Here is a 56,710-nt window from a genome sequence, read left to right as displayed (position 1 = left end):
GAGGTCAACGGTTCGATCCCGTTTGGCTCCACCACTACTGCTTCTGTTTGTATAAAGCTTAGAAATGAGCATTCCATCGTTGTGATGGTGAATGTTGATTTCTAGTCTTTGACTAGTTCGTTCTTTAAAAATTTGGGTATGTGATAGAAAGATAGACTGAACGTTACTTTCACTGGTAACGGATCAGGCTAAGGTAAAATTTGTGAGTTCTCTTAATTGAGAAATTCGAATTTTCGGCGAATGTCGTCTTCACAGTATAACCAGATTGCTTGGGGTTATATGGTCAAGTGAAGAAGCGCATACGGTGGATGCCTTGGCAGTCAGAGGCGATGAAAGACGTGGTAGCCTGCGAAAAGCTTCGGGGAGTCGGCAAACAGACTTTGATCCGGAGATGTCTGAATGGGGGAACCCAGCCATCATAAGATGGTTATCTTGTACTGAATACATAGGTGCAAGAGGCGAACCAGGGGAACTGAAACATCTAAGTACCCTGAGGAAAAGAAATCAACCGAGATTCCCTTAGTAGTGGCGAGCGAACGGGGACTAGCCCTTAAGTGGCTTTGAGATTAGCGGAACGCTCTGGAAAGTGCGGCCATAGTGGGTGATAGCCCTGTACGCGAAAATCTCTTAGTCATGAAATCGAGTAGGACGGAGCACGAGAAACTTTGTCTGAATATGGGGGGACCATCCTCCAAGGCTAAATACTACTGACTGACCGATAGTGAACTAGTACCGTGAGGGAAAGGCGAAAAGAACCCCGGAGAGGGGAGTGAAATAGATCCTGAAACCGTATGCGTACAAGCAGTGGGAGCCCACTTTGTTGGGTGACTGCGTACCTTTTGTATAATGGGTCAGCGACTTATTTTCAGTGGCGAGCTTAACCGAATAGGGGAGGCGTAGCGAAAGCGAGTCTTAATAGGGCGTCTAGTCGCTGGGAATAGACCCGAAACCGGGCGATCTATCCATGGGCAGGTTGAAGGTTGGGTAACACTAACTGGAGGACCGAACCGACTACCGTTGAAAAGTTAGCGGATGACCTGTGGATCGGAGTGAAAGGCTAATCAAGCTCGGAGATAGCTGGTTCTCCTCGAAAGCTATTTAGGTAGCGCCTCATGTATCACTGTAGGGGGTAGAGCACTGTTTCGGCTAGGGGGTCATCCCGACTTACCAAACCGATGCAAACTCCGAATACCTACAAGTGCCGAGCATGGGAGACACACGGCGGGTGCTAACGTCCGTCGTGAAAAGGGAAACAACCCAGACCGTCAGCTAAGGTCCCAAAGTTATGGTTAAGTGGGAAACGATGTGGGAAGGCTTAGACAGCTAGGAGGTTGGCTTAGAAGCAGCCACCCTTTAAAGAAAGCGTAATAGCTCACTAGTCGAGTCGGCCTGCGCGGAAGATGTAACGGGGCTCAAACCATACACCGAAGCTACGGGTATCACGTAAGTGATGCGGTAGAGGAGCGTTCTGTAAGCCTGTGAAGGTGAGTTGAGAAGCTTGCTGGAGGTATCAGAAGTGCGAATGCTGACATGAGTAACGATAATGGGTGTGAAAAACACCCACGCCGAAAGACCAAGGTTTCCTGCGCAACGTTAATCGACGCAGGGTTAGTCGGTCCCTAAGGCGAGGCTGAAAAGCGTAGTCGATGGAAAACAGGTTAATATTCCTGTACTTCTGGTTATTGCGATGGAGGGACGGAGAAGGCTAGGCCAGCTTGGCGTTGGTTGTCCAAGTTTAAGGTGGTAGGCTGGAATCTTAGGTAAATCCGGGATTCTAAGGCCGAGAGCTGATGACGAGTTACCTTTTAGGTAACGAAGTGGTTGATGCCATGCTTCCAAGAAAAGCTTCTAAGCTTCAGGTAACCAGGAACCGTACCCCAAACCGACACAGGTGGTTGGGTAGAGAATACCAAGGCGCTTGAGAGAACTCGGGTGAAGGAACTAGGCAAAATGGCACCGTAACTTCGGGAGAAGGTGCGCCGGTGAGGGTGAAGGACTTGCTCCGTAAGCTCATGCCGGTCGAAGATACCAGGCCGCTGCGACTGTTTATTAAAAACACAGCACTCTGCAAACACGAAAGTGGACGTATAGGGTGTGACGCCTGCCCGGTGCCGGAAGGTTAATTGATGGGGTTAGCTAACGCGAAGCTCTTGATCGAAGCCCCGGTAAACGGCGGCCGTAACTATAACGGTCCTAAGGTAGCGAAATTCCTTGTCGGGTAAGTTCCGACCTGCACGAATGGCGTAACGATGGCGGCGCTGTCTCCACCCGAGACTCAGTGAAATTGAAATCGCTGTGAAGATGCAGTGTATCCGCGGCTAGACGGAAAGACCCCGTGAACCTTTACTATAGCTTTGCACTGGACTTTGAATTTGCTTGTGTAGGATAGGTGGGAGGCTTTGAAGCGTGGACGCCAGTCTGCGTGGAGCCATCCTTGAAATACCACCCTGGCAACTTTGAGGTTCTAACTCAGGTCCGTTATCCGGATCGAGGACAGTGTATGGTGGGTAGTTTGACTGGGGCGGTCTCCTCCTAAAGAGTAACGGAGGAGTACGAAGGTGCGCTCAGACCGGTCGGAAATCGGTCGTAGAGTATAAAGGCAAAAGCGCGCTTGACTGCGAGACAGACACGTCGAGCAGGTACGAAAGTAGGTCTTAGTGATCCGGTGGTTCTGTATGGAAGGGCCATCGCTCAACGGATAAAAGGTACTCCGGGGATAACAGGCTGATACCGCCCAAGAGTTCATATCGACGGCGGTGTTTGGCACCTCGATGTCGGCTCATCACATCCTGGGGCTGAAGCCGGTCCCAAGGGTATGGCTGTTCGCCATTTAAAGTGGTACGCGAGCTGGGTTTAGAACGTCGTGAGACAGTTCGGTCCCTATCTGCCGTGGACGTTTGAGATTTGAGAGGGGCTGCTCCTAGTACGAGAGGACCGGAGTGGACGAACCTCTGGTGTTCCGGTTGTCACGCCAGTGGCATTGCCGGGTAGCTATGTTCGGAATAGATAACCGCTGAAAGCATCTAAGCGGGAAACTAGCCTCAAGATGAGATCTCACTGGAACCTTGAGTTCCCTGAAGGGCCGTCGAAGACTACGACGTTGATAGGTTGGGTGTGTAAGCGCTGTGAGGCGTTGAGCTAACCAATACTAATTGCCCGTGAGGCTTGACCATATAACACCCAAGCAATTTGAGTCGAAAGGCCAGATTGCGGTGTGTGAAGACGCAATGAACCGAAAGTTCGACGCTCACAAAACACCACGATCTATCACATACCCAATTTGCTGAAGCGAGGCCAGCTGGCCACGACTCAGTACCCGAATTTCTTGACGACCATAGAGCATTGGAACCACCTGATCCCATCCCGAACTCAGCAGTGAAACGATGCATCGCCGATGGTAGTGTGGGGTTTCCCCATGTGAGAGTAGGTCATCGTCAAGATTAAATTCCAAAACCCCAATTGCGAAAGCAGTTGGGGTTTTGTTTTGGGCGCTCGAAAAGTGTCCGCCTTGTCGCTGTACACCTGTGCGCCCCAACCTCCGACTTGACTGCCCCGACAAATTTGCACAGTTATTTCTGAGCGACACCACTAGAATAGCCACCTAATCATTTTTAGAGTCAGAGCCCTATCTATGCCCGATCCGGTTGATGCCCACGAGGTATCGGATTTACCGCTAGACGATCTGGTGGCATGCCATGAGTGCGACTTGCTGATGCGCAAACCAACGCTCGCCCTCGGCGAAAAAGCCCAATGCCCACGCTGCGGCTACGAGCTATACGCTCACCGTCACAATGTGGTCGAGCGCAGTCTCGCCTTGGTACTGGCAGCCCTGCTGCTGTACGTCCCCGCGAACTTTTTGCCCATCATGCAGCTCAATCTACTCGGGCAGTCTTCGGAGGACACCGTGTGGAGCGGCGTCGTTGGCCTGTTCGATACGGGCATGCAAGGCGTTGCCGCCGTGGTGTTCCTGTGCAGCATGGGCATCCCCTTGCTCAAGCTTCTGTGCCAGTTGGCAGTGCTGCTCAGTATTCGCTGGAACATAGGGCGCAATTACGGGCTGCTGCTATATCGCATCTACCACCACATGAAGGACTGGGGGATGTTGGAGGTCTACTTGATGGGTGTGCTGGTGGCGATCGTAAAGCTCGCCGACATGGCCTCCATCACAATTGGCCTGGGCCTGGTCTGCTTCGTGAGTCTATTAATGGTTCAAGTTCTGCTTGAGGTGGTGATGTCGCCCCATCAGATCTGGCAAGCGCTGTCAGGAGAGGATGACCATGCGGGCGATTGATGCAGGTATTCTGATTTGTACCGAATGCCATGAGTTGAACAAGCAGGAAGCGGATAGCGAGGAGCAGCTCTGCACCCGTTGTGGCGCGTTGATCCATGCCCGTCGCCCCAATAGCCTTACACGTACCTGGGCGCTGTTGATCACCGCGGCGATCCTGTATATCCCCGCTAACCTGTTACCCATCATGACGGTCAGCTCCCTCGGCCAAGGCGACCCCAGCACCATCATGTCGGGTGTCATCCAGCTGGTGCAGCACGGGATGTTTCCTATCGCTGCCGTGGTGTTCATCGCCAGTATCCTGGTACCGACCTTCAAGTTGGTCGGCATTGGCCTGCTGCTGTTCTCGGTGCAGCGTCACCAACCGCTGTCCGCGCAACAACGCATTGTGATGTATCGCTTTATCGAGTTCATTGGGCGTTGGTCCATGCTGGATATCTTCGTGATCGCCATCCTGGTGGCGCTCGTTAACTTTGGGCGGCTAGCCAGTATCGAGGCCAACCTCGGCGCTGCGGCGTTCGCCAGTGTGGTGATCTTGACGATGTTTGCCGCAGTAACTTTCGATCCCCGACTGATTTGGGATAACACGGAGTCGGACGACGACGATGAGTGATTTGCCTAAAGCTAAAACCCGCCCAGCCTCTAACTGGTCGGCCATTTGGGTGCTGCCCCTGATTGCCCTGATCATCGGTGGCTGGCTGGGGTGGCGTGCCTATTCCCAGCAAGGTATCGAGATTCAAGTTCGCTTTGAAAGCGGCGAAGGTATTCAGGTCAACAAGACCGAAGTGGTCTACAAAGGCATGACCGTGGGCAAGGTCAAAACCCTGGCCCTGGATGACGAAGGCAGCAATCGCGGGGTGATCGCCACCATCGAGATGAACAAGGACGTGGAGCAGTACCTCAAGACCAACACCCGCTTCTGGTTGGTCAAGCCCAGCGTCAGCCTTGCCGGTATCACCGGCCTGGAAACCCTGGTTTCAGGTAACTACATCGCCGCCAGCCCCGGTGATGGCGAGCCCACGCGCAAGTTCAAGGCGCTCTCCGAAGAGCCGCCGTTATCCGACGCCAAGCCCGGCTTGCACCTGACCCTCAAGGCCGATCGCCTGGGCTCGTTGAACCGTGGCAGTCCGGTGTTCTACAAGCAGATTCAGGTCGGTCAGGTCAAAAGCTACCTGCTGTCTGAAGACCAGAGCACCGTCGAGGTCAAGGTCTATATCGAGCCGACCTATGCCAACCTGGTGCGCAAACACACGCGTTTCTGGAATGCCAGCGGCATCAGTATCGACGCCAACCTTTCCGGCTTGAAAGTGCGCAGCGAATCCCTCTCCAGCATTGTCGCCGGAGGTATCGCCTTCGCCACTCCTGAAAACCGCAAAGACAGCCCGCCCACCGACCCGAGCCTGCCTTTCCGCCTATACGAAGATTTCGATGCCGCCGCAGCGGGGATCAAGGTCAAGGTCAAACTCACCGACTTTGAAGGCCTGCAGGCCGGGCGTACGCCGGTCATGTACAAAGGCATCCAGGTCGGCAGCCTGAAAACCCTGAAGATCGACCCGGACCTGTCCAGCGCCAGTGCCGAGCTGACCCTCGATCCATTGGCTGAAGACTACCTGGTCGAAGACACGCAATTCTGGGTGGTCAAACCGTCCATCTCCCTGGCGGGCATCACCGGCCTGGAGGCCTTGGTCAAGGGCAACTACATCGCGATTCGCCCAGGCGACAAAGGCACCCCGCCACAACGCGAATACGTAGCCCGCGCCAAGGCGCCACCTTTGGACCTGCGTTCCCCGGGCTTGCACATGGTGTTGCTCACCGACAGCCTGGGCTCGTTGGATGTCGGCAGCCCGATTCTGTACAAACAGGTCAAAGTCGGTTCGGTGCAGAGCTACCAGTTTTCACGCAAGAAAAAACAACTGGTGATCGGCGTTCATATCGAGAAGGAATACGAAAGCCTGGTCAACGGCTCGACGCGCTTCTGGAATGCCAGCGGCGTCACCCTTACGGGCGGGCTCACCGGCGGTATCCAGGTCAAAAGCGAATCCCTGGCCAGCCTGATGGCGGGCGGTATCGCCTTCGAAACGCCGGAACCGAACGTGCCATTAAAACATCGCATCCCGCGCTTTCGCCTGTATGCCGACCGTGATGCCGCCAACCAGCGCGGCACTCTGGTGACCATCAAAGTCGACCGAGCCGACGGCCTGAGCGCCGGCACACCGGTGCGCTTCAAGGGGCTGGATGTGGGCAAGATCGAGAGTGTCGACCTCAGTGCCGACATGCAATCGGTGCTGCTCAAGGCGCGTATCACTCAGGTCGCGGACCGTATTGCGCGTACGGGCAGCCAGTTCTGGGTGGTCAAGCCGGAACTGGGGCTGATGAAGACGGCTAACCTGGAGACCCTGGTCACCGGCCAATACATCGAAGTGCAACCGGCCGCGAAAAACGCCGGCCCGCAGAAGAGCTTTGTCGCCCTGGCCCAGCCGCCTGAAACCGTGCATCAGGAAGCTGGCCTGAGCCTCACACTCAGCGCCGCCCGCCGTGGTTCGTTGAAGGAAGGGGTACCGGTGACCTACCGTGAAGTGACGGTCGGCAAAGTCACCGGCTATGAGCTGGGCCAGACCGCCGACCGTGTGTTGGTGCACATCCTGATCGAGCCCAAGTACGCACCTCTGGTACGCAGTGGCAGCCGCTTCTGGAACACCAGCGGCTTTGGCCTCGACTTCGGCTTGTTCAAGGGCGCGACCGTGCGTACCGAGTCCCTGGAGACGTTAGTGGCTGGCGGGATCGCCTTTGCCACCCCGGATGGCGAGCGCATGGGCAACCCGGCACGGCCGCAGCAGACGTTCCCGTTGTTCGACAAGTTTGAGGATGAATGGCTGACCTGGGCGCCCAAGATTCCACTCGGTAAATAAACCGAGGCGCGGCTATCGCGGGCAAGCCCGGCTCCCACAGGGATATGCATTTTCAGCAAGTATGCATTCCAACTGTGGGAGCCGGGCTTGCCCGCGATGAGGCCCACAAACACACCGCAAATCCCAAGCCGAAAAAAAGGCCGCGATCCAAAAGATCGCGGCCTTTTTGCCTTTCAGTACAACCCGTCAGACTTCATCCAGCTCCGGCTCGTCCGCCTGCACATTCATCGTCGCCTTCACCACATCATGGCGACGGATGTACTTCCAGTCCGCCTCATCAATGTAGATTCCGTTCGGCCCGCTGCCGCCTTCCAGGTCGATCGCCACCTGGGCGGACACCTGCGGCTTCACACTGGCCAGAATCGGTACAAAGCCCAATTGCAGGCTGGTTTCCAGCAGTGCTGCCTGGTTCTTCTCATCGATGTCTGCCGCTTCATCGAGGTAGTACGGCAAGCGCACGCGACCGGCCTGGTCGCGGTCCATCAGGTGCAGCAACAAGTACATGTTGGTCAGCGCCTTGATGGTCATGGTAGTGCCGTTGGACGCAGCGCCGTCGATGTCGGTATGGATCACCGGCTGGCCGTTGACCTTGGTGATTTCGAACGCCAATTCGAACAAGTCCTTGAGGCCCAACTGGTTATGGTTGGCGGCTACCAGGCGAGCCAGGTATTCCTTGGCTTCTTCGTTCTTGTTGTCCTGTTCGGCGCTCTGGCTGAGGTCGAACACCGAGAGGGTCTCGCCTTCTTCATACTGACCGGCACTGTGGATGATCTGGTCGATATGCTTGAGCGCTTCCTTGTTCGGCGCCAGTACGATGCGGAAGCTTTGCAGGTTGGAGACCTGGCGCTTGTTGATCTCACGGTTGAACAGCGCCAACTGATGTTCCAGGCTGTCGTAGTCACTACGGATGTTGCGCAGGGTACGGGCGATGTCGGTGACCGCTGCACGGCGCGCCTTGCCGAGGGTCAGCGCCTCGTCGGTACGGTGCGCATAGGCGTTGATCAGCAGTTGCAGACGACGCTCGACATCATCCTCACTGTCGAACTTGGCCACGCCCTTGAGACGCACCTGGGCGTACAGCGCTTCGATCTGGCCATCGGCGCGCAGCAAACCCTGCCAGCTGTCCTGATAGTCATTGAGCAGCGGCAGCAGGTTGTCCATGGAGTCGTCGACCGGGTCCATGAACGGCGTACCGAACGGCAGATCCGCCGGCAACAGCTGACGACGGCGCAACGCGTCATCCAGCGTGCGTTGCTTGGCTTCCATATCGCCGATCTGACGGCCGACCAGTTGCAGCTTGGCCGACAGTTGCTGGACGCGCTCGGTAAAGGCATCGCTGGAACGCTTCAACTCGTCCTGGGCCGCTTCCATCTGCGCCAGGTTTTCCAGCTTCTCGCCTTCTTCGGCGCTCAGGGTCTGGGTGCGGCGGAAGTCTTCCAGGGCCTTTTGGGCATCCAGTACCTGCTGGTACAGCGCTTCGGTCTGGGTCTTGCTTGCGGCGCGGTCGGACGCCACGGCCTGCTGGGTTTTCAGTTGCTTGAGCTCTTTTTCCAGGCGCTCTTTCTGGTCACGCAACGCGGCGCGATCCGCCAGGGCTTGCAGTGCCGGCGGCTCGATGTGCGAGATGTCGATGGACAGCCCCGGCACCTCAAAGCGCTCGCCCTTGAAGCCATCGAGAATCTGCTCCAGGGATTTGACCCACTGGCCGTCCTCGTCCAGCGTGATGCCATGTTCGCCCAGCGGCAGGCTGAACAGCGAGCTGTTGAACAGGCGCATCAGGCGCTCGACATCCTGCTGCGAAAATTCTTCGCGCAGCTTGGCGTAGCTGTTGTTGTCCGCGTGATCGAGTTGCTGCTTGACCGACTTCAAGCGCTTTTCCAGGTCGCGCAGACGCTCGTCCAGGTCCTCGGCGCTGAACTGTCGCGACTGCGCCAAGGCGCCCGCCAGTTCATCGTGGGCATCCTTGGCGGCGAGCAGTTGCTGCTCCAGCATCTTGACGTCATCCACCAGGGCAAAGCGGTGCTTGAGCACCGACAACTCGCCCAACCAACGCTGGATGCCACTGATTTCCCGCTCCAGGCGCATCAGCTCCTGGGTGCCGCCGCGCTGGTCGTTTTGCAGCGCGTCCTGCTCGTTGCGGTAGTGTTCGGCCTGGATGGTCAGCTCTTCCTTGCGCGCACTGGCGTAGTCCGACCAGGTGCCCAGCAACGAATCCAGCAGCGGTGACAGGCGATGCAGTTTGCCGCGCAGGGCGTCGCGCTGTTTCACGCCATTGGCCAGGGCTTCAACCAAGGGGCCGGCAGCCACCAGCGAGTTGTAGTCCTGCTCCATGCGTCGCACATCACGGAAGGCTTCTTCACAGGCCGCGATGTAGTCGACACTGCCCGAACGCAGGCTGTGTTCGAAGGCATCAAGGAACAGTTGCTTGAGCTTGGCCGCGGTGATTTCGCGCATGTGCAGCAGGTTGATAAACAGCGCGCGGAACGTCTTCAGGCTCTGCTCGCTCGTGGAGCGCAGCGGAATCAGCGTCAGGTCCAGCGGGACCGACGTATGCCCGCCCACCAGCAAGCGCCGCAGTTCATCGGGCTTGAGCTCGTAGGCTTTCAGGCCCTCGCGCTCAAGGTTGGTGAACAGCTCTTTCTGGCGCAGGCAGGTGTCGTTTTTCTGGTAGTGGGCCAGGTCCAGCTTGCCGGCGTAGGCAAAGAACTGGTGACCAAAGCCGCCGCCCGGGCCGCGGCCGACTACGCCGATAACGTGCGGGCCGTGGGGCAGAGAGACTTCTACCAGGATGTAGCTGGTGTCGGTGGCAAAGTAGAAACGCCGCGATTGTTCCAGGGTGTACTTGCCGAAGCTCATGTCCGACATGCGTGCCAGGATCGGGAATTGCAAGGCGTTGATCGAGGCGGATTTACCCAGGTTGTTGGCGCCGTACACCGACAGCGGTTCTTCCAGCGGGAACAAGCCCAGGCTGTAACCGGCGGTGTTCAATAGGGCGAAGCGGCGGATGCCGTAGCGTTCCTTACTCATGCGTCGGTCTCCTGTTCTTCGGCAATGGCACGGGCCAGGGCATCTTCTTCGCTTTCTTCGGTGAAGGCGCTCAGATCCAGCGGGTCATCGGTCTTCAGCAGTTTCTCGTCGCTGTCTTCGTCGATAATCACCGGTGCCGGCAGCGGCAGTACGCTGTGTACGCTGGCGGCAAGGTCGCGGTCCTGCTGCACCGACAGGCACACATCCAGGAAGCGGTGCATCGGCGGCAGGAAGCGGTAGATACCGTTGTCTTCGCTGGCAAAACCCAGTTGGGTCATGCGGCGCATGATTTTTTCTTCGAGCTCTTCCTGGGTCTGCACCTCGGCCTGGATAAACAGGTCACGGTATTTCTCCAGCAACGAAGGCAATTCATCGCGGCCCAGGCTGCCGCCGTCGAGCACCGAAATCGGGTCGCGACCCTGGTCGGCCAGGTGTTCGACGATGATGAAGGTGAACAGGGCCAGGCGCTGGGCGGTTTTGTTCACCTGCGCGGCAGCCACGGCAGTGTCCGGCACGAAGTAATAGAAGCCGCGGGTATCGCACACCAGCTCAAAGCCCAGGGCCTTGAACAGCGTGCGGTACTGGTCCTGGAAGTTCGACAATTGCGCGTACAGCTCCGGGTCGCGACGGCTGACGTGGTAACCCTTGAACAGCTCGCGAAAGATCGGCGCCAGCTGGGACAGTTCGGATAGATCAAGATGCATAAGGCGTGCTCGCAGAATTCTCGGTGGCATCGACGCCGGCCGGGAGCAGGGCGAAGGAGCGCAGGCTGACCTGGTGCTCGTGGGTGTGGTAATCGCGACGTTCCAGGCGCTCGCGCTTGAAGCGTTTTTCCCGGGACAGGCGCGAGAACCAGTACAGCAATTCATCGGTGGCGCCGTCCGGTTCCTGCTCCAGCAGCCAGGTCATCAGGTCGGGCATCGGCAGCGCGTCTTCGCAGCGTTCGAGCATTTCCTTGACCGTACGCGGTGCGCGCGGGGCTTCGCCTTTGTGGGACTTGTGCGCCTTGGGGAAACGCGCCGGCTTGGGCTCGAAATTGGCCAGGGCATACACATAGGCCTCGACCTGGCTGGCACTGCCCAAAAAGGTACTTTGCGGCCGGGTGAACATCGGCATCGCCGCTTGCGGCACCGCGTCCAGGCCTTTGCGGCGAATCGCCGACAGGGCCAGCGCCGCACCGCGAGTCACGGCGTTATGCCGGCGTGCTTCTTCACGCAGCGGCAGCAGCAACTCCCGCGCATGGCGCAAGGTCAGCTGGGCGCTGGTTTGCATCTCGAGGATGCGCGCATGGGTGCGCAGCAGCATGTCGTCATCTACCAGGTGGCCAAGACGCTGTTGCTCGGTGAGCATGCGCAGCAGCACGTTTTCCACCTTGCGTACGCCTTGCTCGAAGGCGCCGTCGGCGTTCACCAGTTGGATCATCGGCTCGACGTATTCGTCCCAGGTCGCCAATACCTCGGCGTAACGCTGGCGCAACGGGATCTGGCGGTCGCTGGTCTTGGCGCGGTCGGCCACGGCGGCGAGGGCCTGTTCGTCGTTGGCGAGTTTTTTGAGCACATCGCGCACGCGCATATCCAGCAGGCGCAGTTGCCGGGCCAGGTCGTGGCCGTCACGGATGTCGAAGGCGTCCTGGATGTAACCGGCCAGACGCTCCAGGTGGCGCAGGTAGGCTTCGATTTCCAGGCACAGGCCAAGCCGGTGCTCCTTGCGAAGATACGCGAGGAAGTCGTGGATCTGCGCGTTGAGCTCGAAACGGTTCGGGCTCTTGGCGACAGGTACCAGGATATCCAGGCGAATCCACACGTCCAGTAGGCTGGTGATGTCCTGGGGCGTGCTGTCCAGTTGTTGGGCGGCCAACTGTGCGCGCAGCTCGGCCAGGCTCAGGGTGCCTTGGTCGAAGTGTTCGCACAGAGGCTCAAGTAAGGCCCAGTGTTCGGCGAGGGCGCGCAGGACGCGCTTGGGTTCGATCATGGGAATGGCCGGCTGGTTGGCGATAAAAGTCGCGATTGTACTGCATCAGGCGCGGGATTTATCCACAGCCGGTCAGTGCGCAGTGGGCGATTGTTGCCGAACAGCGGTAGAATCCCCGCTCTTTACTTATCCACAAGTGGCCGAGCTGTGCTTATCGAGTCCCGACGTCGCGCTTACTTGACCGCCATGCAGGTGGTCAACTGGCTGCCCCGCACCGAACTGCCGTTTGCCGCGCCTTCGCGGCCCGAGTTGTTGCAGGCGCTTGAGCCTTATGAGGCGTTCGAGTCGTCGGGGGAAGAAGCGGCCGCGCCCGTGGCGGTGGTCAAGCCCACCCCTGAGACGCGCCCGGTGGTCGAACGGGCCAAGATCGAAGTGCCGCGCCCTGCGCCGGTGACCAAAGCTGCCAAGGTGCTGGAGGAGGCTGCGCCGGTGGCCAAGGCGCCGGTCGTGCCGCCGCCACGGTTTGCCCTGCAATTGCTGCGGGCCGGGCGTTGCCTGTTGCTGGTGGAACTGCCGACCGGCGAACGTTTCCAGTCCCGCGACCCGGCCTACCTGTTGCTCAAGGACATGCTGCGCGCCGCCGGCCTGCCCGACAGCCCGCAAATCGTCGGTGAGCCGGTGCGCTGGCCGCTGCTGGTGCGCGGCACCATGGACCAGGGCCCCGAGGCCGCACGAGATTTCGTCCAGGGGTTTGTCTCGGCACGCCTGGAAGACGAGCCTTGCGTGTGCCTGTGGCTGATCGGCCTGCCCGCTGTGCGGTTTGCCGGTGAAGCCAACGCCGAGGCCTGGTACCGCGAGCTGCAGGTTGAAGGCCTGGGTTCGGTATGGGCCCTGCCGGGCCTGGAATTATTAATGGAAGAGCCACAGCGTAAGGCTGATGTCTGGCAAGCCATGCGCCGGCTGATGGCGCGCTGGAAAACAACTGATGAGTGAGGCTTTATCCTTTCGCCCGATGACCGAGGCCGACCTCGACGCCGTGCTGAAAATCGAATACGCGGCGTTCAGCCACCCCTGGACCCGCGGGATTTTTCTCGACGGGCTGGGCAAGTACCAGATCTGGCTGATGTTCGAAGGCGAGCAGCAAGTGGGGCACGGGGTGGTGCAGATCATTCTCGATGAAGCGCACTTGCTGAACATTACTGTGAAGCCGGAAAACCAGGGCCGTGGTTTGGGCCTGGCGCTGCTGGAGCATTTGATGTCGCGTGCCTATGCCGCCAATGCGCGAGAATGCTTCCTCGAAGTGCGGGACAGCAATACCGGCGCGTTTCGCCTGTATGAGCGTTATGGCTTCAACGAGATCGGCCGTCGCCGGGATTACTACCCGGCGGTGGGTGGCCGCGAAGATGCAGTCGTGATGGCCTGCACCCTCGTCGACTGAACAACCGTGAGCTGTAGGAGCGAGCTTGCTCGCGAAAAACGTCAACGATAACGCGTGCTTCCTGGATGACCGCGGCGCCGGTGGGTTTTTCGCGAGCAAGCTCGCTCCTACACCTACATAGGGTGATGATCGATCAGCGCTTGCGGTTCAGCGGGTCCAGATCAGCCAGTTCCGCCTCATCCAACCCATTCCCGCCACCAATGTCATTCTCTCCCACGACGCTCAAGTCATAGTCGGCGGCATTGTCTTCGCCTTCCTCCTGCGCATCCCGCGCGCCGTCCTCACGGATCAGCGTCTCCGGGCTCATATCGTCGTCGGTGGAATCATGATCATCCGTCGATGCGCCGGTCAGCCCGGCTTCGCGCACCCGTTCGTCGGGCATCAGATGGTCGCGCTCACGGCGGGGCAGCTCGTCGCCGATTTCCGCAGTCTGGTCCTGCTCGTCAAAATCCAGCTCGCGCATCTCACCCATGCGGTCTTCGTTGTCATCGATCGGTTCCGGCTGCGTTGCGCCGTAGGGACGTCGTGATTCAGTCATGGCCAATCCTCATACTGTGGGGCTTATAGTGTGTGGACAGGCATGGCAGCCAAAAAATTCAAGCTAATTAGCGCCTGGCGTGACCCGGACGAGGGCTTGTCAGTCACAAACCTGCGCATCATTCCTGAGGCTTCCCTGATGAACGAACTACAAGACCTGCTTGATAACAACGAACGCTGGGCGGACGCGATCAAACAGGAAGATCCCGAATTCTTCGCCAAGCTCGCCCGCCAGCAGACCCCGGAATACCTGTGGATCGGCTGCTCCGATGCCCGTGTACCGGCCAACGAGATCGTCGGCATGTTGCCCGGTGATCTGTTTGTGCATCGCAACGTGGCCAACGTGGTGCTGCACACTGACCTCAACTGCCTGTCGGTGATCCAGTACGCGGTGGACGTGCTCAAGGTAAAACACATCCTCGTCACCGGTCACTACGGCTGTGGCGGCGTGCGTGCGTCGATGCAGGACCGCCAGTTCGGCCTGATCGACGGCTGGCTACGCACCATTCGCGACCTTTACTACGAAAACCGCGATGTGCTGGCCCAGTTGCCGACCGAAGAAGAGCGTGTGGACCGCATGTGCGAGCTCAACGTGATCCAGCAGGTGGCCAACGTCGGCCACACCAGCATTGTGCAAAATGCCTGGCATCGCGGGCAGAGCCTGTCGATCCATGGCTGTATCTATGGCATCAAGGACGGTCGCTGGAAGAGTTTGAACACCACCATCAGTGGCTTCGAGCAACTGCCGCCGCAATACCGCCTGCGTCCGTTGGGCGAAGCCTAAGGTCGTTTGTGCTCACGCCACCAGGCCATGAAGGCCTGGCCTTCGGCGTTCAGCGGCTCCTTGCTGCCGGCGATCCAGCCCCGGCAGTTCAGCTCGCCGCAATGGCAAGCGAACTGCCGGGCCAGTGTGTCTTCGGTGGTGGCGTAATCCAGCGTCAGCAAGCTGCCGGCGCCGATGGGTTGCACCGTCCATAGCTCCAGGTACGTCGTGTCTAGAAACACGTTCGGGTTGCAGGAGTGCTGTAACAGGCCGCAGAGCCAACAATCGTACAAGTGGATGCGGGGTGACAGTTGCAGCGTGTACGGGCGCCGTTCGCTCACGGCATAACCGGAAACCTTAGCAATGCGCGTGCGACTCTCAAAGGCCACGCGCGCCGTGACCCTGGCCGCAACCCCTTCAGCCTCTTGCTTGACCTCAAAGTGCTCGGTCGAGGGGTAACCCTGTTCCACGAGCAGCGTCTTGAAGGGATAGAGGCAGTCATTCACAGCCGTTTCAGCCTTATCCATGGCTCGAGTTTTCATCACTCTCCTGAGCGGGGCTGCATGGACCTGCGGGTGTGACGGCCAGTCTTGCAGCAAATGGGCGCGGCCCTAGATTCGCCGAAGTGGGATCCGGTTTCTACTGTCAAAGTTGACAGTAGAAACGGTTTCTTCGCCTTAAAGCGCGGGGGCTATGACGGTGGGCGTCGGAGCGGCATTTCTCAACAGTTTCAACTGCGCTTTGATAGGCGCTGTGGCGCACTTGGCGTTGGCCTGCTCGGGCGTCAGGTGGCGCACCGAGGTGTAGAACAATTCACACGTCTGCTCCTTGCGCGTGACTTGCCAAGTGTTCAGGCAGGCCTTGAGCAATACGTTCGCATCGCTGGCGGGTTTCTGGCCCATGCCTGCTTGCCAGCAGGCGGCGCTCAAGTCCTGGCCCATCACTTTCAAACCGGCGTCATCAGCCTTTTGTTCATCACCGTCATAGCTGTCGGGGCTGGCCGCATACCAAATGTAACTTGGGTGGTTGGCGCCCAATACCGCGACGGTTTTGCCAGGCTCTGGGCTGATCTGCGCCAGGCTCAGCACGCCCACGGTTTGCCCGTATTGTTGCTTGATCCAGCTACGCACTGGCGCGCCGAAGGCCACCATGGGTAATGCGCCGCCAGGGCGCAGGCTCAGTTCCTTGACCATGCGGGTCTGGTAGTCGGTGAAATACCCGTAGACGGTTTCCAGGTCTTTGCCGGCATTGGACGGCGCAGCGATGGGCGCGATATCGATGATGGTCTGGTACGCCGGCGTTTCCGTGGCCGGTACGCCATTTTCGCTTAACAAGGTGGCCCAGCGGTCGGTGGTGGCCGATTCCAGGTAATCCTGGGCCTGGGTCAGCGAGTAATCCGGAGGGAAGTGCAACAGCTCGATGCTTTTGCGGTTTTCCAGGGCCATGCCCAACGGCAGGAACAGGTACCAGTTGTAGGCCCATTTGCCATCGCTGTTGAGCTGGCTGGCGCCTTGGTAAGCCAGGTCGGCGGTATTGAGCAGCGTGGTCAGTGGCTGGCCGTAACTGTCGGGCACGCCGCTGAAGGTCGCCGTGACCTGACCGTCGTGGGTCTTCACACTGACCTTGGCCCGGCTGTAACCGTCACGTTGCAGGCTCTGGTTCAAATAGTGTTCGGCGGTCTGCTCCAGTGACCATGGCCGGAAGCAGATCACATTGCAGTTGTTGGGGTACGCGAACAACTGGGTGACGCGCTGCGTGTTGCCCAGTGGCACCTCGATGTCGGCCTGTACGACCGCACTCGCCAGTAGTACGGCGAGGGTGAAGGACAGCCTGGTCGGTTTAAACATAGTCGATTCCTTGTCAGCGAAGCCCGTCTGCGCGGGATGGAAGCCCACCTGCACACAGTAGCGGCTGACCGGGAAAATCGCGTGTTAAATCGCCCGGCATGTCGTTATTGGATAAGCCCCTACAGGCTGAACTGCAAGGCACTGCTCAGATCGCCCATGGGTTTCTGGCCGCGCGCGATCATCGCGTCATCGCGCTGCTTGAGGCCGTCCAGGGTTTCCAACTGGAACACCCGGGTGATCAAACGCAGGATCGATGCCGTGTCGTACACCGTATGGTCCACCGTGCCTTTGCGGGCAAACGGTGACACCACCAGCGCCGGAACCCGCGAGCCCGGGCCCCAGCGGTCACCCTGGGGCGGAGCCACGTGGTCCCACCAGCCGCCGTTTTCATCCACGGTCACTACCACAACCATGTTTTTCCACTGCGGGCTCTCTTGCAGCACCTTCAAGGCGCGGGCGATATGGCGATCGCCCGAGGCCACATCGGCATAACCGGCGTGCATGTTCAGGTTGCCCTGGGGCTTGTAGAAACTCACGGCGGGCAGCTTGCCGGCCTGGGCGTCGGCGAAGAACCGGTTGGTGCTTGACTCATCGCCCAAACCGCCGTCGCGCAGGCGCCTGGCACGTTCTGCCGGGTTTTGCGGCCCTTGCTGCTTGAAGTAATTGAACGGCTGGTGGTGGTACTGGAAATTCGGAATCTTGGGGATGCCGCCGGAGTCCTTGAACTGCTCCAGGGTGGCTTGCCACGCACCGGCGTACCAGGCCCAGTCGATGTTCTTCTTCGACAGCTTGTCGCCAATATGCTCGTGGGTTTGCGGCACCAGCACATTGGGCAGGTCTGGCTTGGAATAATCCGGGTTTTGCGGGTCGCGGATCCAGGTGGGCCAGTAGGGTGGGGCCAGGGTGTTTACGCCGTAACCATCGGGTGTCAATGCGCTGGGGCCGAATTGTGGCGGGCCGGTCATGGCGCTGGCCGGGGACGTGTCCAAGGGCTTTAGGCGCGTGCCGCTGGGGTCATCGCTTTGCAGCGTGGCGATCTGCGCCTTGGCCACTGACTGCGCAGCATTGGGATAAAACGGCGCGGTGGCGCTGATCAGGTACTGGTGGTTAAGGAACGAGCCACCAAACGCGCCCTGGAAGAAGTTATCGCACAGCACAAACTCCTTGGCCACGTCCCACAGGCGCAGGGCATAACGGCTTTGGGCGTAATGGCCCATCACCAGCCCACCGGAATCGCCCCAGGCGACAAAACCATCATTCTTGCCGCCGTTGATCTGCATCTGGTTCTGGTAGAACACGTGCCATAGGTCGCGGGTCACCAGGCTCAATGGCAGGTCTTCGCCCTGCGGGCCTTTGAGGGCGAACGACGCGTTGGGCAGGTTTTGCTGGAATTGCACTTCGCTGGGGTAAGTCACCCCGTCCACCGTTTGTGGGCCGACCTGCAACACACCGCCCCAGCTCGGTGGCAGGGCAGGCAATACGCTGCCATCGCGGTCGCGCTGCTGGAAGTCCTTGGCGGTTAACGCCGACAGCGGTTTCTCCACCCCGGGGAAATCTGCGAACAGGTTGTTGAAGCTGCGGTTCTCGGCATAAATCACCACCACGGTTTTCACCTGCTCGCGCAGCGCCTTGTCCAGTTCCTGGGGCGTGAGCGGCCGCGCCACGGGTGGGCTCGGTGCTTCGCTGGTATTGCCGCAGGCACTCAAGGTCGCCCCCACCCCCAACACCGCCGCACCGCCGAGGAAGCGCCGACGGCTGGTGTCTACCGGCGTTTTGGGGGCGCAGTCGTGGGCAGGGTGGTCGTTGTGCTCGTCACTCATTGCGAGGAATCCTTGGCGAGATGTTGCAAGATATTTCGCAGGACGGTAGCAATGGAATGTGACGGAACAAAGACAGGCTTGAGAGCGCTACAGAACAAATTGTGGGAGCGGGCTTGCTCGCGAATGCGGGGTGTCAGTCAACGAATTCATTAACGATCCACCGCATTCGCGAGCAAGCCCGCTCCCACACCGACCGCGTTATGGCATGACTGGCGGCAGATACTTCAACGTCGTCCCCAGCGCCCACAGCAAAAACAACACCAGCGGCGTATGCACCAGCAACTGCACAAACGAAAACCCAATCAAATCCCGCGCCTTCAGCCCCAACACACCCAGCAACGGCAACATATAAAACGGGTTGATCAAGTTCGGCAGCGCCTCGGCGGCGTTGTAGATCTGCACCGCCCAGCCCAGGTGGTATTGCAGGTCATTGGCCACTTGCATCACATACGGCGCTTCGATGATCCACTTGCCGCCACCCGAGGGAATGAAGAAGCCCAGCACTGCCGAGTACACACCCATCAGCAGGGCGTAGGTGTCGTGGGAGGCGATGGATGTGAAGAACGTCGAGATGTGGTGCGCCAGGGTCTGGCCGTCGCCGCCCTTGACCACTGTCATCAGTGCGGCAATCGAGCCGTACAGCGGGAACTGGATCAGCACGCCGGTGGTGGTCGGCACCGCTCGGGCCACGGCATCGAGGAAGCTGCGCGGGCGCCAGTGCAGCAGCGCGCCAACCATGATGAACAGGAAGTTATAGGTATTGAGCCCCGAGATGGCGCTGATCGCCGGCTTGGTCGAGAACTCATGGAACAGCCAGCCGGCCGCCAGCAACGCCAGCAGAATCGTCAGCAACGGGCTGTGTTCCAGCCATTCACCGGGGCGCGTCGGCGCCTGCGGCTTGGGCAGGTTGAAGGCCGGGTCAATGCCGCAGGCCTTGGCGTCCCGGGCGCTGTTGGGGCCAGGCGCGGTGGCGTAGGCGATGATCAGCGACACTACGATCAGCGCCAGCAACAGCACGCCGGATTGCCACAAAAAAATGGTCTCGGTGAACGGGATCATCCCAGTGATCGACAGGATCGACGGCGGCAAGCTGGCCGGGTTGGCCTGCAACTGCGCAGCCGACGACGACAGCCCTAGCGCCCATACGGCCCCCAGGCCAAGGTACGCCGCAGCGCCAGCGGCGCGGTAGTCCATGCGCAAGTCCGTGCGTCGGGCCAATGCCCTTACCAACAAACCGCCGAACACCAGGGACAGGCCCCAGTTAAGCAATGAAGCCACCATGGAAATCAACGCCACCCAGGCCACGGCCGAACGGCCATTCTTGGGAATGCGCGCCAGGCGGTCGATCAACTTCACTGCCGGCGGTGAACTGGCGACCACGTAACCGCCGATCACCACAAAGGCCATCTGCATGGTGAACGGGATCAGGCTCCAGAACCCATCGCCAAATGCCTTGGCCGCTTCGGCCGGTGCGGCGCCCATGCCCAGGGTCGCGACGGCGACGATGATCACGGCGAGGGCGGCAAACACCCAGGAGTCAGGAAACCAGCGCTCGGCGAAGTTGGAGCAACGCAGGGCAAATCGGGCATAGCGGCTGTCTTCGATAGCATCGGCCACGAGTCTTTCCTCTTGTAGTTATTATGGGGTTTGGCAGTTTTACGGCATGTTCCTCTACGGCCATTGATTTGGGAATGTTGTTATCTTCAACGATCAATGAGTAAAACAAATATATCCGTCACGATTGCCATCAATGGGCTCAGCTCATAACCTGCACGCCATTTTGTTTGTCTGCCGAGCCTGCACATGACTGCCACCTTTTCCCCACGGGCGCAGCGTTTTTCCCGCTCCGACTACAAAACCCTGGGCCTGGCCGCCCTCGGCGGCGCCCTGGAAATCTACGACTTCATTATCTTCGTGTTCTTTGCGCTGACCCTCAGCCAACTGTTCTTCCCGCCGGAAATGCCCGAGTGGCTGCGCCTGTTGCAAAGTTTCGGCATTTTCGTCACCGGCTACCTCGCCCGTCCATTGGGCGGCATCCTGATGGCGCACTTTGCCGACCACCTGGGACGCAAGCGCGTCTTCAGCCTGAGCATTCTCATGATGGCCTTGCCCTGCCTGCTGATCGGCGTCATGCCGACCTATGCGCAAATCGGCTATTTCGCCCCGCTGATCCTGCTGGCGCTGCGCGTGCTGCAAGGCGCAGCGGTGGGCGGCGAAGTGCCCAGCGCCTGGACCTTCGTCGCCGAGCACGCGCCGCGTCACCATCGTGGCTATGCCTTGGGTTTTTTGCAGGCCGGCCTGACCTTCGGTTACCTGCTGGGGGCGCTAACCGCCACCTTGCTGGCGCAAGTCTTCAGCCCCGCCGAAATCCTCGACTACGCCTGGCGCTTCCCCTTCCTGCTCGGCGGCGTATTCGGCGTGATCGGCGTATGGCTGCGCCGCTGGCTCAGTGAAACCCCGGTATTCCTGGAGATGCAGGCGCGTCGCCAGGCCGCTGCCGAAATGCCCTTGCGCACCGTGCTGCGCGACCATCGCGCCGTGCTGCTGCCGGCGATGATCCTCACCTGCGTGCTGACGTCTGCCGTGGTGGTGCTGGTGGTCATCACCCCGACCATGATGCAGAAAACCTTCGGCATGAGCCCCAGCCACACCTTCGCTCTGAGTGCCCTGGGCATCGTCTTCCTGAATATCGGCTGCGTCCTCGCCGGCCTGCTGGTGGACCGCATCGGCGCGTGGCGCGCGGTATTGGTCTACAGCCTGTTGCTGCCGGTGGGCATTGCGCTGCTGTACGCCAGCCTGATCGCCGGCGGCGTGTGGCTCGGCGCGGCGTATGCCGTGGCGGGCCTGAGTTGCGGCGTGGTGGGCGCGGTGCCGTCGGTGATGGTCGGGCTGTTTCCGGCGCCGGTGCGGGTATCCGGCATTTCCTTCACCTACAACATTGCCTACGCACTCTGGGCAAGTACTACACCGTTGTTGTTGATCGCGCTGATGCCGACCAGCCCGTGGATCTGCGTGGGGTATTGCGTGGTGATGGGGGCGGTTGGGGTAGCGAGTGTGGCGCTATTTGGCAAGCGCCACACCTTGGCCGCCTGAGGGGTCAGGTCAGGAAGTGCCAGAGCAACAAGGTACCCACTAACCCGACCACCGAAACAATCGTCTGCAACACCGACCACACCCAGATCGTCTGTTTCAACTGCAAGCCAAAGTACTCACGCACCATCCAGAACCCGGCGTCGTTGACGTGGCAGAAGAACACCGAGCCGGCGCCAATCGCAAGGGCGACCAATGAGCTTTGCGTTGCCGCCAACCCGGCCATCATCGGCGCGAGGATGCCGGCGGTCGTGGTGGTGGCGACGGTGGCCGAGCCGGTGGCCTGGCGCAGGGCCACGGCGATCAGCCAGGCCAGCAGCAGGTAGGGCATGTGCGCGCCTTCGGCGACTTTGCTGATGGTCTGGCTGACGCCGGCGTCCAGCAGGGTCTGCTTGAGGCCGCCGCCGGCGCCGATGGTCAGCAGCAGTACGGCGATGGGCGCCAGGGCTTTGCGCAGGGTGTTGCCGACGTCGGCGCGTGGCATGCCCGCCGCCCAACCCAGGCAGACGACCGCGGCGATTACGGCCAGGCCGAGGGCGACCAGCGGTTCACCGAGGAACTTCAAGGTCAGGGCTAGGGTGCTTTCCGGCGCCAACGCGACTTTAGCCAAGGTGCTGCCGAGCATCAGGATTACCGGCAACAGAATGATCAGCAGCGACACACCGAAGCTCGGCTGGCGCGGGGCCTTGGGCGGTGCGCTGAACAAGGCGCCGATATCGGCCGGTTCCTCCACGTGCAGGCGCTTGGACAGCCAGTTGCCATACAGCGGCCCGGCCAGGATCACGGCCGGCACCGCCAGGCAAAAGCCCAGCAACATGGTCAGGCCCAGGTCGGCGTGCAATGCGCCTACGGCAATCAGCGGCCCAGGGTGAGGTGGCATCAAGGCATGCAAGGTGGTCATGCCCGCCAGTGCAGGGATGGCGATCTTCAGCAATGGCTGGTTCGAACGCTTGGCCATCACAAAGATGATCGGCACCATCATCACCAAGCCCACTTCGAAGAACAGCGGCAGGCCGATCACCATGGCGACCAACGCCATCACCCAGGGCAATGACTTGCCTTTACCCAGCCCGAGCAACGTGGTGGCAATACGGTCGGCCGCACCGGATTCGGCCATCAGCGCGCCGAGCATCGCACCCAGGGCAATGATGATCCCGGCTTCCCCGAGAATCGTCCCGGCGCCTTTGCTGAAAGCCTTTGCCACTTCTTCCGGTGGCAGGCCGGCGCCGACCCCGGCGATAAAGGTGCCGATCAGAATCGACAGGAAGGGCGGCAGTTTGGTCGCGCTGATTAGCACAATGATGCTGGCGATCGCCAACAGCACGCAGAGCATGAGGCGGGTGTCGTGAACCATCCACGCGGCAGTCGATAACTCCAAGACGGGACTCCTTATCGAGCAGGTTGGCTAATATGTTTCTTTTTGTTTCGGCCCGAAAAGCATACCTGATACATCTTCCCCAACGCGTGCATGAACGATTTTGGTGCGCCCGAAGCTAACGACCCTCTGGCGCTCAGATGACAATTTTGCAAACCATGCCAGTGGATCTGGCCTATAGCTCTATGATCCGCCCCATCCCAACCCACGAGGACATTTCATGAGCGCAGGACACAGCCACGCCCAAGTACGCGCCGGCCACGAACGCAAGTTATGGATCGCCCTGGGGCTGACCGGCAGCTTCATGCTGGCCGAAGTCATCGGCGCTTTTATCACCGGCAGCCTGGCGCTGTTGTCGGACGCGGCGCACATGATGACCGACGCCCTGGCCCTGGCGATTTCCCTGGTGGCGATCCAGGTCGCCAAGCGCCCGGCAGACCGCAAGCGCACCTTTGGTTATGCGCGGTTCGAGATCCTGGCGGCCGCCTTCAATGCATTACTGCTGTTCGCCGTGGCGTTCTACATCTTGTACGAGGCTTACCAACGGCTGCAGGCGCCCGCCGAGATCCAGTCCACCGGCATGCTGGTGATTGCGCTGCTGGGGCTGGTGGTCAACCTGATCTCCATGCGCCTGCTCAGCGCTGCCAGTGGCGAGAGCCTTAACGTCAAGGGCGCCTACCTGGAAGTCTGGAGCGACATGCTGGGCTCCGTCGGCGTGATCATTGCCGCGCTGGTGATCATGTTCACTGGCTGGGGTTGGGTTGACTCCGTGGTCGCGGCCGCCATCGGCTTTTGGGTATTGCCGCGCACCTGGACGTTGCTTAAGGCGAGCATGAACATCCTGCTGCAAGGTGTGCCGGAGGGTGTGGACATCGAACAGGTGGAGCAGGCCATCCGCAGCGTGCCGGGGGTCAGGGACGTGCACGACCTGCATATCTGGGCCCTCACCAGTGGCAAGAACGTGCTGAGTACGCATCTGGTCGCGGATGCGTCCCAAGGCAGCGAGCAACAGATCCTCAGCCAAGTGACGGAATTACTGCACGAACAATTCGATATTTCCCATGCCACGATCCAGGTCGAGGGCGAGGGTTTTCAACATGACGATCACGACGAAGTGCATGCCTGAGCCTGGCTAACGGATTTGTAATCTTTCGCCCACGGCCCTGATAAGTACCGAAAGCTACATTGCCCCCGCTGGGAAACCTCAGCGACTTCATGGGCGTGGAACTCTCGTTATGGCAATTTTCGTTAGAACACTGTTGGGGGCGGCGGCACTGGTAGTGTGGATATCCGCAAACGCCGCCCAGGCACAACCCCTCACCCTCGATGCAGCCTTGCAAACCGCCTTCGCCAACAACCCGGACCTGGCGGCCGCACAATGGGAAATCGACATCGCCCAAGGCGGCCGCCAACAGGCCGGCTTGATCCCCAATCCGGTGGCCTCCTGGGACGCCGAAGACACCCGCCGCAACAGCCGCACCACCAGCATCAAACTCAGCCAGACCCTTGAACTGGGCGGCAAGCGCGGTGCACGCATTGAGGTGGCCACCCGCGCCCAGGATGCCGCCGCGCTGACCCTGGAGCAGCGTCGCAACCAGTTGCGTGCCGAGGTCATCGACAGCTACTACGGCGCCCTGCGCGCCCAGGAACGCCTTGACCTGGCGCAACGCTCCATGACGCTTGCCGAGCGCGGGCTAGTGGTCGCCAATGGGCGCGTCACCGCTGGCAAGTCGTCGCCGGTGGAAGCCACTCGCGCCCAGGTGCAGGTGTCGGAAATCCGTCTGGAATTGAACCGCGCACAGATTGGCCTCACTGACGCCTACCGTCGCCTCGCCACCAGTACCGGCAGCGCCGCCACCGACTTCCAGGCCGTCGCCACGCCAAGCACCTCGGTACCGGCGTTACCCGCCGCCGCGCCATTGCTGGCACGCGTTGAGCAAACTGCCGAATTGCGCCTGGCCGAACTCAGCATTGTGCAGAAGGAAGCCAGCGTGGGCCTGGAAAAAGCCCAGCGCATTCCTGACCTGGACGTGTCGATCGGCAGCCAATACGACGCCAGTGTGCGCGAACGGGTGAACCTGGTGGGCGTGTCGATGCCGATCCCGCTGTTCAACCGCAACCAGGGCAACATCCTCGCGGCCACCCGACGCGCCGACCAGGCCCGCGACCTGCGCAACGCCGCCGAACTGCGCCTGCGCACCGAAACCCGCCAGGCCCTGGACCTGTGGCAAACCGCGAACACCGAAGTGCGCGCGTTCAACCAGCAGATCCTGCCCGCCGCACAAAGTGCGGTAGACAGCGCCACCCGTGGCTTCGAGATGGGCAAGTTCAACTTCCTCGACGTGCTCGACGCCCAGCGCACCTTGATCGCGGCCCGCACCCAATACCTTGCCGCCACCGCCCAGGCCACCGAGGCCTGGGTACGCATCGAACGCATTTACGGCGACCTCGCCCGCTTTTGATTTTTCCTGGAGTCTCCTGATGAACAAAAAACATGGCATGGCGCTCGCCGTCGCCTTGGGCCTGATGCTTTCCGGCTTCGCCCACGCCGAGGAAGAAGAAGGCAAGCTCGAACTCACCGAGCAGCAGATTCAAGCCGCCGGCATCCAGTTGGCCCAGGCGCAACCGCGTGCCATCAGTACCGTGCTGACGCTGCCGGGCGAAGTGCGTTTTGATGAAGACCGTACCTCCCATATCGTGCCCCGTGCGGCAGGCGTGGTGGAGGCGGTGAAGGTCAACCTGGGCCAGTCGGTGAAGAAGGGTGAGCTGTTGGCGGTGATCGCCAGCCAGCAGATTTCCGACCAGCGCAGCGAATTGGCCGCCAGCGAGCGCCGAGTCGAACTGGCGCGCACCACCTTCCAGCGCGAGCGTCAGTTGTGGCAGGACAAAATTTCTGCCGAACAGGATTACCTGCTGGCGCGGCAAACTCTGCAAGAAGCCGAAATCGCCCTGAACAATGCGCGGCAAAAAATGACTGCGCTCAGCGGCAGCGCGGTACTGGCCGGCGGCAATCGTTATGAACTGCGTGCGCCCTTCGCCGGTGTGGTGGTGGAAAAACACCTGGGGGTGGGCGAGGTGGTCAGTGAAACCAGCAATGCCTTTACCCTCTCGGATCTGTCCCAGGTGTGGGTCACCTTCGGCGTATTTCCCAAGGACTTGAACAAGGTTCGCGTGGGCAAACCGGTGAAAGTCAGCTCGACGGAAATGGGCACCGAAGTGCTGGGCACCGTGGCCTATGTGGGCAACTTGCTCGGTGAGCAGACGCGCACCGCCACCGTGCGCGTAACGGTCCCCAACCCTGACGACGCCTGGCGCCCGGGCTTGTTTGTGGCCGTGCAAGTGGCCACCGACACCTACCAGGCCAAGGTCACCGTGCCGCAAACCGCTGTCCAGACCGTCGAGGACAAACCCTCGGTGTTTGTGCGTACCGAGGACGGCTTTATCACCCGCCATCTTGAACTGGGCGTCAGTGAAAACGGCTACGTCGAAGTGCGCAAAGGCCTGGAGGCCGGCGCGCAGGTGGCGACGGCTGGCAGCTTCATCCTCAAGTCCGAACTGGGCAAAGGCTCGGCCGAACACGCCCATTGATCCTGCGAGTGATTCCCCATGTTTGAGCGCCTTATCCAATTCGCCATCGAGCAGCGCATCATCGTGTTGCTGGCGGTGCTGTTGATGGCCGGTGTCGGCATCGCCAGCTATCAGAAACTGCCCATCGACGCAGTGCCTGACATCACCAACGTACAGGTGCAGATCAACTCGGCGGCGGCCGGTTTTTCGCCGCTGGAAACCGAGCAGCGCGTCACCTTTCCCATCGAAACCGCCATGGCCGGCCTACCGGGCCTGCAGCAGACGCGATCGCTGTCGCGTTCCGGTTTGTCCCAGGTCACGGTGATCTTCAAGGACGGCACCGACCTGTTCTTTGCCCGCCAACTGGTCAACGAACGCCTGCAAGTGGCCCGTGAGCAATTGCCTGACGGCATCGAAACCGCGATGGGGCCGATTTCCACTGGCCTTGGGGAAATTTTCCTGTGGACCGTCGAAGCCGAGGACGGTGTGCGCAAAGATGACGGCACGCCCTACACACCCACCGACCTGCGGGTGATCCAGGACTGGATCATCAAACCGCAACTGCGCAACGTGCCAGGCGTGGCCGAGATCAATACCATCGGCGGCTTCGCCAAGGAATATCAGATTGCGCCAGACCCCAAGCGCCTGGCCGCTTACAACCTGACCCTCAACGATTTGGTCACGGCGCTGGAGCGCAACAACGCCAACGTCGGCGCCGGCTATATCGAGCGCAGCGGCGAACAGTTGTTGATCCGCGCGCCTGGCCAGGTGGCGTCTATCGACGACATCGCCAACATTGTCATCACCACCTCGGACGGCACACCGATCCGCGTGCGCAATGTGGCCCAGGTCGACATTGGTCGTGAGCTGCGTACCGGCGCCGCCACCGAAAATGGCCGTGAGGTGGTGCTGGGCACGGTGTTCATGTTGATCGGCGAGAACAGCCGCAGCGTGTCCCAGGCGGTGGCGAAAAAGCTTGAGGAGATCAACCGCTCGCTGCCCGAAGGCGTGGTGGCGGTCACTGTTTACGACCGCACCAACCTGGTGGAAAAAGCCATCGCCACGGTGAAGAAAAACCTCTTCGAAGGTGCGTTGCTGGTGGTGGCGGTGTTGTTTCTGTTCCTGGGTAATATCCGTGCAGCGCTGATCACTGCGATGGTGATTCCGCTGGCGATGCTGTTCACCTTCACCGGCATGTTCACCAACAAAGTCAGCGCCAACCTGATGAGCCTGGGCGCGCTGGACTTCGGCATTATCGTTGACGGTGCGGTGGTGATCGTCGAGAACGCCATCCGCCGTCTGGCCCACGCACAGCAGCGCCACGGCCGGTTGCTGACCCGCAGTGAACGCCTGCACGAAGTGTTCGCCGCGGCCAAGGAGGCACGACGCGCGCTGATCTTCGGGCAGTTGATCATCATGGTGGTGTACCTGCCGATCTTCGCTCTCACGGGCGTGGCCGGGAAGATGTTCCACCCCATGGCATTCACCGTGGTGATTGCCTTGCTCGGCGCGATGATTTTGTCGGTGACCTTCGTACCGGCGGCGATTGCGTTGTTCGTCACCGGCAAGGTCAAGGAAGAAGAAAACTTCGTCATGCGCAGTGCGCGTCGGGTGTATGACCCGGTGCTCAACTGGGTGATGGTGCGTCGGCCCCTGGTGTTCGGCCTGGCCGCACTGACCATCGTTGTGTCGGGGTTGGTCGCCAGCCGCATGGGCAGTGAATTTATCCCCAGCCTCAGCGAAGGTGACTTTGCCCAACAGGCGCTGCGTGTGCCTGGCACCAGCCTGACCCAATCAGTGCAGATGCAGCAGCAACTGGAAAAAACCTTACTGGCCCAAGTGCCGGAAATCGAGCGGGTGTTTGCGCGCACCGGTACGGCGGAAATCGCCTCCGACCCGATGCCGCCGAATATTTCCGACAGCTACGTGATGCTCAAACCCAAGGACCAATGGCCGAACCCGAAGAAGTCCCGCGAGGCAATCATCGCCGATATCCAACGGGCCAGCGCGATTGTGCCGGGCAGCGTGTATGAGCTCTCGCAGCCGATCCAGTTGCGCTTCAACGAGCTGATTTCCGGAGTGCGCAGCGATGTGGCGGTGAAGGTGTTCGGCGATGATATGGCGGTGCTCAACCAGACTGCCGGGGAAATCGCCGAGACCTTGCAGAAGCTCAACGGCGCCTCGGAAGTGAAGGTGGAACAGACCTCCGGCCTGCCGGTGCTGACCATCAATATCGACCGCGACAAGGCCGCTCGCTTCGGCCTGAATGTGGGTGATGTGCAGGACACCATCGCCGTCGCTGTCGGTGGGCGCCAGGCCGGTACGCTGTACGAGGGTGATCGGCGTTTTGACATGGTGGTGCGCTTGTCCGACACGTTGCGCACCGATATCGACGGCTTGTCACGGCTGTTGATCCCGGTGCCGGCGCTGGCGAGTAGTACCTCGGGGCAGCTGGGCTTTATCGCCTTGTCCCAGGTTGCCAGCCTCGACCTGGTGCTGGGCCCCAACCAGATCAGCCGCGAGAACGGCAAGCGCCTGGTGATCGTCAGCGCCAACGTGCGCGGGCGCGATATCGGCTCGTTTGTCGAGGAGGCCGAAGCCGCCATCACTACCCAGGTGAAAGTCCCTGCCGGTTACTGGACCACCTGGGGCGGCCAGTTCGAACAGTTGAAGGAGGCTTCCGAACGCTTGCGCATCGTGGTGCCGGTAGCGTTGCTGTTGGTGTTCGGGTTGCTGTTCATGATGTTCAACAACCTCAAGGACGGCCTGCTGGTGTTTACCGGCATCCCCTTCGCGCTCACCGGCGGGATCATGGCCTTGTGGCTGCGTGATATTCCGCTGTCGATTTCGGCGGGTGTGGGCTTTATCGCCTTGTCGGGCGTCGCGGTGCTTAATGGCCTGGTGATGATCGCCTTCATCCGAAACCTGCGCGAGGAAGGCCGCTCGTTATCGGTGGCGATCCACGAAGGCGCGTTGACCCGCTTGCGCCCGGTACTGATGACCGCGCTGGTGGCGTCCCTCGGGTTTATCCCCATGGCACTCGCCACCGGCACCGGCGCCGAAGTGCAGCGTCCATTGGCGACGGTGGTGATTGGCGGGATTATTTCTTCGACCTTGCTGACCTTGCTGGTGCTGCCGGCGTTGTATCAGTGGGCTCATCGCCGCGAAGAAGAGCCCGCCTGACAACCGTGAAAACGCCGCAATGTGCGGGCTTACCCTCTGTAGGAGCGAGCTTGCTCGCGAAAAACCCACAGGCGCCGCGTTTATTCAGGAAACACGCGTTATCGTTGACGTTTTTCGCGAGCAAGCTCGCTCCTACATTGGGCCTAGGCTGGCTTTGAAGGAAACACCAGGCTGAACCGCGTAAAACGCCCAGGCTGGCTGGTGACATGAGCATGCCCCTGATGCAAATGCATGATCGATTTCACGATGGCCAGCCCCAGCCCGGTGCCGCCCTCTGCACGGGTACGGCTGCTGTCGGCGCGGTAGAAACGTTCGAACAGGTGCGGCAGGTGGTGCGCTTCAATGCCTCGCCCCGGGTTGCCCACCGACAGCGATACGCTCTGCTCGTAGGTCTCCACCAACAGCAACACGGTAGAGGCCTCGGGTGTGTGGCGAATGGCATTGGAGAGCAAGTTGGAAATCGCCCGCTGGATCATCAGGCGGTCGCCGGTCAGCCAGGCATCGCCGAGCAGGCTCAGGGTGACGCCTTTATCTTCGGCGCTCAGGGCAAACAACTCCATCACGCGCTGGGCTTCCTGCGCCAGGGACACCTCGGTGAATGAGGCCCGCGCCGCCGGGTGGCTGACCTGCGCCAGAAACAGCATGTCGCTGACAATCCGCGCCAGGCGCTCGAGTTCTTCGGTGTTGGATTCCAGCACCGCCTTGTATTCCTGCGGCGGGCGCTGACGCGACAGGGTCAACTGGGCCTTGCCCATGAGGTTGGTCAAGGGTGCGCGCAGTTCGTGGGCCAGGTCATCGGAGAATTGCGAGAGTTGCTGCACCCCGGCATCCAGGCGGTCAAGCATCACGTTGATGCCGTGGGCCAGTTCACCCAGTTCGTGGGGCAGGTTGTCCACAGACAAGCGATGGGTGAGGTCTTGGGTGGTGACTTTCGCCGCCACCTGGCTGAACTGCTTCAACGGCGCCAGGCCCCGTTGCACCAGCCACCAGGCGCCCATGCCAATCAGTATCAGCAGTAGCGGCAGCGCAATCAGCGTGGCGCGCAGGTAGGCACTGAGCAATGCCTGGTCGTCCATGCGGTCCAGGGACAGCAGCACCCGCACACGTTCACCGTTGGCCAGGCGCATCAAGCTGGAGGCACTGAGTACCTGGTTGCCGTAGCTGTCGACCCAATTGAGGTAGCCCAGGGTTTCCCGTGGCTTGAAGTCGGTGAGCAGTGGTTCCTGGGGCTTGCTGCCGACGTTCAGCAGCACGCTGTTATCGGGCGCGGTACCGACGATGGTCAGGTGGAAATTGTCGTGGCCGATCACCAGGTCCATCAGCGAGTGCGGGCGGGCGCGGATGGCATGGGCGTCCAGGCCCAGGGCCAGGCTGTGCTGGATCTGTTCCATCTTGCTTTCCAGGTTTTTTCGCGCGAGTTTTTCCAGCTCATGGGTGAGGGCCAGGTAGGCCAGGGTCGCCAGCAGCAACACCAGGCCCGCGCCCATCAGGCTGACCGTCAGGCCCAGGCGCATCGACAGGCTGCCGGTCTTCATGGGCGCGCTTCCAGCACGTAGCCTACGCCGCGAATAGTGTGGATCAGCTTGACCTCGCTCTGGTCATCCACCTTGGCGCGCAGGCGGCTGATGGAGACTTCGACCACGTTCGTGTCGCAGTCGAAATTCATGTCCCACACCAGGGAAATAATCTGTGTGCGGGTCAGCACTTCGCCGGCCTGGCGCATCAGCACTTGCAAGAGTGCGAACTCCTTGGTGGTCAGGTCGATGCGCCGGGTGCCGCGATAAGCGCGGTGGCGGCGCGGGTCTAGTTCCAGGTCCGAGACGCGGAACACTTCCGGCTGTGGAATGTGCTCGCTGCGACGCATCAGGGTGCGCACGCGGGCCAGCAGTTCGGGAAACTCGAACGGCTTGACCAGATAATCGTCGGCGCCCATGTCCAGGCCCTTGATCTTGTCAGCCAGCCGGCCACGGGCGGTGAGCATCATCACGCGCTGGGTGCCGTTGCGGCGCAATTGTTCCAGTACTTGCCAGCCATCCTTGCCCGGCAGGTTCACGTCCAGAATCACCAGTTCATAGGCGTGTTGCCCGGCCAGGTGCAGGCCGTCGATACCATTGGCGGCGCAGTCGACCACGTAGCCACTTTCGTTCAAGCCCTGTTGCAGGTAGTCGGCGGTTTTCTGCTCGTCTTCAACCACAAGAATACGCATGGGGGTTACCTCTTGAATTAGGGGAGAGAAGGCGCCCATGTCCCTATGGCGGCGGGTTCGGAAGTGGGAAAAGTCTGAAGGCTAAAGTAGCTTTAGGGTCAACTGCGACCGTCGGTCGCATGTGTCGCAGGCAAAAAAAACGCCCCAAGCGGGGCGTTAAAAATTCATCTCTTTCCAAAGGAGCTACACAAAAGCTTCAGAGATGAATGTGCTCGGGTGAATAAGTTGAAGCGAGTATAGAAAGTTCCACTTAACGAGAAGCTGAGGCCAATATTACAATTTTGATAACTGGCTATTTGTGAACAGATGTTAGTTAATCGCGAGCGAATGTAAGGGCTACAGCACGACCAATGGGTATTCGGCAATCAGACGAACTTCTTCCAGGTCTGATTCAAACGCACTGGAGCGCACGGTGGCCTGGCGCAAGCGCAGGGACAAATCCTTCAAACGCCCACTTTGCACCACGTATTTGGCCTCGATATCCCGTTCCCAGCGGCGTTGATCGGTCAAGGGGTTACCCGCTGCATCGCGGCGCATATACACGGCATTGGCGTTGCTATAGTCGGCGCCGGTGCCTTTGCCGTAGCGGGTCATGAACGACAAGCCGGGAATGCCGAACGCTTGCATGTCCAGGTCGTAGCGCACCATCCATGAGCGCTCCTTGGGCGCGTTGAAGTCGCTGTACTGGATCGAGTTATTGAGGAAGATCGAGTCTGATTGGCGCAGGTAGTCGAAGTCATCGTCGCCGTTGTTACGCTGGTGCGACACGGCCACGCTGTGGGCACCGACCTTGACCCCGAGCCTGGCGCTCCAGATGTTGTTGTCGAACTCGCCGAGCCGTTTCTGGCCTTCGTCCACGGCCTTGTAGTAGTTGAAGTCGCCGAACAATGACACGTCGTCGGTCAATGCGTAATTGGCATTGCTGCCGAAGTAGTACTGATCCCAGGCGTCCTTCAAGCGGCTGCTGTACAGGCTAAAGCCCAGATGGCTGTTGAGCTGGTAGTCACCGCCGAAGTAGGCGATCCAGGGCGAGTCGACCTTGCCTGCATAGAAGGTGGCAAAGCCTTTGTTCATGCCGCTTTCACTGGGCTGGCTCATGCCGCTCAGGCGCCCGCCTTGCAGGCTCAAGCCTTCCAGACTGGTGTTTTGCAGGGTGACGCCGCGAAAGCTCTCGGGCAACAGGCGAGAGTCGCCGTAGGCCACCACCGGGGTGAGTGGGAACACGTCGCCGGCCTTGATCACGGTGTCCAGCACGCGCAGTTTCGCCGCGCCGCCGATTTTGCTGTAGCTGTTTTCCGGTTGGTTGTCGCTGTTCACCGGCAGCACGCCGAACGAGCCTTTGCCGCCGCTGCGGCCGCTGCCCGAGTCAAGTGTGAGGCCGTACATGGCGAATGCGTCCAGGCCAAAACCCACGGTGCCCTGGGTAAAACCGGATTCGAATTTGCCGATGAAACCCTGGGCCCAGGCTTCGGAGTAACCATTGCCAGTGGGGCTGGACTGGCCTTTGCGGTCATCGCGGTTGAAGTAGAAGTTGCGTGCCAGCACGTTGATGCGGCTGCCCTCTATAAAACCCTCGGGCTTGTCCTCCACTGCCATGGCGGCCATGGGCAGTGCAGCCATCAGTGAAAAGGGAAGGGTGTAATGACGAATGCTCATGATGCGCTCCTCGGTGATGGCAGTTATCGGCTTCTTATAGAGGCGGGCGTTTTTATTGATCTGGCCCTGGCTGATAGTTGCAAATGGCGGATAACAACTGCATGGCTTGCACATTACAATTCTGGGAACTAACGACCATCTAACAAATAAGTAATGTTCTGGTGAACCTGCCGTCAGGGTGGGTTGGTTAATCTCGACACTGAACTTTTCAGTCGAGGAAACCGCGATGAACTTTTATAAAGCAGGTTTGGCTGTATTAACGGCTGTGTTGTCATTTGGCGCACTGGCCGAAGGGGGTGGGGACCGCACCTTTGCCCTGATGATGGAGCGCAATGAGAAAGCCATGGCCGCGTACGCCATCAAAAAAGGCAAGCCGGTGCCTGAGGTCCAGGCGTACCGCTATGGCATGGACCTGGACATTGCCAAGGTCGTCAACGTGACGCCGCCGATCCGCTCGTGCAACGCCGTACCGTCGCGCATGACCTACGAAGACTCCAGCGGCAAGCTCAATACCCTGGAATATCAGGTCATGGGCGTATGCCGTAACAATGGCGGTTGAAAATATAGTTCGGCCCAGGGCTCAAGCGCTCTTCAGAAAACCCCGGCAGCGCCGATGCAAGTGAGTACACCTACCTCACTTGCCTAACGGTGCCCCATGTTCAATACCCGCCTGAAGCAGGAGCTGACCGCTCTGCGCGAAGAATTGTCGAGCTTGCTCCAGGTGAAAGAGAGCCTGGAAAGCGAAATGCTCTGCCTGACACTGGACCCTGAAGGCCGTGTGGAGTGGGCCAATGCCAACTTCCTGCAGGAACTGGCTTATTCGCTGGGCGAGATTGTCGGGCGTGCTATCGAAGACCTGGTGCCGGCACATGTGCGCCAGGACGAGTTCCAACTGCGCTTCAAGCACGCGCTGGCCCGCGGCGAACACTTTGCCGGCGCCGTACGCCTGATGCGCGGCAATGGCAAGGAAGCCTGGTTGCGCTCAATCGTGCAGCCGGTGCGCAGTTCGGAGGGGCGCATCAAGCAGTTTTCGATTTTTTCCAGCGACCTTACCCGCACCATCGAGAGCTCGCGTGAACATGAAAACCTGATCACTGCACTGATGCGTTCCACCGCGTTGATCGAGTTCGACCTGGAGGGGCATGTACTCACCGCCAATGACCGCTTCCTCGGCGCCATGGGATACAGCCTGGCGCAGATCGAAGGCAAGCATCACCGTATGTTCTGTGAGCCACAGGAATACAACAGTGCCGAATACCAACAGTTCTGGAAGCGCCTGAACGCCGGTGAGTTCGTCGCCGCGCGCTTCAAACGTGTGGACAGCCACGGCCGCCTGGTGTGGTTGGAGGCCACCTACAACCCGGTGCTGGACGCCAATGAGCGGCTGTACAAAGTGGTCAAGTTCGCCACGGTCATTACCGACCAGGTCAACCGCGAGCAGGCAGTGGCCGAGGCCGCCAATATTGCCTACAGCACCTCTTTGCAAACCGACGACAGCGCCCAGCGCGGCACCACCGTGGTCACCCAGGCCGTGGACGTTATGCGCGACCTGGCCCAGCACATGCAACAGGCCGGTGAAGGCATCGAGGCGTTGAATGCCCAGTCCCAAGTGATCGGCAGCATCGTCAAGACCATCAGCGGCATTGCCGAGCAAACCAACCTGCTGGCGCTCAACGCCGCCATCGAAGCGGCGCGTGCCGGTGAGCAGGGGCGTGGCTTTGCGGTGGTGGCCGATGAAGTACGGCAATTGGCGTCACGTACCAGCAAAGCCACCGAGGAAATTGTTGGTGTGGTGCGCCAGAACCAGGACATGGCCCGCGACGCGGTGGCCTTGATGGCCGACGGTCGTGCGCAAGCCGAGCAGGGCCTGGCCCTGGCGGCGGAGGCGGGTACCGTGATCGTCGAGATTCAGGACGGTGCGCAAAAAGTAGTGAGTGCGGTCGGGCAGTTTGCCAATCAGCTGTCGAGCTGACCTGTCGGGCTTGTGCTTGAGGTATCGTAGGTCTTTTCTCGCTTGCAGAGCTGATCGACCATGAGCCCTACGTTCCGTCGCCCCGTCCCATTGTCCAAGGCTTACCGTTTGCTCAACCACGGGCCGACCGTGTTGGTGAGTGCAGCCCACAACGGCCAGCGCAATATCATGGCCGCTGCCTGGGCCATGTCGTTGGATTTCGAACCACCGAAAGTCGCGGTGGTGCTCGACAAGGCCACCTGGACCCGCCAGCTACTTGAAGGCGCCGGCACTTTTGTGCTGCAGGTGCCTTGTGTTGTGCAGGCTGATCTGGTGCAGACGGTGGGCAATACCCGCGGCGTTGAAACCGACAAATTCGCAGCCTACGGCCTGCACACTTTCAGCGGTGAGCACACCGAGGCGCCGATGCTGGAAGGCTGCGTGGCCTGGCTGGAATGCCGCTTGCTGCCCGAGCCGCATAATCAGCAGACCTATGACCTGTTCCTGGGCGAAGTGGTCGCGGCCTATGCTGATGAGCGGGTATTCAGCGAGGGCCGCTGGCATTTTGAAGGGCATGATGAACTGCGCACGTTGCACCATGTGGCGGGCGGGAATTTCCTGGCCATTGGCCAACCGATTGTCGGGCGCCAGCTCTGACAGAGGCGCAAAGCCACGAAGATCAACTGTGGGAGCTGACTTGCCCGCGATGGCATCACCTCGGTGTATCTGATGTACCGAGGTGTCTGCATCGCAGGCAAGCCAGCTCCCACAGTTTGAACGTATTCCAACCCAGTACTCAGCGTCCGAGCATTTTCACCCAACGCGATGGCGGCATGCCGTAGGTGCTGCGAAATTGGCGGGTCATGTGGCTTTGGTCGGTGAAGCCTGCGGTCATCGCCGCATCCACCAACGATTGGCCCTGGGCCAACAAGTGGCGCACCAGGTCCAGTCGGCGCATGGTCAGGTAGCGGTAGGGGCTGGTGCCGAATAACAAACGAAAATCCCGCGATAACGCCCACCGGTCGCGGCCGGCGTGGTCGGCAATTTCATCCAGGGTGATGCTGCGGCCCAGGGCGCTGTGGATGAATTCACGGGCGCGTTCGGCCGCGATGTAGTCGAAGGATTTACGGCGGATGATGGCCCCGGACGCAGCGCTCAGCGCGTGGGCCAGGTCGAACAGGGCGTCTTGCTCTTGCATCGGGTCAATCGGGCAATCCAGGCTTTGCAGCAACACTTCGCTGGCGCGGTGCAGCCGTGGGTCGGTGGACAAGCCGCCGGGGATAAACGGCAACGGCTGCCCACCGAGGATCTGCTGGATCAGCGCCGGCTCCACATAGATCATCCGGTACTTGAAGCCTTCATCGCTGCCGGCACGGCCGTCATGGGTTTCATCGGGGTGGATCACCATGGTGGTGCCGGGCAGGCTGTGGGTCGTGCCGCCGCGATAATGAAAACTCTGTACGCCGAACAACGTGCGCCCGATGGCGTACGTGTCATGGCGATGAGGGTCGAAGGCGAAGCCGGCAAAATACGCCTCGATACGGTCAAGGCCACTGGCGTGGGGCGCGCGGTGCAGCCAGTCGAGGGAGTGGATGGGGTTGCCCATGGTGACTTGTCACAAAAGGAAGTGGAAACACGTTAACTGAGTCTGCACCGGTTGTCTGCCGGGGTCTTGTACGATTGTGCAGGTGTGGGGCAATGCACATCGGGTAGCGAATCGCTAACCACCCATGGTAAGAAGCCTTACTTTCAACAGTGAGGCCGGGTCATGAGCAAGGTGCGGGTAGGGATTATTTTTGGTGGCCGTTCGGCTGAGCATGAGGTCTCGCTGCAATCGGCGCGCAACATTGTCGATGCCCTTGATCGCTCACGCTTCGAGCCGGTTTTGATCGGTATCGACAAGGCCGGTCACTGGCACCTTAATGACACCTCGAACTTCCTGCTCAACCAGGAAAACCCGGCGCTCATCGCCCTCAACCAGTCCAACCGTGAATTGGCCGTGGTGCCCGGCAAGGCCAGCCAGCAAGTGGTGGAAACCTCCGGGCAGGGCATGCTGGAACACATCGACGTGATCTTCCCGATTGTCCACGGCACCCTCGGTGAAGACGGTTGCCTGCAAGGCTTGCTGCGCATGGCGGACTTGCCCTTCGTCGGTTCCGACGTGCTCGGCTCGGCGGTGTGCATGGACAAAGACATCAGCAAGCGCTTGCTGCGCGACGCGGGTATTGCGGTCACGCCGTTCATCACCCTTACGCGAGCTAATGCGGCGCGCACCTCATTTGAAACGGCCGCTGGCAAGCTCGGTGTGCCGATGTTCGTCAAGCCCGCCAACCAGGGTTCGTCGGTGGGGGTAAGCAAAGTCGGCAGCGAAGCCGAGTACCGCGCTGCCGTTGAACTGGCGTTGGGGTTTGATGAGAAGGTGCTGGTGGAGTCCGCCGTCCAGGGCCGTGAGATCGAATGCGCCGTGCTGGGCAATGACGAGCCCATCGCCAGCGGTTGTGGCGAGATCGTGGTGAGCAGTGGTTTCTATTCCTACGACAGCAAATACATCGATGGCCAGGCTGCTCAGGTGGTGGTGCCGGCGGCGATCAGTCACGAAGCCAGCGAACGGATTCGCAGCCTGGCCATTGAGGCGTTTGAAGTGTTGGGCTGCGCCGGGTTGGCGCGGGTGGATGTGTTCCTGACGCAGGACGGCGAAGTGCTGATCAACGAGATCAACTCACTGCCCGGTTTTACCCGCATCAGCATGTACCCCAAGCTGTGGCAGGCGGCGGGCATGAGCTACAGCGAGTTGGTGAGCCGGTTGATTGAGTTGGCGTTGGAGCGGCATGCGGGGCGCAAGGGCTTGAAGATCAACCGCCAGTGATTGGCCCGAAGCAGTAACGCGATCAGGCGTTACTGAGTACTTCGCGAAAAACGTCCGGCCTTATGGCCGCAATATGCAGTAGCGAACGTGCTGCTCCGGAAGGTGCGCGACGCCCTTGCTCCCATTCTTGAAGGGTTCTTACTGACACGCCCAGAAGCTCGGCAAATTTGGGTTGTGAGAGCCCTGTCTTGCTTCTTGCTTCGGCAGCCTGAGTGACCTCAACGTGCTGCACGGCACCGTAACGTCCCGCTTTGACATCCTGAATGGCTGTGAGTAGTTCTTCGCCTATATTGCGTTTGGCGTCACGTTCCTTCAGTTCTTTATCAGTGAGTGGCATGGTTCATTTCCTTTGCGATTTTGTACAGGATATGTGCCGGAATATTCTCCGTGGCGCTCTTGCCATAAATCAGTAGCGCGACGACTGCTCCGCACTCCAGTTGTGTGGTGTAGATGACCCGCACTGATCCACTTTTACCCCGGCCCTCCATGCTCCAGCGTATCTTTCGGCCACCTCCCGAGCGCGGAATGACATTTCCAGCATCAGGATGGCTGGCGAGAAACGCCATGAAGATACCTTTTTCATCTTCAGTCCAATAGTCAGGCCATTGCCTGCTGAAGAGAGGGGATTCTATGAGAGTGAACACGCGAAATTCTACGTCTTTGACGTAGCCTCTGGCAAGAAAGGGCGGGCCAGAAAATCGCAGGTGAGATGGGGCTGCTCAAGAAGGTTTTTATCGCAAAAGATGACATGGCACTTTGAGTTCTGGCGCTCCGCGTAGGATTTAAGGCGTAAGGGTGCAGGTCTTTTTTATAAGCCTGTACGGATAGATCAACGTCTTAGTCACCCAACGCCTCACCTTCACGCCGAGGGTCAGCACCGCCACTGAGCGTCACCTTGCCGTGGGCATCCCGTGTGCGCACGATGGCCTGCACGCCGCTGGTCATCTCGATCTCGCTCAGGGCGTGGCCCTTGTCCTTGAGCACCTGTTTCAGCGCCGGGCTGAACAGCCCAGCTTCCAACTCGGTAGCACCATTGCGACTGCCGAAGTTAGGCAGGCTGATGGCCGCCTGCGGGTCGAGCTTCCAGTCGAGCATGGCCACCAGGGATTTACTCACGTACTCGATGATCTGCGAGCCGCCGGGGGAGCCGACGGTAGCCAGCAGTTCGCCCGTGTTGCGGTCGAACACCAGGGTCGGCGCCATGGCCGAGCGTGGGCGTTTGCCCGGTTGTACGCGGTTGGCCACAGGCTGGCCGTTTTCTGCGGGGATGAACGAGAAGTCGGTCATCTGGTTGTTGAGCAAAAAGCCCTGGACCATCACATGAGAGCCGAATGCCGCTTCAACCGTGGTGGTCATCGACACGGCGCCGCCCTGGTCGTCCACCGCCACCACCTGTGAGGTGGAGATGCGCAGCGGCGAGCGGTCTGGTGCGTACGCCACCTGAATACCGGCGGGTTGGCCGGGCTTGGCGATGCCCATGCTGCGCTCGCCGATCAGCGTGGCGCGTTGTGCCAGGTAACCTGGCGCGACGAGGCCGGCGACCGGGACGGGGGTGAAGTCTGCATCGGCCACGTACAGCGCGCGGTCGGCAAAGGCCAGGCGCCCGGCTTCGGCGAGCAGGTGCACGGCCTCGGGTGTCGGCTCAAGCCCGGCCGGCGAAACACTCTTGACCGGTGTCATGGGGGCGATGGCCAGGCGTGGGTCGCGGGTTTCCAGCGCCTGCAATGTCCCCAGGATCTGCGCCACGGCAATCCCGCCCGAGGACGGCGGTGGCATGCCGCAGACCTTCCATTGTTTGTAGTCGGTGCACAGCGGTGCGCGCTGCTTGGCGGCGTAGCCCTTGAGGTCGGCCTGGGACAGGCTGCCGGCATTGCGATGGCCCTGTACCTTGCGTGCGATTTCATCGGCAATCGGGCCTTGGTATAGAGCATCCGGCCCTTCCTTGGCGATGCGCTTGAACACCGCGGCCAGTGCCGGGTTTTTCAATCGTGTACCGGTGGCTTTTGGCGAGCCGTCGGCATTCAGGAAGTACGCCGCCATGTCGGGTGATTGCGCGATAAAGCGGTCAGCGGCGATCAAGCTGTGCAAGCGTGGGGAAATGGCAAAGCCTTGCTCCGACAGACGAATTGCCGGTTCGAACAGCCTGGCCCATTGCAGGTGGCCGCTCTTTTTGTGCGCCATCTCCAGGGCGCGCAATACCCCAGGCGTGCCCACCGAGCGCCCGCCAATCTGCGCGTCTGTGAACGCCATCGGCGTACCGTCGGCCTTCAGGAACAGACGCTCTGTCGCCCCGGCCGGTGCTGTTTCACGGCCGTCATAAGCCTGCACCTGTTGTCCATCCCATAGCATGATGAACGCACCGCCGCCGATGCCGGACGACTGCGGTTCCACCAGAGTCAATACCGCTTGCATGGCAATCGCCGCATCAATGGCTGAACCGCCTTGACGCAGCATTTCACGCCCGGCTTCAGCGGCCAGTGGGTTGGCGGCGGCGGCCATATGGCGCTCGGCGTGGCGGGTGCTCAGGTCGGTGCGATAGCCCGAGCCCAGCTCTGGCGCCGGAGGCTGTTCGTTGACGGGCGTATGGCAGGCTGCGAGGGCCAGGGTTGCGGCGATGACTGTCAGGCTGCGGCGGGAAATCAAAAACACGCGCTGAACTCCGTTCATGTTGAGAAGGTGCTGTGGTCCTTGGGCTACTGCGTTTTTTACAGGTAAATCGTGCCTTGCATGTACAGCACGGCCTTGCCGGAAATAATCACCCGGTCACCCTGGAGTTCACAGCGCAACTGGCCCTTACGCTGGCCGCCTTGTTCGGCGCTCAATTGCGGCTTGCCCAGGCGCTCGGCCCAGAACGGTGCCAGCGAGGTGTGCGCCGAGCCGGTAACCGGGTCTTCATTGACGCCCACATTCGGGCCGAACCAGCGCGAGACAAAATCAAACCGCGTGCTCTTGGCGGTCACCGCAATGCCGCGTTTAGGCAGGCCCTTGAGTCGCGCAAAGTCCGGTGCCAGGGCCGCTACCTGCGCTTCATCCTCCACCAGCACAATATAGTCGTCGGTGCCAAACACCTCGGCGGTTTCAAGCCCCAGGGCACTCAACATGCCGTGGGGCGGCTCGCAGCGTTCGGGTTTCTTTGCCGGAAAATCCATCGCCAGCTCATCGCCGTTGCGCGTTACCCGCAACTCGCCGCTACGGGTGGCAAAGCGCAGAACCTGCGGGGCGTCCGCCAATTTGTGGATCAATACCCACGCGGCTGCCAACGTGGCATGGCCGCACAGGTCCACCTCAACTTCCGGCGTGAGCCAGCGCAACTCATAGAACTCGCCACGGGGTACAAAGAACGCGGTTTCCGAAAGATTATTCTCGGCCGCGATCTGCTGCAGTTGCTCGTCGGGCAGCCACTCGGTGAGCGGGCACACTGCTGCCGGGTTGCCGCCGAAGGGATGGTGGCTGAAAGCGTCGACTTGGTAGATGTCCAGTTGCATCGGGGGCACTCCGTGTTCAGGGGAGGCTGGACACTAACAGTGGGGTAGGGGGGCGTCAAAATACAGTTAGGGAGTTTTTTGCGCGCATAAAAAAACGGCCTACCTTTCGGTAAGCCGTTTTTAGTACTTGGTGGCTACACAGGGACTTGAACCCCGGACCCCAGCATTATGAATGCTATGCTCTAACCAACTGAGCTATGTAGCCAAGTGGCGCGCATTATTCGCTTGGAACGGCAATGCGTCAAGCGTTTTTGTTGAATTTTTTTCTACGCTTTCAACTGTTTAAGCCAAAGCCCTAGTTTTGGCGACGGGCGGTGACGAATGCGTTGTGGATGAGGGGGAGTGGAAGCGCTTGGCGTTTTCGAAGGTTTACTCGCAGGCCATGTCCGACAGTGTTGGGCAGATATCCCTGTCGCCCAACACATGACTGGCTAACTCAACTTACCGATGCAGTGGGGTGTGGGTGACGCGCTTGAGCTGTTCGCGGGCCCGTGACAGGCGCGAGCGCACGGTGCCGATAGGAATGTCCAGTACGTCGGCGGTGTCCTGGTAACTGCCGTCGGTTTCCAGCGAGGCGTACAGCGTTCTGCGCATCTCGGTCGGCAAGTGGTCAATCGCACTCAGGGTATTTTCCAAGCGCCGGTTGACTTCGAACTCCCAGTCCAGGCTGTGGTTTTCTTCATGGCCATGCCACAGCGACTCGTCGAATTCGCAATGTGCAGGCTTGGCATACAGGCGCCGGAAGTGATTGCGGATCAGGTTCTGTGCGATGCCGCACATCCAGGTGCTGAGTGTCGCGGTACCACTGAAACGTTCGCGATTGCGCCAGGCCTCCAGGTAAGTCAATTGCAAAAGATCATCCGCGTCTTCCGGGTTCAGGACCCGTTTGTGAATGAAACGGCGAAGTTTTTTCTGTTGATCGTCTGTCAGATGGAGCATGAATTGAGGCGAACTGCCACCAAGGTGAACGAGGGCTTCAATAGGGATATTCATGATTTTTCCTTAAGGTAGACGCAGTCGAAATAGTTTCGGCGGTTACCTCTTTTGCACTGCCTGTGCCAAAGGAGAATCACTGTGTAACTATATGATTTATATAAATAAATACGTTATGGTCGCGGTGTTTTTGTGCAGTAATTTGCAAAAGGCACCAGGGACCTGTGCGGGTTTTTTCATCTTGTTGGATGAGTGAGTTTCAGTGGAACCATCTGGGCGGGCCTGACCACATATGGACACTCTCTTCCTGTACTGGCCTGCCCATGAAAGTCGAATCTACCAACGAAGTGCCAATGACCCCGCGAGTGGAACTCCCCACCGCTAGCCCGGCCGCCAAGCCTGAGCCAGGCCAAGGTGTCGATGATCTTTCTCTGCACTTCAGTCAGGAGGTGGAATCCAGCAGTCGTACGTTGGATAAGCGCGTAATTGACGTGCGTGTGCCTCCTGTCCAGGTGCTCGCGCAGCTCTATGAGCAGTTGGGGCATCCGGCCCAGGAAAGCTTTGCCGCGGTAGTACGTCGAATCAGGCAGAAATTACTCACGCAACCCAGCATCGATACATTGCTGGGGCTCACTGGCGGTGATCCGGCACGCACCTTCGTGGTACTCAAGGCGGTGTGCGGGCAGGCCGAGGCCGACGTGCGCAACTCCGAAGCCGACCTGGCGCGGGATGCAATTGCCAAGTTGGAGATCCGCTTCAAAGGGGAGATCCAGGCGGGCCTGAATATTGCCATGGCCTTGCATAAGAAGAGTGGCGATCCAGAAGAGCTCCAGGCGCTGCGCGCGCTCTATTACGCCAGTGTGGTGACACGGCAATCCCTGGCGACCATGATGCACGCGCTGCTCGGCATCTACAGTGACGACCGTTTTGCACATGGGTTGAAAATGATGTCCAGCGCCCTGACGGCCGACATTGCCGCCCATGTGTCCTCCGTCCCTACGGCAATGTTGCGCACCTTGCTGACGGGACTGGGCAAATGCGGCGCATTGAGCGGGGTGTTATGCAGCTGTCGTGAGCTGATTCAGAACCTTGCAATCGAAATGCATGCGGTAAGCCTGCTGCGACGCATGCTGGGTTATGCAGACACCGGCATCGTGACAAATGAAGTCATGCGCCTGGCTGAAGATATGGGGGCCAGCACATCAAAACTCGTGTCTCTCAATGCGCTTTATAAGCTGTTTCAAAAGTTGCCCGAGGCCTTGTGGCCGGATAGCAAATCACGCCAAGAGGCGCTGCACAATTTTCTGCTGGTGATGGACGAGCTTGCCCGCCTCGAAGGCATACGCCCTGGTTTTCCTAATTCGACTATCCTGGCGTGAGCGTGCTGTCCACCCTCAACGGTGTACTGCTCAAGGTGGCGCAGCGTGCCGAGGTCTTGGGCGCGGTGGTGATCATGGCCATTGTGTTCATTTTCATCGTGCCGCTGCCTACCTGGCTGGTGGACATTCTGATTGCGCTGAATATCTGTATTGCCTGCCTGCTGATCATGCTGGCACTTTACTTGCCCGGGCCTTTGGCGTTCTCTTCCTTCCCGTCGATTTTGTTGCTGACCACCATGTTCCGCCTGGCGTTGTCGATCGCAACGACGCGCTTGATCCTGCTCGAACAGGACGCCGGCGATATCGTTGAGGCCTTCGGCAATTTCGTAGTGGGCGGCAACCTGGCTGTTGGGATGGTGATCTTTCTGATCCTGACCCTGGTCAACTTTCTGGTGATCACCAAAGGCTCTGAACGGGTTGCCGAAGTGGCGGCGCGCTTCAGCCTGGACGCAATGCCGGGCAAGCAGATGTCCATCGACAGTGACTTGCGTGCCGGCTTGATTGACGGCGTGCAAGCGCGGGACAAGCGTGAGCAGTTGTCCCGCGAGAGTCAGCTGTTCGGGGCCATGGATGGTGCCATGAAATTCGTCAAGGGGGATGCCATCGCGGGGTTGATCATCGTTGTGGTCAACCTGTTGGGCGGCTTCTCCACAGGTATGTTCCAACACGGCTTGAGTGCCGCCGATTCAATGGCGCTGTATTCGGTGCTGACGATTGGCGATGGTCTGATTGCGCAGATACCGGCGCTGTTGATCTCTCTCACCGCCGGCATGATCATTACCCGCGTGGCGCCGGAAGGGCGCAAGGGCATCACGAACATGGGCGCCGAGATCGCACGCCAGATGACCAGTGAGCCCAAGAGCTGGATGATCGCCTCGGTGGCCATGCTGGTGTTTGCGATCGTGCCTGGCATGCCGACCCTGGTGTTTATTCTGCTGGCGATGATGACCGGCGCCTTGGGTTATTACCTCGACCGTCGGCGCCGACGTGAAGCGCAGCCAGAAGCCGAAGCCGTCGAAGCCGTGCGGCCTGAAGAAAATGGCAAAGAGGATCTGCGCGGGTTTGATCCGTCCCGGCCTTATCTGCTGCAGTTTCCCTCGGCTTTGCGCGGCACGCCTGAGGTGACCGATCTTATTCACGGAATCCGTCAGGTTCGAAATTCCCTGGTTGCCAATATTGGCCTGACGTTGCCGCCGTTTGAGGTCGAGATCGATGACTCGCTGGACGATGATGAAATGCGCTTCTGCGTCCATGAGGTACCCATGGTCAAGGCGTCGGTGGTCCAGCGCGTTGCCGTGGAGCGCAGCGCCCTGACGGTTGAGCCTGAGCATGGCATACCGGGATTGGCCGAGCGCAATGAACAGGATTGGCTCTGGCTGCCACCCGACGACCCACTGCTCAATGACGCGCAGTTGGAGCGCTTCACGGCGACGAGCCTGATCGTCGAGCGCATGAAGAAGGCGATGATGCTCAGCGGGCCGCAGTTCCTGGGGATTCAAGAGAGCAAGTCGATCCTCAGTTGGCTTGAGAACAACCAACCCGAGCTGGTGCAGGAACTGCAACGCATCATGCCGATCTCGCGATTTTCGGCGGTGCTGCAACGCCTGGCCAGCGAAGGGGTTCCGCTGCGGGCCGTGAGGTTGATTGTCGAATCGCTGATCGAATACGGCCAGCACGAACGCGAGCCGGAAGCACTGGCTGACTATGCGCGCATTGCCCTCAAGTCGCAGATCTACCACCAGTACAGCGAGGCCGATGGGCTGCATGCCTGGCTGTTGTCACCGCATACCGAAAACATCCTGCGCGAGGCGCTGCGCCAGACCCAGACCGGGGTGTTCTTTGCACTCGACGGCGACAATAGCGCTGCGCTGGTCAACCTGCTCAACCAGGCCTTCAGCGCACGGGCAAAAATAAAAAGTGTGTTGTTGGTGGCGCAGGATTTGCGCAGCCCCTTGCGCACCTTGTTGCTTGAAGAGTTCAACCATGTGCCGGTGTTGTCTTTCGCCGAGCTGGGGAGCACTTCCAAGGTCAAGGTGCTGGGGCGTTTTGACCTTGGCCAGGATGAGTTGATGCACGGGACATTGGCATGAACACAGCGCTACTTGCAGAGTACGGGGGGACGTACTGATGTTCGAACTCCGAGTCTTGGATGGTTTGCATCAAGGGGCTGCGCTGCCTCTGTTTGGTGAGCAGTGGAGCCTTGGCGCCAACGCGGACGCTGATCTCTTGCTGGATGATCCCGGTATCGCCGAGCACCACGCGCGCCTGCTATTGCTCGAAGGGCGCTGGTCGGTGCAGGCTGAAGCGGGGCTGCTAAAAAACGGCGATGGGCAAATGTTGGCGCAGATCGGTGATCTGGCACTCAACACGCCGTTTATGATTGGCCCCGTCAGCTTGTGTGTCTGCCCTGCCGATCATCCTTGGCGGCAGGCATCGGTGCTCAAGCCGCCCCGGCCGGCAACGGAGCCCTTGCCCCAGGCGCCATTGCCGCTGACGCTGTCTTCCATTCCCTTGTTGCAGCAAAAACGCTTGGTCAGCCTGGTTCTGCTATGCGCCGTGATCATCGCTGCGGTCGGCATTATCTTCAGCGGTGAGCGTGAGGCCCAGGCATCGCTGATGCCGGCGGTCATTCAGAAACCCGGGTTGGACTCACCCGCTGAGGTGCGTCAGCAACTCATGAAGATGCTCAACGAACGTGAATTGCTCCAGCGCGTCAGCTTGCAGATCGTCAATGGTCAGATTGCCCTCAATGGTGTTGTTTCCCAGGATGAAGTGGAACTGATTGCGCGCATGCTCGACCGTTTTGCCGAGCAATTCGACACTGTGGTGCCGGTGCTCAGTCGCGTACGGGTACGCGAAGGCAGGTTACCGTTCAAGATCTCGCAGATAGTGGGTGGCCCGAATGGCCACGTGGTGCTGGAGGAAGGAAGCCGCTTATTCGTGGGTGATGAAGTGGATGGCCTGCGCCTGGTTCTGATCGATAACAGCAAAGTGGTTTTTGACGGCGAGCAACGCTATGAGGTGGGCTGGTGAAGGGGTCGCTGCAGGAGCGTCTGGAGGCCTGGCAACTGAACCAGTCACAGGCGTTGAGCAGTTTCGCGCCGGTGACAATGCTCGGTCGTATCCAGCGCGTGAACGGCATGCTGCTGCAGTGCCGGTTGCCGCAGGCACGTATTGGTGACCTATGCAAAGTCGAAAAAGGGCCGGGCGACTACATGCTCGCCGAGATCATCGGGTTCGATCAGCGCGATGCGGTGCTCAGTGCCCTGGGCAACCTTGAAGGCGTGCGTGTAGGCGCCAGCGTCGAGCGGTTGGGGGTTCCGCATCAGGTCCGGGTCGGTGATGAGTTGTTGGGGCAGGTGCTGGATGGTTTTGGCCGCCCGATTGCGGGCGATGGTGTGAGCGCGTTCGTGGAAGCGGACACCCCTGGGGCGACCACAGTGTTATGCGAGGCGCCTCTTCCTACCGAACGGCCGCGGATCAACCGCGCACTGGCTACGGGGGTGCGCTCGATTGATGGCCTGATGACCCTGGGGGAGGGGCAGCGTGTCGGGCTGTTTGCCGGAGCCGGTTGTGGCAAGACCACCTTGTTGGCCGAAATCGCCCGTAACGTGGAGTGCGATGTGATCGTATTCGGTCTCATCGGGGAGCGGGGCCGGGAACTGCGCGAGTTTCTCGATCATGAACTGGATGAGCAGTTGCGTGCCAAGGCCGTGTTGGTGTGTGCAACCTCCGACCGCTCAAGCATGGAGCGCGCGCGTGCTGCGTTCACGGCAACTGCGCTGGCCGAAGGTTTCCGGCGCAAGGGCCAGAGGGTGCTGTTGCTGATCGACTCTCTGACCCGTTTTGCCAGGGCCCAACGTGAAATCGGCCTGGCTGCCGGTGAACCCTTGGGGCGCGGTGGTCTGCCGCCGTCGGTCTACAGTTTGCTGCCACGTCTGGTGGAGCGTGCCGGCTTGACCCGTGAAGGCGTGATCACGGCCATCTATACAGTGTTGATCGAACAGGACTCCATGAACGATCCGGTAGCGGATGAGGTGCGCTCTCTGCTCGACGGTCATATCGTCCTGTCGCGCAAGCTGGCCGAGCGCGGCCATTACCCGGCGGTCGATGTCCTGGCCAGCCTTTCGCGGATTCTAAGCAATGTTGCCGAGCCCGTGCATATCCGTGCCGGCACGGCGCTACGACGCTTGCTGTCGGCTTACCAGCAGATCGAGCTGATGCTCAAGTTGGGGGAATATCAGCCCGGCAACGATGCACTCACCGACCTGGCTGTTGACAGTCGGCAGGCGGTAGATGGCTTTCTGCGCCAGGACTTGCGCGAACCTTCGCCGCTTGCCGCCACCATGGACCAATTGGCTGAGCTGACCGCCCATGTCCCATTCTGAAGTGTTACCGGCTGAAATCGATACCCTGCGACGTTTGCGCCGACACCGTGCAGACCGCGCCGAGCGTGCGCTGCGTGAGGCAAAAAGGGCGCAGCAAGCGCTGGTCGCGCATATCCGGGAGGCGCAGGAAGTCCTCGAGCAAACCCGCCTGGAAGAGGCCCGGCAATGCGCGCAGCTGTTGAGTCAGCACCAGGGGCAGGTGGTGACGTTCAAGGCGCTGAAAAACTGGAGTGCCAAGGAGCGGCAATTATCGGCGGGTACCCGGCGTGAAGAAGGCCAATTGTTGCAACTCCAAGAGCAGCAGCAAGAGCGGGCTGCACGGGTCGGCCAGGCGCAGAAACACGTCACCTTGTGCTTGCGCCAGGTAGAAAAAATACAAGAGTTATCTGAGTTACTGAGGCAGGAGCCGATATGAAACAGGTTTCAGTTAGTCCGCCCGAACGTCAGCGTCCACGAGAGTCTCGCGATGATCGTGCACCTGAATTCGGTACCCTGGTGCCTTGGGAGCAAGGGCGATTGTTCGCCCGGTTGTTTGACGATGGTGGCCAGGAAAGCGGGGGGTATGGAGCGTCTCTGAACGGAATCAAAGCCTCGGGCGATGTCGCCATGATCGGGGCACTGACCGAGCAGTTGGCGCCGCGAATGCTCGTTGGTTCGCAATGGCCGTTGATGGCTGTTTTTCACCTGGGCCGCCTGGGGCGGATCAACGCCAGTATCCGTCGGGAGCAGGGGGGCTGGAATGTCGAGCTGCACGCAGAGCAAGACAATACGGTGCACTGGCTCAGTGGTGTACGCCAACAATGTGAGCAACGGTTGGCGCAGAGCCTGCGCCAGCCTGTCAGTTTGTATCTGGCAAAATCGACGTAGGCATGATGCTGCCACCTTTGATACTTCCCAGATTCAAAACCGATATTGCGGTTGCCCGGCAGCGCTTGGGGCAAGGGTTGTGTATGCCGTTCGAGGTCGCTGGGTCGAGTGGCGAGTTGAGAATGGAGCCTGGTACTGCTCCTGTGGGCATCCAGCCGCTCTGCTTCGAAACCGCCTGTGGCGTCTTGGCCTTCAGTGAGCCAGGACCACAGTTCAGCTTGATGGGTGAATGCCCCGTGACGCTCGAGCAGGCCGGGAGTGATCCGGACGCCTGGTTCTGGGAGTTGTTCCAGCATCATCTGAGCCCTCAGGTGCAGGCGTTGTTTGGGTACCTGCGTTTGCTGCCAGGCGCTCGCCCCATGAACTTTGGTTGTCGACTCTGCGTGACGCTTGGGGCCTCTCGCGTGGCGGGCTATCTGTGGCTGTCTGTCGAGAGCTTTCTGGCGCTATGCAAGGCGGGGCCGTGGCGATCCAGGGCTGAGCCGATGCCGGCGCAGTTTCGGCTGGCGGTTGACGTAACGCTTGGGCACCTGCGGTTGTCCATGCACCAGCTGCGCGGCTTGCGGGCTGGTGACGTGCTGGTGCTTGAGCGAGCCTTTTTCAGTGCGTCGGGAGCCGGCCACGTGCAGGTTGGCAAACAGCGCCTGGTGGGCTGGATCGACGCTGAATCCGGGCCGATGCGCCTGACCCTTACTTCTATCGAGGATATGTTTGTGGATGAGGATTTTGCAACACAGCCCTACTCAGAGCATGAGGATGAAACAGCGGTGATGGATGTGTTCGGGCATGAACCATTCGACGAGCTGAGCATGGCGCTCAATGTACGGTGCGGTACGCTGAACCTGACCCTCGGCGAATTACGCAACCTTGCGCCCGGCGCGGTGTTGGGGGTTGCCGGCTATGCCCCCGGCACTGCCGGTCTCTATTACGGCGACCGCCCCCTCGGCCTGGGCCAGTTGGTTGAAGTGGACGGGCGACTGGGGCTGCAGATGTCTCGCGTGATCTTTTCTCGATGAATAGTTTCCAGGGAATAGATCCGGTCGTCCTGGCAATATTTCTTGGGGCACTGTCGTTGATGCCCATGCTGTTGGTCGTCTGCACGGCGTTCCTGAAGATCGTGATTGTGCTGATGATCACCCGCAATGCCATCGGTGTGCAGCAGGTGCCTCCGGGCATGGCCATCAATGGTATTGCCCTGGCGGCAACCCTGTTCATCATGGCGCCTGTAGGCTATGAGATGGCCGAGATCGTCAAGGTGTCGCCCCTGGACCTGACCAGCGTAGGCGCACTCCAACAGACGGGAATGGAGGCGATCAAACCATTGCGCACCTTCATGCTGCGCAACAGTGACCCGGATATTCTTACCCACCTGTTGGAAAATGCCATGCGCATGTGGCCGGCGCAGATGGCGCAGGAGGTCCAACGTGAGGACCTGATCCTGCTGGCACCGGCCTTTGTGCTGTCACAGTTGCAGGCGGGGTTCGAAATCGGCTTCCTGATCTATATCCCTTTCATCGTGATTGACCTGATCGTTTCCAATCTCCTCTTGGCTTTGGGTATGCAAATGGTCTCGCCCATGACCATTTCCCTGCCGCTCAAATTGCTCTTGTTCGTGATGGTCTCCGGGTGGTCGCGGTTGCTCGACAGCCTGTTCTTTTCCTATCTCTGAGTGACCTATGGAACCCATCGTACTGTTCAAGCAGGGCATGTTGCTGGTAGTCATGCTGACGGCGCCGCCGCTGATCGTGGCGGTGGTGGTGGGGGTCATGACCTCCCTGGTGCAGGCGCTGATGCAGGTCCAGGACCAGACGTTGCCCTTCGGTATCAAGCTGGTGGCAGTGGGGATCACCCTGATCATGACCGGTCGCTGGATCGGTGTGGAGTTGATCCAGTTGATGAACTTGACCTTTGACATGATCGGTCGATCGGCCCTGCACTGAGGTCTGCCTGTGCTGTTATATCTTGAGTATTTGCCCTCCCTGCTGGTCGCCATGGCGCGTATCTACCCCTGCGCTTTCCTCGTGGCGGCATTCTGTTTTCAACATATACGCGGCATGCTGCGGCATACCATTGTGGTGGTCATGGCACTGCTGCCTGCACCTGCCATTCATGTCATGCTGGAGGGCCAGGAACACTCGGCGCTGATGCTCGGAGGGCTGGTCCTCAAAGAGTTGGCCCTGGGGTTATTGCTGGGTGTGTTGCTGTCGATGCCGTTCTGGCTGTTCGAGTCGGTCGGGGCGTTGTTGGATAACCAGCGGGGCGCTTTGGCCGGTGGTCAGCTCAACCCCTCGCTTGGGCCAGACGCGACGCCGGCCGGGCATCTGTTCAAACAATTGGCGATTTTTTTGCTGATGGCCAGTATGGGCCTCGGGGCGTTGACGCAGGTGATCTGGGACAGCTATCTGCTCTGGCCACCGACGGTGTGGTTTCCACTGCCCGCTGCCGATGGGTTCGATGTATTTGTCGGCCTGCTTGGCGATACCTTCACGCACATGATGCTCTACGCTGCCCCCTTTATTGCAGTGCTGCTGTTGCTGGAGTTCGGCATCGCGCTGCTGGGGGTCTACAGTCAGCAATTGCAAGTGAGTACGCTGGCGCCGCCCCTCAAGAGCCTGGCGGGTATCGGTGTGCTGTTGTTGTATTTTGCGTTGCTGCAGGACCTGATCGTCGGGCGCATGGGCTTGCTTAAAGACCTCAAGCACTCCCTGGGCGTGTTTTTCAAGGTCTCGCTGTCATGAGTGATTCGGGGGAAAAGAAGCACCCCGCATCAGCCAAGAAGCTGCGTGATCAGCGTAAGAAAGGCCAAGTCGCCCAAAGCCAGGATGTGGGTAAGCTACTGGTGCTGACAGCCATCAGCGAAATCGCCTTGTTCACCGCCGAGAGCAGCCTGCAACGTTTCCAGCAGTTGATGCTGCTGCCGATCACGCGTCTGTCCTTGCCTTTCCCGCAGGCGCTGGAAGAAGTGATGGTCGAAGGTTTGATGTTGTTTTTCTCCTTCGCCCTGTTGATGGCCGCGGTGGCGATTATCACGAAGCTGGTCAGCAGTTGGATGCAGTTCGGGATTCTGTTCGCGCCGGACGCCTTGAAGCTCGACTTCAATCGTCTCAACCCGCTCAGCCAACTCAAGCAAATGTTTTCTGCCCAGTCGGTAATGAACCTGTTGATGAGCATCGTCAAGGCAACACTGCTGGGCCTGATCCTGTACGTGGTGATCTGGCCTTCCCTGGGGGCGTTGATCAATATGGCCACCAGCGATCTGCAAAGCTACCTCCTGGGATTGATCGCCCTGTTCCGCTATCTGCTGCATGCCTGTCTCGGGTTATTGCTGGTGCTGGCGCTTATCGACCTGGCGATGCAGAAATACTTCTTTGCCAAGCGCATGCGCATGACCCAGGTCGAGGTCATGAAAGAGTACAAGGACATGGAGGGCGATCCCCACGTGAAGGGGCAGCGCCGCGCCCTGGCGCAGCAATTGGCCCAGGAGGAGCCGAAGGTCAAGCTGCCCAAGCTGGAGGAGTCCGATATGCTGGTGGTCAACCCGACGCACTTTGCCGTGGCCTTGTATTACCGCCCCGGCAAAACGCCGCTGCCCCTGCTGGTGAGCAAAGGGACTGATGATGACGCCCGTGCGTTGATCGCTCGCGCCAAAGCGGCTGATGTACCGGTGATCCAGTGCGTGTGGCTGGCCCGTACGCTGTATACGAACAAGCTGGGGGCGACAATTCCTCGTGAAACCCTGCAGGCCGTGGCATTGATCTACCGCACCCTGCGCGAGCTTGATGATGAGGCCAAGCGTGAAACTCTGGAGTTGCCGGAGCTTGATCTGCGTTGATCAGCGCCGGGTACGCGCATCCAGGGTTTCAAGGTTGGCCAACGACAACATTCGGCTGAGGAGCCTGTCGAGCAGGTTGGGCTGTGGGGGCAGTGCATGCCAGATCACCAGCGCGTCCTGTGCGTCAATGTAGATAAAGCAGCCATCGAATGCCACGGCCTGCTCGAAACGCCGCTCCAGCGCGTTCTGCAATTGTGAGGCTTGCAGCGCCTCGCGAGCCACGTGCAGGGCCAGACCCTGACGGGTTCCGGCTTGCATGTTGCTGGCTGTTACCCCCGGGCCAAGCGTCAGGTGGGCGGCAGAGCCGCCCACCAGGCTGTCGAGGAAGACCTGGCGTTTATCGGCCGGGGTTCCCTGGGCGCTCATCGTTCCAGCGACACCGTCTGATAGTCCGGGCGTTCTCCGGCAGGGCCGGGTTCGACGCGCGTTTGTGAAGGCCACCAAATCACCAGCTTGTCCTTGGACGATTGCGGACGTGAGCAGGAGTCGCCCTTGCAGGTGGGCGTACAACCGGCGACGAGCAGCGCCGCGCCGATCAGGGTGATGTACAGCGAGCGATGTTTCATGGCTTGGCCTTTTGAGTTGGAGTGATCAGGGAGGGACGGGGCACGCTGATGTGTTCATCCTTGACCACCGGGCGCATGGCGATAAACACTTCTGCTTCCTCGCCCGGCTTGAGCCAGGCGCGGGGCCAGACACTCACGGCCAGGGTTTGCGAAGTACTGCATTCCTTTTCGTCGATGCGCACATTGCGATTGAACTGGTTGCGCAGCACCACCACGGCTACGTTGTACTGCGGGCCGGCGTACCACTGGCTGCGCTCGGTGTTCAGCGCCAGCAAGTTGCGGGTACTGCACAAGGTGTTCAGCCCCAGGGGCATCGGCGCTACCTTGAAGGCTTTGGGCACTTGCCCGGTGACCAGGTGCGCCAGGGTACTGATAATGTCGCTGCGCTTGATCACTGGCTGGTGAGGGTCGTAGCGCCTGGCCAGGGGGGTGAGAGCGGCTTGCAATTCGACCTGGTCTGCCTGGGGCAGGTAGCGTGACGGGTCGGTCTGGTCGCCGATAACGCGTGGCGTGAGGATAAATAGACGTTCGCGCCGATTGTTCTGTCGTTCAGTGGAGGAAAACAACGCCTTGCCCAACAACGGAATATCCCCCAGCAGGGGTACTTTGCTGTGCTTGTCGGTGCTTTCGGTGACATGGAAACCACCGACCACGAGCGAACGTTTTTCGGCCATGATGGCTTGGGTGCTGACTTTGCCTCGGCGTACATCGAAGCTACCGGGAGTAGGGTTGGCCTCTTCGAAGTTACCGTCCTCGATATCTACCAACAGCTGAATCTGATGGCCACCACGGCTCGTGATGACGCGGGGCACGACCTGGAAGCTGGTACCCACGGTGATCGGTAAAATCGTAGCGTTCTGCCGACCGCGAGTCAGGTATTGGGTCCGGTTGAAATCAATTACCGCTGGCTGGTTTTCCAGTGTCAGGACTGACGGATTGGACACCATGGTTGCCAGGCCCTTGGCTTCCAGCGCGCGTATCTCCGCGTCGAAACGACCGCGGTTTTCAATTGTCAGTTGAGCGTTGCCGGAAATCATGTTGGCTGCGCCACTGAAGCGACTGTTCTGAAAGCCCCATCTCACCCCGAATTCGCGCAGTTGCGTGCGCTCGATGTCGAGGATGATGGCATCGATTTCCACCAGTTTGCGTGCCACGTCGAGCTGGGTGATCAGTTCGCGATACATTGCCTGCCGTTCCGGCACGTCATAAATCAGGATGGCGTTATTGCGCAAGTCGGCTTCGACGCGGATACGGGCAGGGCTGAGGGGGGACCGCCGGGTGATTGACATGCCCGTATCGGTCGAGTCGTTCAACCCGGTTGTCGGCGTGGAGCCGAGCATTTGCCCCAGCAACGGGTTGCTCAAGCGTGGCACCACCGGAGTGATGAACGGGGGCGGGGTGATGGAGCGTTGAGACTGCGCCGAAGACGATGAGGGTGAGCGCGGTTCCAGAAGCCCTCTTAGCATGGTGGCTACACCGGGGATGATGATTTTTTCGTTGCGGTATTCCATTTGGCGATCCGCCGCGCTGGCGAATTTCAGTGGATAGCTCAGCACGCTCTGTTTTTCATCCGTAGAACGGCGCTGGCTGCTGAAGCGCTTGATCTGTTCGATATAAACCTTCGGGCCGGAGACCAGCACAACACCGTCTTCCGGCAACTCGCCCCAGCCGAAACGACTGTCGAGCAAGCCTATATCGGTCAGCGCTTGTTTGAGGTCCGCGATGGTCTCGGAGGAGACTTCCAGGCGCGCGGATTCTTGCTGGTCCAGGGTGCTGATATAGAGGGTGTTGTTATACATATACCATTGGAAACGGTGTTCGACCCCCAACCGGTCGAGCAATGATTGCGGCGTATTTGCGCGTATCTTGCCGTTGACGTTACCTTCGAGCAGGCCCTCGACCTGGAGCTGAGTACCAAATGTCTGGGCAAAATCCTCCAGCACTTCGCGCACTGGCTTGTGCTGGGCTTCATATGCGTAGGCCGTGTTCTTCCACTCAGGAGGTATAGCGGCCAGCGCGCTATCCAGTGGTAGCAGCCACCCAGGCAGCATAATGAGCCAACACCAGGCGGCGCGGGGAGTAAAAGCAGGTACGTGAGGGCGCAAGCGTTTGTGCTTGTCGTTTTTATCAGGCATGGGAAAGTCTCTGGTTAGTACGGTGTCGAGCGCAGCGACGTGGATATGAATGTGCGTACAGGCCGCGCCTGGCGCGCGACGACGGCGCGCCAGGTGTCGCGTTGGTTGAGGAGGGACTCGAGACACTTCGCCAGCGCTTCGCCGTGCCCCCTCTCCACGCATTGAATAAGCCAAAGCGCACCGGTGGTCGGCGCCAATGCAACTGCACCGTGAAAATAGCTCAGGCTAGGGCCTCCCAAGCGCATCCAGGTGCGCAACTGGGCTTTGTGGTCACCCGCCTGGGTCAACTGGACCTTTACCAGCAGTCTGTTCGAAACGCGTTGAAAGATGATTTCGTCGTCGCTCTCAAACAAGGTGAGCTGCTCTTCGTGGCCATTCAGCCAACCGGCAAGGAGTGCTTGCAACTTATTGCACGCCATCCAGCGCTGTTTTGAGCAGTGTATGTCTGGAGCGCGTGTGTTCGTTGAGCGCGATGACAGAGAGCTTCTGTTGTTTCATGAGGTTGCTGAAGTAATCGATATCTGCATCGAGCGCTTCCGGATCTTTATAGGCCATATTCACCCGCTTGATATCAGCCTGAACTTGCCTCAATAAATGGTTTTTCAGGTTTCCGTGAAAGTCCATGATTTTTACTCCAGATGTGTCTGAACTGTGTGGCGGGTTGTTTGCCACCAGTTCCATCGGAAGAAAT

General features: G+C 59.9%; 49 protein-coding genes, 2 tRNA genes and 2 rRNA genes (1 of these 53 running past the window's edge). 29 read left to right on the top strand and 24 right to left on the bottom strand.

The features are described from left to right. From HU730_RS09915 to HU730_RS09890, 6 genes are all read left to right on the top strand, one after another. Positions 1–34 (top strand) — tRNA-Ala (locus HU730_RS09915) (it extends 42 nt beyond the left edge of the window). Positions 35–281: 247 nt separating this feature from the next. Further along, a 23S ribosomal RNA gene (locus tag HU730_RS09910) occupies positions 282–3,173 on the top strand. Positions 3,174–3,324: 151 nt separating this feature from the next. Then, positions 3,325–3,440 (top strand): 5S ribosomal RNA (rrf, locus tag HU730_RS09905). 191 nt (positions 3,441–3,631) lie between these two features. After that, the gene (locus HU730_RS09900; RefSeq protein ID WP_034128130.1) at positions 3,632–4,291 is read left to right on the top strand and encodes a paraquat-inducible protein A; all 660 of its coding nucleotides are present in this window, start codon (positions 3,632–3,634) and stop codon (positions 4,289–4,291) included. Beyond that, entirely contained in the window at positions 4,278–4,901 is a 624-nt protein-coding gene (locus tag HU730_RS09895) for a paraquat-inducible protein A (protein ID WP_186526990.1), read from the top strand. The genes HU730_RS09900 and HU730_RS09895 overlap by 14 nt, the downstream gene beginning before the upstream one ends. Continuing rightward, on the top strand, positions 4,894–7,197 hold the full coding sequence (locus tag HU730_RS09890) for an MlaD family protein (protein WP_186526989.1): 2,304 nt from the start codon (positions 4,894–4,896) through the stop codon (positions 7,195–7,197). Before HU730_RS09895 ends, HU730_RS09890 begins: the two co-directional genes overlap by 8 nt. Positions 7,198–7,383: 186 nt before the next feature. Here HU730_RS09890 and mksF read toward each other — a convergent pair whose 3' ends face one another. Genes mksF through mksB form a run of 3 tightly spaced genes read right to left on the bottom strand, consistent with a single transcriptional unit; the run spans position 7,384 to position 12,195 of the window. Then, complete coding sequence (gene mksF, locus HU730_RS09885) at positions 7,384–10,224, bottom strand: Mks condensin complex protein MksF (protein WP_186526988.1); 2,841 nt, start codon at positions 10,222–10,224, stop codon at positions 7,384–7,386. Further along, the gene (mksE, locus tag HU730_RS09880) at positions 10,221–10,928 is read right to left on the bottom strand and encodes an Mks condensin complex protein MksE (RefSeq protein ID WP_060764115.1); all 708 of its coding nucleotides are present in this window, start codon (positions 10,926–10,928) and stop codon (positions 10,221–10,223) included. The genes mksF and mksE overlap by 4 nt, the downstream gene beginning before the upstream one ends. Continuing rightward, positions 10,918–12,195: an Mks condensin complex protein MksB gene (mksB, locus tag HU730_RS09875; RefSeq protein ID WP_003188283.1), complete on the bottom strand. Its 1,278-nt coding sequence runs from the start codon at positions 12,193–12,195 to the stop codon at positions 10,918–10,920. Before mksB ends, mksE begins: the two co-directional genes overlap by 11 nt. 186 nt (positions 12,196–12,381) lie before the next feature. Between mksB and HU730_RS09870 the strand changes: the two genes are divergently transcribed. Together HU730_RS09870 and rimI are read left to right on the top strand one after the other, a co-directional pair. Next, positions 12,382–13,128 carry a hypothetical protein gene (locus tag HU730_RS09870; protein ID WP_060764114.1) on the top strand — a complete coding sequence of 249 codons (747 nt, stop codon included), beginning with the start codon at positions 12,382–12,384 and terminating at the stop codon, positions 13,126–13,128. Beyond that, complete coding sequence (rimI, locus tag HU730_RS09865) at positions 13,121–13,573, top strand: ribosomal protein S18-alanine N-acetyltransferase (protein ID WP_003188286.1); 453 nt, start codon at positions 13,121–13,123, stop codon at positions 13,571–13,573. Before HU730_RS09870 ends, rimI begins: the two co-directional genes overlap by 8 nt. 133 nt (positions 13,574–13,706) lie before the next feature. Here the strand turns inward: rimI and HU730_RS09860 are convergent, their stop codons facing one another. Beyond that, positions 13,707–14,111, bottom strand: a complete 405-nt coding sequence (locus HU730_RS09860; protein WP_034128125.1) for a hypothetical protein — start codon at positions 14,109–14,111, stop codon at positions 13,707–13,709. Positions 14,112–14,249: 138 nt separating this feature from the next. On the opposite strand from HU730_RS09860, the gene can reads away from it, so the two are divergent. After that, a complete protein-coding gene (gene can, locus HU730_RS09855) occupies positions 14,250–14,894 on the top strand; it encodes a carbonate dehydratase (protein WP_003188288.1) in 645 nt (214 codons plus the stop codon). Here can and HU730_RS09850 read toward each other — a convergent pair. The 4 genes from HU730_RS09850 to HU730_RS09835 form a co-directional block, all read right to left on the bottom strand. Further along, on the bottom strand, positions 14,891–15,415 hold the full coding sequence (locus HU730_RS09850) for an SET domain-containing protein-lysine N-methyltransferase (RefSeq protein WP_072434125.1): 525 nt from the start codon (positions 15,413–15,415) through the stop codon (positions 14,891–14,893). The genes can and HU730_RS09850 overlap by 4 nt on opposite strands. A 135-nt stretch (positions 15,416–15,550) precedes the next feature. Beyond that, positions 15,551–16,720: a hypothetical protein gene (locus HU730_RS09845; protein ID WP_186526987.1), complete on the bottom strand. Its 1,170-nt coding sequence runs from the start codon at positions 16,718–16,720 to the stop codon at positions 15,551–15,553. 119 nt (positions 16,721–16,839) lie between these two features. Further along, entirely contained in the window at positions 16,840–18,540 is a 1,701-nt protein-coding gene (gene acpA, locus HU730_RS09840; protein WP_186526986.1) for an acid phosphatase, read from the bottom strand. A 198-nt stretch (positions 18,541–18,738) separates the two neighbouring features. After that, positions 18,739–20,157 (bottom strand): TIGR00366 family protein, encoded by a 1,419-nt coding sequence (locus HU730_RS09835; RefSeq protein WP_003188294.1) that lies wholly within the window; start codon positions 20,155–20,157, stop codon positions 18,739–18,741. Positions 20,158–20,343: 186 nt separating this feature from the next. Here HU730_RS09835 and HU730_RS09830 point away from each other — a divergent pair, with 186 nt between their 5' ends. Further along, positions 20,344–21,633 (top strand): MFS transporter, encoded by a 1,290-nt coding sequence (locus tag HU730_RS09830; protein ID WP_186526985.1) that lies wholly within the window; start codon positions 20,344–20,346, stop codon positions 21,631–21,633. Between the two features lie 4 nt (positions 21,634–21,637). Here the strand turns inward: HU730_RS09830 and HU730_RS09825 are convergent, their stop codons facing one another. Beyond that, entirely contained in the window at positions 21,638–23,008 is a 1,371-nt protein-coding gene (locus HU730_RS09825) for a gluconate:H+ symporter (protein ID WP_089041416.1), read from the bottom strand. Positions 23,009–23,225: 217 nt separating this feature from the next. On the opposite strand from HU730_RS09825, the gene HU730_RS09820 reads away from it, so the two are divergent. The 4 genes from HU730_RS09820 (at position 23,226) to HU730_RS09805 (ending at position 29,755) form a co-directional block, all read left to right on the top strand. Continuing rightward, positions 23,226–24,131, top strand: coding sequence for a cation diffusion facilitator family transporter (locus HU730_RS09820; protein WP_186526984.1), 906 nt, complete (start codon positions 23,226–23,228; stop codon positions 24,129–24,131). Positions 24,132–24,240: 109 nt separating this feature from the next. Further along, on the top strand, positions 24,241–25,467 hold the full coding sequence (locus HU730_RS09815; RefSeq protein WP_186526983.1) for a TolC family protein: 1,227 nt from the start codon (positions 24,241–24,243) through the stop codon (positions 25,465–25,467). 19 nt (positions 25,468–25,486) lie between these two features. Beyond that, complete coding sequence (locus HU730_RS09810) at positions 25,487–26,593, top strand: efflux RND transporter periplasmic adaptor subunit (protein WP_054897168.1); 1,107 nt, start codon at positions 25,487–25,489, stop codon at positions 26,591–26,593. Between the two features lie 18 nt (positions 26,594–26,611). Beyond that, positions 26,612–29,755, top strand: coding sequence for a CusA/CzcA family heavy metal efflux RND transporter (locus HU730_RS09805; protein ID WP_186526982.1), 3,144 nt, complete (start codon positions 26,612–26,614; stop codon positions 29,753–29,755). 143 nt (positions 29,756–29,898) lie between these two features. On the opposite strand, the gene HU730_RS09800 is transcribed toward HU730_RS09805, so the two are convergent. From HU730_RS09800 to HU730_RS09790, 3 genes are all read right to left on the bottom strand, one after another. Beyond that, complete coding sequence (locus HU730_RS09800) at positions 29,899–31,290, bottom strand: heavy metal sensor histidine kinase (protein WP_186526981.1); 1,392 nt, start codon at positions 31,288–31,290, stop codon at positions 29,899–29,901. Then, on the bottom strand, positions 31,287–31,961 hold the full coding sequence (locus tag HU730_RS09795; RefSeq protein ID WP_060764123.1) for a heavy metal response regulator transcription factor: 675 nt from the start codon (positions 31,959–31,961) through the stop codon (positions 31,287–31,289). The genes HU730_RS09800 and HU730_RS09795 overlap by 4 nt, the downstream gene beginning before the upstream one ends. Positions 31,962–32,297: 336 nt before the next feature. Continuing rightward, positions 32,298–33,617, bottom strand: a complete 1,320-nt coding sequence (locus HU730_RS09790; protein ID WP_054921782.1) for an OprD family porin — start codon at positions 33,615–33,617, stop codon at positions 32,298–32,300. A 226-nt stretch (positions 33,618–33,843) separates the two neighbouring features. Between HU730_RS09790 and HU730_RS09785 the strand changes: the two genes are divergently transcribed. The 3 genes from HU730_RS09785 (at position 33,844) to HU730_RS09775 (ending at position 36,225) form a co-directional block, all read left to right on the top strand. Then, the gene (locus HU730_RS09785; RefSeq protein WP_014716799.1) at positions 33,844–34,176 is read left to right on the top strand and encodes a DUF2790 domain-containing protein; all 333 of its coding nucleotides are present in this window, start codon (positions 33,844–33,846) and stop codon (positions 34,174–34,176) included. A 96-nt stretch (positions 34,177–34,272) separates the two neighbouring features. Further along, positions 34,273–35,589, top strand: a complete 1,317-nt coding sequence (locus HU730_RS09780; RefSeq protein ID WP_054897165.1) for a PAS domain-containing methyl-accepting chemotaxis protein — start codon at positions 34,273–34,275, stop codon at positions 35,587–35,589. 60 nt (positions 35,590–35,649) lie between these two features. Continuing rightward, positions 35,650–36,225, top strand: coding sequence for a flavin reductase family protein (locus tag HU730_RS09775; RefSeq protein ID WP_186526980.1), 576 nt, complete (start codon positions 35,650–35,652; stop codon positions 36,223–36,225). A 139-nt stretch (positions 36,226–36,364) separates the two neighbouring features. Here HU730_RS09775 and HU730_RS09770 read toward each other — a convergent pair whose 3' ends face one another. Continuing rightward, positions 36,365–37,174 (bottom strand): AraC family transcriptional regulator, encoded by an 810-nt coding sequence (locus HU730_RS09770; protein WP_034128111.1) that lies wholly within the window; start codon positions 37,172–37,174, stop codon positions 36,365–36,367. Between the two features lie 162 nt (positions 37,175–37,336). Here HU730_RS09770 and ddlA point away from each other — a divergent pair, with 162 nt between their 5' ends. Beyond that, the gene (ddlA, locus tag HU730_RS09765) at positions 37,337–38,434 is read left to right on the top strand and encodes a D-alanine--D-alanine ligase (RefSeq protein WP_072446969.1); all 1,098 of its coding nucleotides are present in this window, start codon (positions 37,337–37,339) and stop codon (positions 38,432–38,434) included. Positions 38,435–38,456: 22 nt separating this feature from the next. Here ddlA and HU730_RS09760 read toward each other — a convergent pair whose 3' ends face one another. The 6 genes from HU730_RS09760 to HU730_RS09735 form a co-directional block, all read right to left on the bottom strand. Continuing rightward, positions 38,457–38,771: a helix-turn-helix domain-containing protein gene (locus tag HU730_RS09760; protein ID WP_019817027.1), complete on the bottom strand. Its 315-nt coding sequence runs from the start codon at positions 38,769–38,771 to the stop codon at positions 38,457–38,459. After that, positions 38,758–39,078 (bottom strand): transcriptional regulator, encoded by a 321-nt coding sequence (locus tag HU730_RS09755; RefSeq protein WP_186526979.1) that lies wholly within the window; start codon positions 39,076–39,078, stop codon positions 38,758–38,760. The genes HU730_RS09760 and HU730_RS09755 overlap by 14 nt, the downstream gene beginning before the upstream one ends. Before the next feature lie 193 nt (positions 39,079–39,271). After that, positions 39,272–41,101 (bottom strand): gamma-glutamyltransferase, encoded by a 1,830-nt coding sequence (gene ggt, locus HU730_RS09750; RefSeq protein ID WP_186526978.1) that lies wholly within the window; start codon positions 41,099–41,101, stop codon positions 39,272–39,274. Positions 41,102–41,139: 38 nt separating this feature from the next. Beyond that, positions 41,140–41,919 (bottom strand): PhzF family phenazine biosynthesis protein, encoded by a 780-nt coding sequence (locus HU730_RS09745; protein WP_072446973.1) that lies wholly within the window; start codon positions 41,917–41,919, stop codon positions 41,140–41,142. Positions 41,920–42,047: 128 nt separating this feature from the next. Beyond that, positions 42,048–42,124 (bottom strand) — tRNA-Met (locus HU730_RS09740). A 236-nt stretch (positions 42,125–42,360) separates the two neighbouring features. Continuing rightward, positions 42,361–42,912: an RNA polymerase sigma factor gene (locus tag HU730_RS09735; RefSeq protein ID WP_034128106.1), complete on the bottom strand. Its 552-nt coding sequence runs from the start codon at positions 42,910–42,912 to the stop codon at positions 42,361–42,363. A gap of 263 nt (positions 42,913–43,175) precedes the next feature. Between HU730_RS09735 and HU730_RS09730 the strand changes: the two genes are divergently transcribed. The 11 genes from HU730_RS09730 to sctU are packed head-to-tail and all read left to right on the top strand — an operon-like array spanning position 43,176 to position 53,318. Then, the gene (locus HU730_RS09730; RefSeq protein ID WP_096144145.1) at positions 43,176–44,231 is read left to right on the top strand and encodes a TyeA family type III secretion system gatekeeper subunit; all 1,056 of its coding nucleotides are present in this window, start codon (positions 43,176–43,178) and stop codon (positions 44,229–44,231) included. Next, entirely contained in the window at positions 44,228–46,321 is a 2,094-nt protein-coding gene (sctV, locus tag HU730_RS09725) for a type III secretion system export apparatus subunit SctV (protein WP_186526977.1), read from the top strand. The genes HU730_RS09730 and sctV overlap by 4 nt, the downstream gene beginning before the upstream one ends. Positions 46,322–46,358: 37 nt before the next feature. Beyond that, positions 46,359–47,264 carry an FHA domain-containing protein gene (locus HU730_RS09720; RefSeq protein ID WP_034128103.1) on the top strand — a complete coding sequence of 302 codons (906 nt, stop codon included), beginning with the start codon at positions 46,359–46,361 and terminating at the stop codon, positions 47,262–47,264. Continuing rightward, complete coding sequence (locus tag HU730_RS09715) at positions 47,261–48,619, top strand: FliI/YscN family ATPase (RefSeq protein ID WP_034128102.1); 1,359 nt, start codon at positions 47,261–47,263, stop codon at positions 48,617–48,619. Before HU730_RS09720 ends, HU730_RS09715 begins: the two co-directional genes overlap by 4 nt. Beyond that, complete coding sequence (locus tag HU730_RS09710) at positions 48,606–49,034, top strand: YscO family type III secretion system apparatus protein (protein ID WP_034128101.1); 429 nt, start codon at positions 48,606–48,608, stop codon at positions 49,032–49,034. Before HU730_RS09715 ends, HU730_RS09710 begins: the two co-directional genes overlap by 14 nt. Continuing rightward, positions 49,031–49,486 carry a type III secretion system HrpP C-terminal domain-containing protein gene (locus HU730_RS09705; RefSeq protein WP_034128100.1) on the top strand — a complete coding sequence of 152 codons (456 nt, stop codon included), beginning with the start codon at positions 49,031–49,033 and terminating at the stop codon, positions 49,484–49,486. Before HU730_RS09710 ends, HU730_RS09705 begins: the two co-directional genes overlap by 4 nt. A gap of 2 nt (positions 49,487–49,488) precedes the next feature. After that, positions 49,489–50,502: a FliM/FliN family flagellar motor switch protein gene (locus tag HU730_RS09700; RefSeq protein WP_186526976.1), complete on the top strand. Its 1,014-nt coding sequence runs from the start codon at positions 49,489–49,491 to the stop codon at positions 50,500–50,502. Next, positions 50,499–51,155 carry a type III secretion system export apparatus subunit SctR gene (sctR, locus tag HU730_RS09695; RefSeq protein ID WP_034128098.1) on the top strand — a complete coding sequence of 219 codons (657 nt, stop codon included), beginning with the start codon at positions 50,499–50,501 and terminating at the stop codon, positions 51,153–51,155. Before HU730_RS09700 ends, sctR begins: the two co-directional genes overlap by 4 nt. A gap of 7 nt (positions 51,156–51,162) precedes the next feature. Then, a complete protein-coding gene (gene sctS / locus HU730_RS09690; RefSeq protein ID WP_034128097.1) occupies positions 51,163–51,426 on the top strand; it encodes a type III secretion system export apparatus subunit SctS in 264 nt (87 codons plus the stop codon). A gap of 9 nt (positions 51,427–51,435) precedes the next feature. Continuing rightward, positions 51,436–52,224: a type III secretion system export apparatus subunit SctT gene (gene sctT / locus HU730_RS09685; RefSeq protein WP_054897140.1), complete on the top strand. Its 789-nt coding sequence runs from the start codon at positions 51,436–51,438 to the stop codon at positions 52,222–52,224. After that, entirely contained in the window at positions 52,221–53,318 is a 1,098-nt protein-coding gene (gene sctU / locus HU730_RS09680) for a type III secretion system export apparatus subunit SctU (protein ID WP_034128095.1), read from the top strand. The genes sctT and sctU overlap by 4 nt, the downstream gene beginning before the upstream one ends. Here the strand turns inward: sctU and HU730_RS09675 are convergent, their stop codons facing one another. The 5 genes from HU730_RS09675 to HU730_RS09655 are packed head-to-tail and all read right to left on the bottom strand — an operon-like array spanning position 53,319 to position 56,643. Beyond that, positions 53,319–53,684, bottom strand: coding sequence for a transcriptional regulator (locus HU730_RS09675; RefSeq protein ID WP_217862443.1), 366 nt, complete (start codon positions 53,682–53,684; stop codon positions 53,319–53,321). Further along, positions 53,681–53,884 carry an HrpT family type III secretion system protein gene (gene hrpT, locus HU730_RS09670; RefSeq protein ID WP_034128093.1) on the bottom strand — a complete coding sequence of 68 codons (204 nt, stop codon included), beginning with the start codon at positions 53,882–53,884 and terminating at the stop codon, positions 53,681–53,683. Before hrpT ends, HU730_RS09675 begins: the two co-directional genes overlap by 4 nt. Further along, positions 53,881–56,019 (bottom strand): type III secretion system outer membrane ring subunit SctC, encoded by a 2,139-nt coding sequence (sctC, locus tag HU730_RS09665; RefSeq protein ID WP_034128092.1) that lies wholly within the window; start codon positions 56,017–56,019, stop codon positions 53,881–53,883. The genes hrpT and sctC overlap by 4 nt, the downstream gene beginning before the upstream one ends. A 14-nt stretch (positions 56,020–56,033) precedes the next feature. Next, positions 56,034–56,423, bottom strand: a complete 390-nt coding sequence (locus tag HU730_RS09660; protein WP_034128091.1) for a type III secretion system chaperone — start codon at positions 56,421–56,423, stop codon at positions 56,034–56,036. A gap of 1 nt (position 56,424) precedes the next feature. Next, the gene (locus tag HU730_RS09655; RefSeq protein WP_186526974.1) at positions 56,425–56,643 is read right to left on the bottom strand and encodes a hypothetical protein; all 219 of its coding nucleotides are present in this window, start codon (positions 56,641–56,643) and stop codon (positions 56,425–56,427) included. Positions 56,644–56,710 lie beyond the last annotated feature (67 nt).

This window comes from Pseudomonas sp. SWRI22 (genome assembly GCF_014268395.2).
In the GTDB taxonomy this organism is placed as follows: domain Bacteria; phylum Pseudomonadota; class Gammaproteobacteria; order Pseudomonadales; family Pseudomonadaceae; genus Aquipseudomonas; species Aquipseudomonas paracarnis.
The sequence above is the reverse complement of the archived record's forward strand: the minus strand, read 5'-3'. Positions and strand labels throughout refer to the sequence as shown.

Excerpts from the sequence above, each read along its gene's own strand:
- HU730_RS09900 (WP_034128130.1), top strand. The coding sequence starts at position 3,632 with ATGCCCGATCCGGTTGATGCCCACGAGGTATCGGATTTACCGCTAGAC.
- HU730_RS09895 (WP_186526990.1), top strand. The coding sequence starts at position 4,278 with ATGCGGGCGATTGATGCAGGTATTCTGATTTGTACCGAATGCCATGAG.
- HU730_RS09890 (WP_186526989.1), top strand. The coding sequence starts at position 4,894 with ATGAGTGATTTGCCTAAAGCTAAAACCCGCCCAGCCTCTAACTGGTCG.
- mksF (WP_186526988.1), bottom strand. The coding sequence starts at position 10,224 with ATGAGTAAGGAACGCTACGGCATCCGCCGCTTCGCCCTATTGAACACC.
- mksE (WP_060764115.1), bottom strand. The coding sequence starts at position 10,928 with ATGCATCTTGATCTATCCGAACTGTCCCAGCTGGCGCCGATCTTTCGC.
- mksB (WP_003188283.1), bottom strand. The coding sequence starts at position 12,195 with ATGATCGAACCCAAGCGCGTCCTGCGCGCCCTCGCCGAACACTGGGCC.
- HU730_RS09870 (WP_060764114.1), top strand. The coding sequence starts at position 12,382 with ATGCAGGTGGTCAACTGGCTGCCCCGCACCGAACTGCCGTTTGCCGCG.
- rimI (WP_003188286.1), top strand. The coding sequence starts at position 13,121 with ATGAGTGAGGCTTTATCCTTTCGCCCGATGACCGAGGCCGACCTCGAC.
- HU730_RS09860 (WP_034128125.1), bottom strand. The coding sequence starts at position 14,111 with ATGACTGAATCACGACGTCCCTACGGCGCAACGCAGCCGGAACCGATC.
- can (WP_003188288.1), top strand. The coding sequence starts at position 14,250 with ATGAACGAACTACAAGACCTGCTTGATAACAACGAACGCTGGGCGGAC.
- HU730_RS09850 (WP_072434125.1), bottom strand. The coding sequence starts at position 15,415 with ATGAAAACTCGAGCCATGGATAAGGCTGAAACGGCTGTGAATGACTGC.
- HU730_RS09845 (WP_186526987.1), bottom strand. The coding sequence starts at position 16,720 with ATGTTTAAACCGACCAGGCTGTCCTTCACCCTCGCCGTACTACTGGCG.
- acpA (WP_186526986.1), bottom strand. The coding sequence starts at position 18,540 with ATGAGTGACGAGCACAACGACCACCCTGCCCACGACTGCGCCCCCAAA.
- HU730_RS09830 (WP_186526985.1), top strand. The coding sequence starts at position 20,344 with ATGACTGCCACCTTTTCCCCACGGGCGCAGCGTTTTTCCCGCTCCGAC.
- HU730_RS09820 (WP_186526984.1), top strand. The coding sequence starts at position 23,226 with ATGAGCGCAGGACACAGCCACGCCCAAGTACGCGCCGGCCACGAACGC.
- HU730_RS09815 (WP_186526983.1), top strand. The coding sequence starts at position 24,241 with ATGGCAATTTTCGTTAGAACACTGTTGGGGGCGGCGGCACTGGTAGTG.
- HU730_RS09810 (WP_054897168.1), top strand. The coding sequence starts at position 25,487 with ATGAACAAAAAACATGGCATGGCGCTCGCCGTCGCCTTGGGCCTGATG.
- HU730_RS09805 (WP_186526982.1), top strand. The coding sequence starts at position 26,612 with ATGTTTGAGCGCCTTATCCAATTCGCCATCGAGCAGCGCATCATCGTG.
- HU730_RS09800 (WP_186526981.1), bottom strand. The coding sequence starts at position 31,290 with ATGAAGACCGGCAGCCTGTCGATGCGCCTGGGCCTGACGGTCAGCCTG.
- HU730_RS09795 (WP_060764123.1), bottom strand. The coding sequence starts at position 31,961 with ATGCGTATTCTTGTGGTTGAAGACGAGCAGAAAACCGCCGACTACCTG.
- HU730_RS09790 (WP_054921782.1), bottom strand. The coding sequence starts at position 33,617 with ATGAGCATTCGTCATTACACCCTTCCCTTTTCACTGATGGCTGCACTG.
- HU730_RS09785 (WP_014716799.1), top strand. The coding sequence starts at position 33,844 with ATGAACTTTTATAAAGCAGGTTTGGCTGTATTAACGGCTGTGTTGTCA.
- HU730_RS09780 (WP_054897165.1), top strand. The coding sequence starts at position 34,273 with ATGTTCAATACCCGCCTGAAGCAGGAGCTGACCGCTCTGCGCGAAGAA.
- HU730_RS09775 (WP_186526980.1), top strand. The coding sequence starts at position 35,650 with ATGAGCCCTACGTTCCGTCGCCCCGTCCCATTGTCCAAGGCTTACCGT.
- HU730_RS09770 (WP_034128111.1), bottom strand. The coding sequence starts at position 37,174 with ATGGGCAACCCCATCCACTCCCTCGACTGGCTGCACCGCGCGCCCCAC.
- ddlA (WP_072446969.1), top strand. The coding sequence starts at position 37,337 with ATGAGCAAGGTGCGGGTAGGGATTATTTTTGGTGGCCGTTCGGCTGAG.
- HU730_RS09760 (WP_019817027.1), bottom strand. The coding sequence starts at position 38,771 with ATGCCACTCACTGATAAAGAACTGAAGGAACGTGACGCCAAACGCAAT.
- ggt (WP_186526978.1), bottom strand. The coding sequence starts at position 41,101 with ATGAACGGAGTTCAGCGCGTGTTTTTGATTTCCCGCCGCAGCCTGACA.
- HU730_RS09745 (WP_072446973.1), bottom strand. The coding sequence starts at position 41,919 with ATGCAACTGGACATCTACCAAGTCGACGCTTTCAGCCACCATCCCTTC.
- HU730_RS09735 (WP_034128106.1), bottom strand. The coding sequence starts at position 42,912 with ATGAATATCCCTATTGAAGCCCTCGTTCACCTTGGTGGCAGTTCGCCT.
- HU730_RS09730 (WP_096144145.1), top strand. The coding sequence starts at position 43,176 with ATGAAAGTCGAATCTACCAACGAAGTGCCAATGACCCCGCGAGTGGAA.
- HU730_RS09720 (WP_034128103.1), top strand. The coding sequence starts at position 46,359 with ATGTTCGAACTCCGAGTCTTGGATGGTTTGCATCAAGGGGCTGCGCTG.
- HU730_RS09710 (WP_034128101.1), top strand. The coding sequence starts at position 48,606 with ATGTCCCATTCTGAAGTGTTACCGGCTGAAATCGATACCCTGCGACGT.
- HU730_RS09705 (WP_034128100.1), top strand. The coding sequence starts at position 49,031 with ATGAAACAGGTTTCAGTTAGTCCGCCCGAACGTCAGCGTCCACGAGAG.
- HU730_RS09700 (WP_186526976.1), top strand. The coding sequence starts at position 49,489 with ATGATGCTGCCACCTTTGATACTTCCCAGATTCAAAACCGATATTGCG.
- sctR (WP_034128098.1), top strand. The coding sequence starts at position 50,499 with ATGAATAGTTTCCAGGGAATAGATCCGGTCGTCCTGGCAATATTTCTT.
- sctS (WP_034128097.1), top strand. The coding sequence starts at position 51,163 with ATGGAACCCATCGTACTGTTCAAGCAGGGCATGTTGCTGGTAGTCATG.
- sctU (WP_034128095.1), top strand. The coding sequence starts at position 52,221 with ATGAGTGATTCGGGGGAAAAGAAGCACCCCGCATCAGCCAAGAAGCTG.
- HU730_RS09675 (WP_217862443.1), bottom strand. The coding sequence starts at position 53,684 with ATGAGCGCCCAGGGAACCCCGGCCGATAAACGCCAGGTCTTCCTCGAC.
- hrpT (WP_034128093.1), bottom strand. The coding sequence starts at position 53,884 with ATGAAACATCGCTCGCTGTACATCACCCTGATCGGCGCGGCGCTGCTC.
- sctC (WP_034128092.1), bottom strand. The coding sequence starts at position 56,019 with ATGCCTGATAAAAACGACAAGCACAAACGCTTGCGCCCTCACGTACCT.
- HU730_RS09655 (WP_186526974.1), bottom strand. The coding sequence starts at position 56,643 with ATGGACTTTCACGGAAACCTGAAAAACCATTTATTGAGGCAAGTTCAG.